Annotated in this window: 50 protein-coding genes, 1 pseudogene and 1 riboswitch (2 of these 52 cut by a window edge); of the genes and pseudogenes, 24 read left to right on the top strand and 27 right to left on the bottom strand. The window is 56.7% G+C overall.

Annotated elements, in window-relative coordinates:
* On the top strand, window positions 1-4,600 hold the 3' portion of the coding sequence (locus AC1V0D_RS14810) for an ATP-binding sensor histidine kinase (RefSeq protein WP_482907668.1). It extends 935 nt beyond the left edge of the window; only the last 4,600 of its 5,535 coding nucleotides appear in the window; its start codon lies off the left edge, out of view; its stop codon occupies window positions 4,598-4,600.
* 25 nt (window positions 4,601-4,625) lie between these two features.
* Here the strand turns inward: AC1V0D_RS14810 and AC1V0D_RS14805 are convergent, their stop codons facing one another.
* Window positions 4,626-5,246 (bottom strand): response regulator transcription factor, encoded by a 621-nt coding sequence (locus AC1V0D_RS14805; RefSeq protein WP_140923448.1) that lies wholly within the window; start codon window positions 5,244-5,246, stop codon window positions 4,626-4,628.
* A gap of 834 nt (window positions 5,247-6,080) precedes the next feature.
* Between AC1V0D_RS14805 and fdhF the strand changes: the two genes are divergently transcribed.
* Together fdhF and AC1V0D_RS14795 are read left to right on the top strand one after the other, a co-directional pair.
* Window positions 6,081-9,053 carry a formate dehydrogenase subunit alpha gene (fdhF, locus tag AC1V0D_RS14800; protein WP_482907667.1) on the top strand — a complete coding sequence of 991 codons (2,973 nt, stop codon included), beginning with the start codon at window positions 6,081-6,083 and terminating at the stop codon, window positions 9,051-9,053.
* The gene (locus tag AC1V0D_RS14795; RefSeq protein ID WP_140029194.1) at window positions 9,053-9,538 is read left to right on the top strand and encodes a helical membrane plugin domain-containing protein; all 486 of its coding nucleotides are present in this window, start codon (window positions 9,053-9,055) and stop codon (window positions 9,536-9,538) included. The genes fdhF and AC1V0D_RS14795 overlap by 1 nt, the downstream gene beginning before the upstream one ends.
* A 15-nt stretch (window positions 9,539-9,553) precedes the next feature.
* Here the strand turns inward: AC1V0D_RS14795 and AC1V0D_RS14790 are convergent, their stop codons facing one another.
* The 5 genes from AC1V0D_RS14790 to AC1V0D_RS14770 all read right to left on the bottom strand — a co-directional run bounded on the left by AC1V0D_RS14790 (window position 9,554) and on the right by AC1V0D_RS14770 (window position 13,165).
* Window positions 9,554-9,961, bottom strand: a complete 408-nt coding sequence (locus tag AC1V0D_RS14790; protein ID WP_111207122.1) for a GFA family protein — start codon at window positions 9,959-9,961, stop codon at window positions 9,554-9,556.
* Window positions 9,962-10,111: 150 nt separating this feature from the next.
* A complete protein-coding gene (locus AC1V0D_RS14785; protein ID WP_009092994.1) occupies window positions 10,112-10,753 on the bottom strand; it encodes an NrsF family protein in 642 nt (213 codons plus the stop codon).
* Window positions 10,740-11,294: a sigma-70 family RNA polymerase sigma factor gene (locus tag AC1V0D_RS14780; RefSeq protein ID WP_140029191.1), complete on the bottom strand. Its 555-nt coding sequence runs from the start codon at window positions 11,292-11,294 to the stop codon at window positions 10,740-10,742. Before AC1V0D_RS14780 ends, AC1V0D_RS14785 begins: the two co-directional genes overlap by 14 nt.
* Window positions 11,295-11,341: 47 nt before the next feature.
* The gene (locus tag AC1V0D_RS14775) at window positions 11,342-12,583 is read right to left on the bottom strand and encodes a protein-disulfide reductase DsbD family protein (RefSeq protein ID WP_482907666.1); all 1,242 of its coding nucleotides are present in this window, start codon (window positions 12,581-12,583) and stop codon (window positions 11,342-11,344) included.
* 24 nt (window positions 12,584-12,607) lie between these two features.
* A complete protein-coding gene (locus AC1V0D_RS14770) occupies window positions 12,608-13,165 on the bottom strand; it encodes a peroxiredoxin (protein ID WP_009092991.1) in 558 nt (185 codons plus the stop codon).
* A gap of 365 nt (window positions 13,166-13,530) precedes the next feature.
* Here AC1V0D_RS14770 and AC1V0D_RS14765 point away from each other — a divergent pair, with 365 nt between their 5' ends.
* The 3 genes from AC1V0D_RS14765 (at window position 13,531) to AC1V0D_RS14755 (ending at window position 15,509) form a co-directional block, all read left to right on the top strand.
* On the top strand, window positions 13,531-14,739 hold the full coding sequence (locus tag AC1V0D_RS14765; protein WP_009092990.1) for an aldose 1-epimerase family protein: 1,209 nt from the start codon (window positions 13,531-13,533) through the stop codon (window positions 14,737-14,739).
* A 201-nt stretch (window positions 14,740-14,940) separates the two neighbouring features.
* The gene (locus tag AC1V0D_RS14760) at window positions 14,941-15,201 is read left to right on the top strand and encodes a type II toxin-antitoxin system ParD family antitoxin (RefSeq protein WP_009092989.1); all 261 of its coding nucleotides are present in this window, start codon (window positions 14,941-14,943) and stop codon (window positions 15,199-15,201) included.
* The gene (locus AC1V0D_RS14755; RefSeq protein WP_325936836.1) at window positions 15,201-15,509 is read left to right on the top strand and encodes a type II toxin-antitoxin system RelE/ParE family toxin; all 309 of its coding nucleotides are present in this window, start codon (window positions 15,201-15,203) and stop codon (window positions 15,507-15,509) included. The genes AC1V0D_RS14760 and AC1V0D_RS14755 overlap by 1 nt, the downstream gene beginning before the upstream one ends.
* Window positions 15,510-15,703: 194 nt before the next feature.
* Here AC1V0D_RS14755 and AC1V0D_RS14750 read toward each other — a convergent pair whose 3' ends face one another.
* Entirely contained in the window at window positions 15,704-16,099 is a 396-nt protein-coding gene (locus tag AC1V0D_RS14750; RefSeq protein WP_140923438.1) for a DUF4440 domain-containing protein, read from the bottom strand.
* A 3-nt stretch (window positions 16,100-16,102) separates the two neighbouring features.
* Window positions 16,103-17,476 carry an MFS transporter gene (locus AC1V0D_RS14745; protein ID WP_482907665.1) on the bottom strand — a complete coding sequence of 458 codons (1,374 nt, stop codon included), beginning with the start codon at window positions 17,474-17,476 and terminating at the stop codon, window positions 16,103-16,105.
* Window positions 17,477-17,600: 124 nt separating this feature from the next.
* Here AC1V0D_RS14745 and AC1V0D_RS14740 point away from each other — a divergent pair, with 124 nt between their 5' ends.
* The 3 genes from AC1V0D_RS14740 (at window position 17,601) to AC1V0D_RS14730 (ending at window position 20,585) form a co-directional block, all read left to right on the top strand.
* Window positions 17,601-18,509, top strand: a complete 909-nt coding sequence (locus AC1V0D_RS14740) for a LysR family transcriptional regulator (protein WP_482907664.1) — start codon at window positions 17,601-17,603, stop codon at window positions 18,507-18,509.
* A gap of 166 nt (window positions 18,510-18,675) precedes the next feature.
* Complete coding sequence (locus tag AC1V0D_RS14735; RefSeq protein WP_471803767.1) at window positions 18,676-19,446, top strand: ABC transporter substrate-binding protein; 771 nt, start codon at window positions 18,676-18,678, stop codon at window positions 19,444-19,446.
* Between the two features lie 35 nt (window positions 19,447-19,481).
* Entirely contained in the window at window positions 19,482-20,585 is a 1,104-nt protein-coding gene (locus tag AC1V0D_RS14730) for a DUF2817 domain-containing protein (RefSeq protein WP_482907735.1), read from the top strand.
* Here AC1V0D_RS14730 and AC1V0D_RS14725 read toward each other — a convergent pair.
* Entirely contained in the window at window positions 20,544-21,317 is a 774-nt protein-coding gene (locus AC1V0D_RS14725; RefSeq protein ID WP_307745310.1) for a 2OG-Fe(II) oxygenase family protein, read from the bottom strand. The two genes, AC1V0D_RS14730 and AC1V0D_RS14725, sit on opposite strands and share 42 nt — an antisense overlap.
* Window positions 21,318-21,417: 100 nt before the next feature.
* Here AC1V0D_RS14725 and AC1V0D_RS14720 point away from each other — a divergent pair, with 100 nt between their 5' ends.
* Window positions 21,418-22,320 (top strand): LysR substrate-binding domain-containing protein, encoded by a 903-nt coding sequence (locus AC1V0D_RS14720; protein WP_482907663.1) that lies wholly within the window; start codon window positions 21,418-21,420, stop codon window positions 22,318-22,320.
* Between the two features lie 41 nt (window positions 22,321-22,361).
* On the opposite strand, the gene uca is transcribed toward AC1V0D_RS14720, so the two are convergent.
* From uca to AC1V0D_RS14685, 7 genes are all read right to left on the bottom strand, one after another.
* The gene (uca, locus tag AC1V0D_RS14715) at window positions 22,362-25,967 is read right to left on the bottom strand and encodes an urea carboxylase (RefSeq protein ID WP_482907662.1); all 3,606 of its coding nucleotides are present in this window, start codon (window positions 25,965-25,967) and stop codon (window positions 22,362-22,364) included.
* A 164-nt stretch (window positions 25,968-26,131) separates the two neighbouring features.
* Window positions 26,132-26,767 carry an urea amidolyase associated protein UAAP2 gene (locus AC1V0D_RS14710; RefSeq protein WP_009092979.1) on the bottom strand — a complete coding sequence of 212 codons (636 nt, stop codon included), beginning with the start codon at window positions 26,765-26,767 and terminating at the stop codon, window positions 26,132-26,134.
* Between the two features lie 10 nt (window positions 26,768-26,777).
* Entirely contained in the window at window positions 26,778-27,506 is a 729-nt protein-coding gene (locus AC1V0D_RS14705) for an urea amidolyase associated protein UAAP1 (protein WP_482907661.1), read from the bottom strand.
* Window positions 27,503-28,288, bottom strand: coding sequence for an ABC transporter ATP-binding protein (locus AC1V0D_RS14700; protein WP_337025698.1), 786 nt, complete (start codon window positions 28,286-28,288; stop codon window positions 27,503-27,505). The genes AC1V0D_RS14705 and AC1V0D_RS14700 overlap by 4 nt, the downstream gene beginning before the upstream one ends.
* Window positions 28,285-29,100 carry an ABC transporter permease gene (locus AC1V0D_RS14695; protein ID WP_009092975.1) on the bottom strand — a complete coding sequence of 272 codons (816 nt, stop codon included), beginning with the start codon at window positions 29,098-29,100 and terminating at the stop codon, window positions 28,285-28,287. Before AC1V0D_RS14695 ends, AC1V0D_RS14700 begins: the two co-directional genes overlap by 4 nt.
* 24 nt (window positions 29,101-29,124) lie before the next feature.
* A complete protein-coding gene (locus AC1V0D_RS14690; RefSeq protein WP_009092974.1) occupies window positions 29,125-30,183 on the bottom strand; it encodes a putative urea ABC transporter substrate-binding protein in 1,059 nt (352 codons plus the stop codon).
* A 60-nt stretch (window positions 30,184-30,243) separates the two neighbouring features.
* A riboswitch (guanidine-I (ykkC/yxkD leader) is annotated at window positions 30,244-30,342 on the bottom strand.
* A 352-nt stretch (window positions 30,343-30,694) separates the two neighbouring features.
* Entirely contained in the window at window positions 30,695-31,081 is a 387-nt protein-coding gene (locus tag AC1V0D_RS14685; protein ID WP_009092973.1) for a cupin domain-containing protein, read from the bottom strand.
* A 290-nt stretch (window positions 31,082-31,371) separates the two neighbouring features.
* Here AC1V0D_RS14685 and AC1V0D_RS14680 point away from each other — a divergent pair, with 290 nt between their 5' ends.
* Window positions 31,372-32,169 (top strand): MetQ/NlpA family ABC transporter substrate-binding protein, encoded by a 798-nt coding sequence (locus AC1V0D_RS14680; RefSeq protein WP_009092972.1) that lies wholly within the window; start codon window positions 31,372-31,374, stop codon window positions 32,167-32,169.
* A gap of 150 nt (window positions 32,170-32,319) precedes the next feature.
* On the opposite strand, the gene AC1V0D_RS14675 is transcribed toward AC1V0D_RS14680, so the two are convergent.
* Window positions 32,320-33,027: a phage antirepressor KilAC domain-containing protein gene (locus AC1V0D_RS14675; RefSeq protein ID WP_009092970.1), complete on the bottom strand. Its 708-nt coding sequence runs from the start codon at window positions 33,025-33,027 to the stop codon at window positions 32,320-32,322.
* 377 nt (window positions 33,028-33,404) lie between these two features.
* On the opposite strand from AC1V0D_RS14675, the gene AC1V0D_RS14670 reads away from it, so the two are divergent.
* On the top strand, window positions 33,405-33,839 hold the full coding sequence (locus tag AC1V0D_RS14670; RefSeq protein WP_009092969.1) for a 6,7-dimethyl-8-ribityllumazine synthase: 435 nt from the start codon (window positions 33,405-33,407) through the stop codon (window positions 33,837-33,839).
* A 63-nt stretch (window positions 33,840-33,902) separates the two neighbouring features.
* A complete protein-coding gene (locus AC1V0D_RS14665) occupies window positions 33,903-34,376 on the top strand; it encodes a nuclear transport factor 2 family protein (protein ID WP_009092968.1) in 474 nt (157 codons plus the stop codon).
* Between the two features lie 44 nt (window positions 34,377-34,420).
* Here the strand turns inward: AC1V0D_RS14665 and AC1V0D_RS14660 are convergent, their stop codons facing one another.
* Window positions 34,421-34,816: a hypothetical protein gene (locus AC1V0D_RS14660; protein ID WP_046102667.1), complete on the bottom strand. Its 396-nt coding sequence runs from the start codon at window positions 34,814-34,816 to the stop codon at window positions 34,421-34,423.
* Window positions 34,817-35,177: 361 nt separating this feature from the next.
* On the opposite strand from AC1V0D_RS14660, the gene AC1V0D_RS14655 reads away from it, so the two are divergent.
* The 3 genes from AC1V0D_RS14655 (at window position 35,178) to AC1V0D_RS14645 (ending at window position 38,192) form a co-directional block, all read left to right on the top strand.
* A complete protein-coding gene (locus AC1V0D_RS14655) occupies window positions 35,178-35,948 on the top strand; it encodes a MerR family transcriptional regulator (RefSeq protein WP_482907660.1) in 771 nt (256 codons plus the stop codon).
* A gap of 124 nt (window positions 35,949-36,072) precedes the next feature.
* Window positions 36,073-36,462: a DUF1090 domain-containing protein gene (locus tag AC1V0D_RS14650; protein WP_482907659.1), complete on the top strand. Its 390-nt coding sequence runs from the start codon at window positions 36,073-36,075 to the stop codon at window positions 36,460-36,462.
* Between the two features lie 455 nt (window positions 36,463-36,917).
* Window positions 36,918-38,192 carry a Glu/Leu/Phe/Val family dehydrogenase gene (locus tag AC1V0D_RS14645; protein ID WP_111208728.1) on the top strand — a complete coding sequence of 425 codons (1,275 nt, stop codon included), beginning with the start codon at window positions 36,918-36,920 and terminating at the stop codon, window positions 38,190-38,192.
* A gap of 40 nt (window positions 38,193-38,232) precedes the next feature.
* Here the strand turns inward: AC1V0D_RS14645 and AC1V0D_RS14640 are convergent, their stop codons facing one another.
* The gene (locus tag AC1V0D_RS14640; RefSeq protein ID WP_009092963.1) at window positions 38,233-39,402 is read right to left on the bottom strand and encodes an ROK family transcriptional regulator; all 1,170 of its coding nucleotides are present in this window, start codon (window positions 39,400-39,402) and stop codon (window positions 38,233-38,235) included.
* A 293-nt stretch (window positions 39,403-39,695) separates the two neighbouring features.
* Between AC1V0D_RS14640 and AC1V0D_RS14635 the strand changes: the two genes are divergently transcribed.
* The 5 genes from AC1V0D_RS14635 to AC1V0D_RS14615 are packed head-to-tail and all read left to right on the top strand — an operon-like array spanning window position 39,696 to window position 44,725.
* Entirely contained in the window at window positions 39,696-40,943 is a 1,248-nt protein-coding gene (locus AC1V0D_RS14635; protein WP_482907658.1) for an extracellular solute-binding protein, read from the top strand.
* Between the two features lie 9 nt (window positions 40,944-40,952).
* Window positions 40,953-41,861 (top strand): carbohydrate ABC transporter permease, encoded by a 909-nt coding sequence (locus AC1V0D_RS14630; RefSeq protein ID WP_009092961.1) that lies wholly within the window; start codon window positions 40,953-40,955, stop codon window positions 41,859-41,861.
* Window positions 41,851-42,690 (top strand): carbohydrate ABC transporter permease, encoded by an 840-nt coding sequence (locus AC1V0D_RS14625; protein WP_111208731.1) that lies wholly within the window; start codon window positions 41,851-41,853, stop codon window positions 42,688-42,690. Before AC1V0D_RS14630 ends, AC1V0D_RS14625 begins: the two co-directional genes overlap by 11 nt.
* A gap of 2 nt (window positions 42,691-42,692) precedes the next feature.
* Window positions 42,693-43,640: a carbohydrate kinase family protein gene (locus tag AC1V0D_RS14620; RefSeq protein WP_482907657.1), complete on the top strand. Its 948-nt coding sequence runs from the start codon at window positions 42,693-42,695 to the stop codon at window positions 43,638-43,640.
* 2 nt (window positions 43,641-43,642) lie between these two features.
* Window positions 43,643-44,725: an ABC transporter ATP-binding protein gene (locus AC1V0D_RS14615; RefSeq protein ID WP_482907656.1), complete on the top strand. Its 1,083-nt coding sequence runs from the start codon at window positions 43,643-43,645 to the stop codon at window positions 44,723-44,725.
* Window positions 44,726-44,846: 121 nt separating this feature from the next.
* Here AC1V0D_RS14615 and AC1V0D_RS14610 read toward each other — a convergent pair whose 3' ends face one another.
* Window positions 44,847-46,787, bottom strand: a complete 1,941-nt coding sequence (locus AC1V0D_RS14610) for a methyl-accepting chemotaxis protein (protein ID WP_482907655.1) — start codon at window positions 46,785-46,787, stop codon at window positions 44,847-44,849.
* 519 nt (window positions 46,788-47,306) lie between these two features.
* Between AC1V0D_RS14610 and AC1V0D_RS14605 the strand changes: the two genes are divergently transcribed.
* A complete protein-coding gene (locus AC1V0D_RS14605) occupies window positions 47,307-48,434 on the top strand; it encodes a Fic family protein (RefSeq protein ID WP_009092956.1) in 1,128 nt (375 codons plus the stop codon).
* Between the two features lie 65 nt (window positions 48,435-48,499).
* On the opposite strand, the gene AC1V0D_RS14600 is transcribed toward AC1V0D_RS14605, so the two are convergent.
* The 4 genes and pseudogenes from AC1V0D_RS14600 to AC1V0D_RS14585 all read right to left on the bottom strand — a co-directional run.
* On the bottom strand, window positions 48,500-49,894 hold the full coding sequence (locus AC1V0D_RS14600) for a glycoside hydrolase family 1 protein (RefSeq protein ID WP_337021751.1): 1,395 nt from the start codon (window positions 49,892-49,894) through the stop codon (window positions 48,500-48,502).
* 12 nt (window positions 49,895-49,906) lie between these two features.
* Entirely contained in the window at window positions 49,907-51,769 is a 1,863-nt protein-coding gene (gene bglF, locus AC1V0D_RS14595) for a PTS beta-glucoside transporter subunit IIABC (RefSeq protein ID WP_482907654.1), read from the bottom strand.
* Between the two features lie 136 nt (window positions 51,770-51,905).
* Window positions 51,906-52,739, bottom strand: coding sequence for a BglG family transcription antiterminator LicT (licT, locus tag AC1V0D_RS14590; protein ID WP_009092953.1), 834 nt, complete (start codon window positions 52,737-52,739; stop codon window positions 51,906-51,908).
* Between the two features lie 162 nt (window positions 52,740-52,901).
* Window positions 52,902-53,018: pseudogene (locus AC1V0D_RS14585) on the bottom strand (hypothetical protein); the annotation flags it as partial.
* Between the two features lie 412 nt (window positions 53,019-53,430).
* Here AC1V0D_RS14585 and AC1V0D_RS14580 point away from each other — a divergent pair.
* Window positions 53,431-53,706, top strand: coding sequence for a hypothetical protein (locus tag AC1V0D_RS14580; RefSeq protein WP_009092952.1), 276 nt, complete (start codon window positions 53,431-53,433; stop codon window positions 53,704-53,706).
* Window positions 53,707-53,770: 64 nt separating this feature from the next.
* On the opposite strand, the gene AC1V0D_RS14575 is transcribed toward AC1V0D_RS14580, so the two are convergent.
* From AC1V0D_RS14575 to AC1V0D_RS14565, 3 genes are all read right to left on the bottom strand, one after another.
* Window positions 53,771-55,396, bottom strand: coding sequence for a cholesterol oxidase substrate-binding domain-containing protein (locus AC1V0D_RS14575; protein WP_482907653.1), 1,626 nt, complete (start codon window positions 55,394-55,396; stop codon window positions 53,771-53,773).
* Between the two features lie 28 nt (window positions 55,397-55,424).
* Window positions 55,425-55,685: a phage holin family protein gene (locus AC1V0D_RS14570; RefSeq protein WP_325974313.1), complete on the bottom strand. Its 261-nt coding sequence runs from the start codon at window positions 55,683-55,685 to the stop codon at window positions 55,425-55,427.
* A 1,002-nt stretch (window positions 55,686-56,687) separates the two neighbouring features.
* Window positions 56,688-57,014, bottom strand: a complete 327-nt coding sequence (locus AC1V0D_RS14565) for a YebG family protein (protein ID WP_046102677.1) — start codon at window positions 57,012-57,014, stop codon at window positions 56,688-56,690.
* Window positions 57,015-57,245: 231 nt separating this feature from the next.
* On the opposite strand from AC1V0D_RS14565, the gene AC1V0D_RS14560 reads away from it, so the two are divergent.
* Window positions 57,246-57,258, top strand: partial view of a glycosyltransferase family 17 protein gene (locus AC1V0D_RS14560; protein WP_111208740.1) — the 5' portion only. Its footprint extends 950 nt past the window's final position; only the first 13 of its 963 coding nucleotides appear in the window; the start codon lies at window positions 57,246-57,248; the stop codon falls past the right edge of the window.

Below are 57,258 nucleotides of genomic sequence, written 5' to 3'. Positions count from 1 at the left end.
GCAGCATCCGCAGGCGCATCAGTTGCTGAGAACGCTGGATGACGTCAGCCGCAGCGGTACGCAGCGCCTGGTCATGCTGAGCGGCGCGCCCGGTTCAGGTAAATCGGCCCTTATCGCCTCTGCTCTGCAAAACCTGCAGCGCGGACAGGTACTGCTGGCGGCCAGCAAGGCCGACCCGCTTTCGCCGATGGCCCCTTATGCCCCTCTCGCCTCCGCGCTGCGCAGCGTAACGCTTTACCTGTCAGGACTGTCCGCTCCGGAGGTCAGCCAATGGCGAATTCGCCTGCGGCAACGCCTGAGCGGCTATGCCGATCTGGCCATTGAACTGGTGCCGGAGCTGAAACAGCTGCTCAACCTACGGGCGGTGCAGCCGGTGGTGCGCCCTGCCCAGGAGGCCCGCGAGCAGTTCAATCTGATGGTTTCTGCGCTTATTGACGCTTTCGCCACGCCTGAGCGGCCGCTGGTGTTGCTGATTGATGATGTTCACTGGGCAGACAATGCCACGCTGCAATTGCTGGAGCATCTGGTCACCCGTAATGCCCATCTGCCCTGGATGCTGGTGCTGGCCTTCCGGGAGGGAGACGCGATGCCCTGTCCGATGGTGGCCGGATTTCTGCTGCGGATCAGAGCCTCCGCGGCGCGGGTGGTGGTGCTGACGCCCCAGCCGCTCAGCGTTAAAGGCATCGCCCGCTGGCTGGCTGACATGCTGCATTCCCGCCCCTGCGGCCATCGCGAACTGGCACAGATCCTCTATGAGAAAACCGGCGGCAATCCGCTTTCTGTTCAGACCTTCTTTCGGCAGGCGGTAGAGGATGGGGTGATTGCGGTGCGTCAGAGCCCGCTGAAGTGGCATTACGACCGCGCGCAGCTAATTGCGCGACAGTACACTGACAATGTCGCCGGTCTGGTCCTCGATCAGCTGGCGCAGCTCCCGGCGATCACCCGCCAGCTGCTGGGATCGCTGGCCTGTCTGGGTGCCAGTGGTGAACTCGCCCTGATCGCTCATATCAGCGCGCATCCTGTGACGCAAATTATCGAATGGCTTGAACCGGCCGTCAGCGGTCGCTTCATTACCCTGACGGGCGGGGAGTACGCCTTTACCCATGACCGGGTCCATCACGCGGCGTTTTTACTGCTCGATCTCCGCCAGCAACAGCATCTTCATCAGCAGGCCGCGGCCTGGCTGACAGCCGCCGCTGTTACCGCTGAAAGTCATGAGGCGCTCTTCAGAACGGTTTATCACGTGGACAGAATTGCTGAACTGCCGCTCTGCGCCACCGACTGCGAGCGTTATTATCCGCTCTGCCTGCGTGCCGCACAGGCGGCGAAACGCGCCGGGGACTATCTTTCAGCGTTGCGCTATCTGCGCACTGCGCAACGGCTGGGTCAGCAGGGCGTCAGCGGGCGTGATTTTATGCTGCGTATCGATGAGGCGGAGTGCGAGTTTTTACAGGGCAATCTCGCCAACGCGCAAATGCTCTGTAGCCAGTTGCTGAGCAAACCGGGCACGCTCAGTGAGAAATCGCTGGCAGCCTGTCTGGCTACCGAAATCCATATGCGGCAGTCTGACAACCATCTCGCGCTGGAAACCGCACTCGCCTGGCTGGCAGTTTCCGGCGTGCACTTCAGGCGTGACCCGGATGAGTCGGAGATTGACGCCGCCTGGCAGGCGCTCAGGGCGAGAATGGGCGACTCGCCGCATGCCGCCTTTTCCCGCCTGCCGCTGAACGAGAATCGTGACATTGAAGCGGTGCTCGATCTGATGGCCAGCACCATTTATGTCTCCGCCTACGACTGTCCGCAACTGCATCTGTTACTGGTCTGCCGTATGCTGGAGATGACGCTGGATCACGGCATGACCGGCGCTTCTGCGTTCAGCCTGGCCTGGCTGAGCATGCTGATTGGCGAACGCTATCAGGCGTGGCAGTTTGCCTATGCCTGTGGCCGGGTGGCCCGTGAACTGGTGGAGCAGCATGATTTTGCCCGCTATAAAGCGCGCACGATGCTGCCGCTGGATCAGGTCGGGATCTGGACACAGCCCATTGACGTTGCGGTGGAATCTGCCCGGGAGAGCTTCCGTGTTGCGGTGCAGCATGGCGATCGCTCCTTTGCCTGCCTTGCGCTGCGTCATCAGATTATGAACATGCTGACGCGTGGCGATCATCTTGAGTCGGTGCAGACCTCCATTGAGCGGGGCCTCGCCTTTACGCGTGAAACGCATTATCCCGACGTCGAAAACGTGCTGGTGATGCAGAAGCACCTGGTGGTGCAGTTGCGTGACCGCAATGGGTTCAGGGACGGGGATCGCGCCGATTCTCTGCCGCTGGTGGCGGGCAGTGAACCGGGCCCGGTCGCCGGCCCTAAAGCGATGGTGCGCTTCTGGGCCGGTCTCTATCAGGGCATGGCGCATTTTTATGCCACTGAATATGATGACGCACTGCGCTGTTTTACGGAGATTCGCCCACTGATCAGCGCGGTTCCGGCTTATATCTACCTGATGGATCTGCATTTTTACAGCGCCTTGTCACTGTGTCAGCAGCCGCGGTCAGCAGACAGCGCGGCGCTGGATCACCATCTGGAGACGTTTTCGGGCTGGGCTCGCCTCAACCCGGGACTGTTTGCTGACAAAGTTGCCCTGCTGCGGGCAGAGCGCGCGCGCCTCAGGCAGGAGACAGGTGACGCGCTGACGCTGTACGAGGAGGCGATCCGGCTCTCACGCCAGGCGGGTTATCTGCACATTCATGCGCTGGCGAATCAGCTGGCGGGCCGCTGCTGCAAAACTCTGCAGCTGGATACCGCCGCGGACGCCTATCTTAAAGCGGCGATGGCGAGCTGGGAAAACTGGGGTGCGCAGGCGCTGGTGCACCAGCTGGAGCAGCACGTTCCGCATCAGACCGTGCCAGTGCCGGAGAGTGCGCTGACCACCATCCCCTTTATGCAGAATGCCTCTTTTTACGATCTGGAGAGCATGCTGACGGCCGTGCGTGCCCTGACCGAGGAGATCAATCTGGATCGGCTGGTGCATACCCTGATGCGTATGCTGCTGGAACGCGCCGGGGCCCAGCGTTGCAGGCTCATCCGGGTTCTGGAGGGCAGCCTTCCGGAGACGCAGGCCTGGGCCGAAAGTACGGCCGATGGCGTGCGGGTGCAGATAGTCAAAGAGCGACCGGTCGCGACCGATCTCCCTTTGTCGGTTCTCTCTGCCGTCATCCGCACCGGTCAGGAGATCCGCACCGGCAAACCGGAAGCGTTCAGCCCCTTCAGTCAGGACCCCTATCTGGTGGCATCGGGTGCCGCCGTATTGTGTGTGCCGATGTTCAGGCAGGCGACGCTGGTTGGCGTGCTCTATCTGGAAAATCGCCTGATGCCCGACGCGTTTACCGCTGAACACTCGCACATTGTCAAAACCCTGAGTGCGCAGGCAGCCGTCTCGCTGGAGACGGCACGGCTCTACGCCGAGTTGCTGGAGGAGAACAACCACCGGCGACGGGTAGAGAAACAGCTGCGCGCCAGTAAAACTTCGCTGATGCTTGGCGAGAAGATCAGCCATACCGGCACCTGGCGCTGGGAGGTCACTGAGGACATGATGCGGGTATCCGATGAGTATGGCCGCATTATGGGCCTGCCCGCCGGCCAGAAAAGATTGTCGATGGCTGACTTTCTGACCCGGGTGCATCCCGATGACCACACCTGTATCAGCGAACTCGTCACGCACAGCGTCAGTCAGGGACGCAGTATGCAGGCTGAGTTCCGCGTGCTCAGACCGGACGGTGAGTGTCGCTATATCAAAGGCATCGGCGAACCGGTGGAAAACTACCCCGACGTTAAAGAGTACTTCGGCACGATTACGGATATCACCTCACAGCGCGCGGCTGAAGATAGTGCGCGAATGGCGCAGGCCGATCTGGCGCGGGTAACACGCGCTAACACGGTCGGGCAACTCACTGCGTCCATCGCGCACGAAATTAATCAGCCGCTGATGTCGATAGTCGCCAACGCCGGAGCCAGCCTGCGCTGGTTAAAGCGGGAACCGCTAATGCTGCAAAATGTTACCAGCGGCCTTAATGAGATTATCAATGAGGGTAAGCGAGCCGGGGAGATTATTCGTGGTCTGCAGGCGCTGACCCGCAACAACGAATCGAACTTCGCCTCTGAGAATCTGCATCTGATCGCCCGGGATATACTGGCGCTCTCCAGGATTGAACTGGAGCGACGGGGGATCTCCCTGGAGCTGAAGTTCAGGGCCGTAAAGGCGGATATTTTCTGCGATCGCGTGCAGATTCAGCAGGTGCTGCTGAATCTGGTGATCAATGCTATCGATGCCATGTCCGATGAATTACCCCGCGCAGCCCTGCTGCGTCTCACCTCCGAAAACCCGACGCCGGAAACGCTGCGGTTTGAGGTGCAGGATAGCGGCTGCGGCTTACCGGATGAGGTGCGTGAGCGGATCTTTGAGTCGTTCTACACCACGAAAAAAAGCGGCATGGGGATGGGGCTGACCATCAGCAAAGGGATCATCAAAAAGCATCACGGTGAGTTAGGTGCGGAAAACCGGGCGGAAGGCGGCAGTCGCTTCTGGTTCACGCTTCCGCTGGGATAAGGGTGCAGCGTCGCTGCGCAGGCACTCAGCGACGCCGGGTATGATCGATGTTGAGCCGTTCTGCCGCCCGGACCAGATCGGTCAGCGAACGCGCATTCATCTTCTCCATCACCCGCCGCTTGTGGACTTTTGCCGTGATTTCACTGACACCCATCTCGGCGGCAATCTGCTTGTTCAGCAGGCCACTGATTGCCAGCAGCATCACCTCACTTTCACGCGGGGTCAGCGTCTGATGTCGCTGCAGTAACTCTCGCCGCTCCTCGGAGGAAGCCATATTCTGCTCAGCGATGCGTAAGGCTTCCGATACCGCCTGCAATATACGGTCGGGATCGACCGGTTTAGTCAGAAACTCATACGCGCCGGTTTTCATCGCCCGCACCGTGACCGGAATCGTGCCGAAGCCGGTCAGAAAGATGGTGGGAATGGCATATCCGCGATCGATTAACGACCGGGCGATATCAAACCCATCTGCGTCCGGCAGATTAATATCCAAAATCAGGCAACAGGGCAGGGACGTCAGCGTGTGCGCCAGAAACGCTTGCGCAGAAGAAAAAGCGATGACCGTGTAATTGTCAGCAATAAAGAGATTGCACAATGCAGAGGTCACTGCTGCGTCGTCGTCAACGATATATACGATGGGATTCATTGGAACCTCATTCCAGCCAGTTGTTTACTGGTCAGTTAATTAATCATGACGTACCAGAAGGCCCTGATAAGAAAGTCACGGGCAGGGTTAACAGGATATTACCATAACAATTATCATTATCATCCTTTTATTTCAGGGGCGCACTGATTCGGATAAATGGCTGATTGGTATGGCTAAATGATGAGCGCCCACGCCTGATATGATCGCGAATTTCACGGTGGGCAATATCGGGACAGGCTCAGTTCATCCTCCTGTTTATAACAGGCTGAGAGGAGTGACCAGCGGACAGGAGAATAGGACTGTTGCGGCATCATAATAATCCATAGAGCGGCCGAGACGATAAAATCGTTTCAGCCTTATTTCGTCTGAAATAATGAAGTGACGGTGCGTTATTATACTCAGTTAATAAGCGGTACGGTAAACCGGCACCTGTCAGATAAACACGGAGACGTTTTCTGCCGAAAAAAGCGTTATGCAAGGCAGGATAAAACGCGCGTGACGTTTCAGATAAATGGCTTCTCACTTTTTCATAGTTACAACATACTTGATAAGAGGCCTGAACACCCTTCTTCAGCAGCGGCATAAATGTCGCTTAGCAGCGGAACCCCATTGAGCCGGGCATCGTCCGACGCCTGCCTCATCAGGCGCGCTGATTTTGGCTGGTAAAAAGTCATTACATTTAAAAAAAGCCTTAACTGTCAGCGATTAACCCGGATAAGCGTAGCCGTACAGATGGCGTAGTGGCTAATCCTCACTAAGCTTGTGAGGCAACCCTATAAATTCAGGGGTATTTTTCCAGCCGGAAGCTATTCGCAATGTCGCCATGGGGCTTATATGAGTGAAAATTACTGCACTATTGTTTTCAATGGTGAACGGATGCAGGGCCTGGCCGACCAGCCGCTGATCGATTTTCTGGATGCCCAGGGAAAAAAATTGCCTCATGTCTGTTACCATCCGGCGCTGTCGCCCTTACAGAGCTGTGATGTCTGCTGGGTGGAAGCCAACGGTGAGCGGGTGCGGGGCTGTACGCTGCGAACCGAAGAGGGTTTAACGGTGCAGAGTGAAGGCCAGGTGCTGGAGGCGATGCAGCAGGAGGGGATGGATCGCCTGCTTAACCGTCATGAGCTCTACTGCACCGTCTGCGAACACAATACCGGGGACTGCACGCTGCATAACGCCGTGGCCGATATGCACATTCCGATTCAGTACTATCCTCATCAGCCCAAGCCCTACGCGAAAGATCACTCTAATCCGTTTTACACCTACGACCCTGACCAGTGCATCCTGTGCGGCCGCTGTGTTGAAGCGTGCCAGAATGTCGAGGTTAACGAGACGCTCTCCATTGACTACACCCAGGCGCACCCGCGTGTGCTGTGGGATGGCGGCACCGAAATCGCCGGCTCCAGCTGCGTCAGCTGTGGTCACTGCGTCACCGTCTGCCCCTGTAATGCGCTGCTGGAAAAAACCATGCAGCCCGATGCGGGGCCGTTCACGGCGATGGATGAAGGGCTGAAGCGCCCGCTTATCGACTTTGTAAAAGCGCTGGAGAACAGCATCGGCATGGAGCCGATCACCGGCGTTTCAAAAATTGATGTGGCACTGCGGCAGTCGGAAATCAAACGGACTAAAACGGTCTGTACTTACTGCGGCGTCGGATGCAGTTTTGAAATCTGGACCCGCGATCGCCACATCCTGAAAATTCAGCCGGTGGCAGAGGCCCCCGCCAACGGTATTTCGACCTGCGTGAAAGGCAAATTCGGCTGGGACTTCGTGAACAGTCCTGAACGACTGACCACCCCGCTGATCCGTGAAAACGGACGTTTCCGGCCCGCCAGCTGGGATGAGGCGCTGCAACGGGTAGCGGAGGGGTTGCAGGCCGTGGCGCGGCGACACGGCGGGGATGCGATTGGCTTTATCGGCTCCAGTAAAGCCAGCAACGAAGAAGCCTATCTGACGCAGAAAATTGCCCGGCTGATCTTCGGCACTAACAACGTCGACAACTCCTCCCGATACTGCCAGAACCCGGCGACAGAGGGACTGTTTCGCACGGTCGGCTATGGCGGTGACGCCGGAACGATTGCAGACCTGCAGCAGACGGAACTGATAGTCCTGGTGGGCAGTAACCTCTCTGAAAACCACCCGGTTATCGCCTCCCACATCAAACAGAGTCACAAACATCGCGGTCAGAAGCTGCTGGTTGTCGATCCGCGCCGTCATGAAATGGCCGAGCGTGCCGATTGCTATCTGCGCATCCGTCCCGGCACCGATCTGGTGTGGGCCTCAGCGATGGCGAAATATATGTTTGACCACGGTTATGCCGATGAGTCGTTTCTGGCGCAGCGGGTTAATCAGGTGGGGGCGTACCGGGCTTCACTGGCTCCCTTTACCCTGGCTTTTGCCAGCGAGATTTGTGACCTGAGCGAACCGGCGCTGATCGAAGCCGCAGAGATGATCGGCCAGGCGGGCAGTGCCTGTATCTTATGGGCGATGGGCATCACGCAGCACAGCCACGGCGCAGACACCAGCACGGCACTGTCGAATTTGCTGCTGGTTACCGGCAACTATGGCCGGCCCGGCACCGGTGGCTATCCGATGCGCGGCCATAACAACGTACAGGGCGCCAGTGACTTTGGCTGTCTGAGTAATCTCTACCCTGGCTATGAGAAAGTGACCGATCCGGCAATGCGAGAAAAATGGGCGCGTGCCTGGGGCGTGGCACCGGAAGCGCTCTCCGACAAAGCGGGGGCCGATAACTTTAAAATGGTGAAAGAGGCCGGTGAGGGCACGATTCGCGCAATGTACATCACCGGGGAGGATACGGCGTTTGCCGATGCCGATTCCGCGTCGGTGCACGCTGCCTTCAGTAAACTGGAATTTATGGTGGTGCAGGACATCTTTATGTCGCGCACCGCTGAATTTGCCGATGTCGTCTTACCCGGCTGCCCGAGCGTCGAAAAAGAGGGCACCTATGTCAACACCGAGCGGCGTATCCAGCACTTCTCTCCGGCGATGAAACCCCTGGGTGACAGCCGGCCTGACTGGCAGATTTTTACCGAACTCGCCGCCCGTCTGGGCCACCCGTGGCACTATCCGAATCCCGGTGCAATCATGGCGGAGGCAGCAGGGATTGCAGAAATCTTTGCGGGCGTCAGCTATGAACAGCTGGTCGGCTGGCAGTCGCAGCTCTGGCCGGTGAGCGCGGCAGGCGAAAGCACTCCGCGGCTCTATACCGAGCGGTTTAACTTCCCGGATGGCAAAGCCCGGCTCTATCCGCTGAGCTGGCAGCCTCCCGCTGAGCAGGAGGATGCGGAATATAATCTGCTGCTGAATAACGGCCGGATGCTGGAGCATTTTCAGTCGATGAATCAGACCGGGCAGGGCGGACGCATGCTCTCACTCTCGCCCAACGCCTTTGTGGAGATCTCACCGGTGCTGGCGGCGTCGCGCAGCCTGACCGAAGGGGAGTGGGTGCGTATCACCTCGCGGCGCGGTTCGGTGGATGTGCCGGTTGTCATTACCGAACGCGTGGCCGGTCATATTCTCTTTATGCCAATCCACCACGGAAAGGATGGCGTTAATGCCCTGACCGGGGAACATCACGATCCTGACGTCAACACACCCGCCTATAAAGAGATTGCCGTCAATATGAAGCGCATTGACCGTCGGCCTCAGCCCGATCCGATGCCGCTTCACAACTTCCGGCACGGCAGCCGGACCCCACTCGATCACCTGCCGATTGAGCAAAAGTGGCAGCAGGCCGGCTATCGTGAGCCGCCTGAACATGTTGAAAAACCGGAGAAATTTTAATGGCTGAACGGATAACATATCAGGTTACGCCTGCGCGAACCGAACCGACCGCCAGAGAGGCGATGGATGAGCTGATTGAAAATCTCCACCAGCACGGTTTTCTGCGCCTGGCGAACGATCTGGTGAAGTCGAATAGCGAGGTGGGTAAGATTCTGGTATCGGGTCTTAATCAGCCCGGCACGCAGAATGCCCTTCAGAACATTTCGCTGCTGATGATGACGCTGGGCAGTGTGCCGCCCGAGCGGTTCAATCATCTGTTGCAGGCGATCCGTGATGCGGCAATGGCCGTCAAACCGGCGCGGGAAGAGGCCCGTCAGGAAAAAGCCGCGCCGGGTATTCGCGGCATCATCCGTCTGCTCAATGATGAGGAGCTGTGGCGCGGCCTGCGACCTCTCCTGACGGCGCTGGATGTCTTCTCTCAGCAGATCGACAGGGAAGAGGAGAAGCCGATCACCCGTTTCAGCGGCAAACCGAGCCGGGAATAGTGCTTCCCGGCTGGCTCAGCGGGTCGGGGTGTAAACCAGATGCCCCGCGATCCCACCGGCGCCGCCATCTTTGGGGTGATTCATGCCATCGGAGACCGGCACGTCGGTGAAATCAAAGGGCGAAACCCCGTCCAGGCAGGCGACGTTCACGCCGAACTGATCGGGTTGCGACCGGCTCTGATGGAAGGTGTAGATGCCACAGACCGAACAGAAGTAGTGTCCCACCTGTTTGCTGTTAAAGCGATATTCGGTGAGCTGTGCGTCACCCTGCGTTAACGCCACGTGGGTGGCAAATACCACGACTGCGCCGCGCATCCGGCAAAATGAGCAGTTGCAGCGGCGCACCGTGTTAAACCCATCTTTCAGCGTCACCCTGAATGCCACTGCGCCACAGTGGCATTGAGCCGTTAGTTCTTCGTGCATTGCCTTCTCCCGTGTCGTGATTCCAGCCAGCTTTCAGCCTACGCCAAAGCCTGAGTTTTGACAGCCTCCGCGCCGGATTTGTTGCTAACACGGAGAGCGGGGGGGGGCAGCGCGGGGTAAAGTGGCTGCTGAGAGTGAACGCCGTCGCGGTTACCTCTCCAGCCTGACCCAGCGGCGGCCCGCCAGCACCGTCAGAGCCACTATGGTCAGGCCTGCGGCCAGATGCATGGAGAAGTCGATGGCATGCAGGTGGGTTTCATGGCATAGCGACAGCAGCATAGATGAGGTGAATGCGCTGCTGCAGCCGGTCAGGGCCAGACTGCGCGCCGGATGGAGTGATCGGGTGCGCTGCAGGGCAACCACGGAGATCAGCATCATCGGCACACTGGCAGAGAGCATAAACAGATAGCAGTGTATCCCTTCACCAAACCGGCCTGCTGCCGCTGGCGGTTCCGACGATGACATGTTAATCAGATTCAGCGCCAGCCAGATCGCCGTCAGCACCGCCGAACCGCGCAGGCTGAGGGGTTTCCTTCCCGCAATGCTCAGTGTAAAGGCTGCCGCCAGCATGTTGCCCGCGATGATAAGTGACAGCACCAGGCCGGCAAGCGCCAGTAACGCGCCGGGCTGTGACCAGTCTGTCTGCCTGGTGTGAAATGCCCAGCTGCTCAGCGCACCGCATGGCAGGGCCAGCGCGATCCAGCCCGCCACCCGCCAGGGTGTTGGCCACACCCGTCGTACCGGCTGCGCAGAGGCGCTGAGCTGATTAATTAGCTGGTCATGATTTTTCATGATGACCCCGTCCATATTTACGAAGATTAACCATTGCGCGATGCAACAGGGATTTAACCGCAGAGAGCGACTGATGCGTTTCAGCGGCCGCCTGCGCCAGGCTCTGCTCACGCAGATGTACGGATTCAACAATTTCCCGCTGACGCAGCGGAAGGGTGTCCAGATAACCCGAGAGGATATCGGCATCGGCGGCGGTGTCAGCCCCTGCAGCAGGCTGGCGTTGCAGCACCTCCTCATCCTGGACTTCCTGACGTCGGCCATGCTGACGCAGCGCATCAATGGTCCGGGCAGCGGTGATAGCCGCTACCCAGGGAAGGATAGGCCGCTGCGGATCGTAGGTATGCCGCACCCGGTGGATCGCCAGCAGCGTCTCCTGAATCACATCCTCAACCAGGGCCTCGTCGCGGATTTTTTTGCACACCAGTGCCCGGATGGCCGGAACCATCGCTTTCAGTAACTGGTTATAGGCCGCTCTGTCGCCCGCCTGTGCGCGTGCCATCAGCGCTGGCCACTGCTGTGCGCGCCGATCAGTTTCTGGCATCGGACATCAGCCGGTCAGCGCCCCAGGCGCCTGTTGGTTCAGTCGTTTCAGGTTTTCTTTCCTTTTTCCGTCGCCTTATCCAGCGCTGATATGACAATCCCCGGCGTCAGCACCTGTGGCAGCACTTCCGGTTTCCCCCCGTCAGCCGGGTAGACCACGTAGAGCGGGAGTCCGCCACGACCGAAGTCGCTGAGTGCCTGTTCCACATCAGGATTGTACTGGGTGGAGTCCGCCACCATGTAGATCGTACTGGTGCGCGCCATCGCGGCTTTTACCGCCTGCGTCGACAGCGAGGTGCGGTCGTTGACCTGACAGGTGATACACCAGGAAGCCGTGAAGTTCACTAAAATGGGCTTGCCCTGGCCTTTGATCGCGTCAACGTTTTGCGGTGACCAGGCAACGGCAGCGGCCGCCTGTGAGGCGGTATCTGTGTCGGCAGGTGCGGCGGCAAAACTGTTGAGGTTCATCAAAGGCACCACGACCAGCGCGAGGAAAAACGCGGTGGCAACATGCAGCATCCCGTGACGCTGACCCATCATACGGCGTTTCTGCGCCATGCCATACAGCCACGCTGCAAAACTCAGCAGCAGGCAGCAGGCCAGGATCGCGGCCAGAGCGGCTGAGCCTGCCTGACGTTCCAGTACCCAGATCAACCAGCCCACCGCGCCGAGCATCGGGAAGGCCAGGCCCTGTTTTAGCGTGTTCATCCAGGCGCCCGGTTTTGGCAGAATCCGCGCCAGCACCGGAAAAAAGGAGATCAGGGTGAAGGGGGCAGCGAAGCCCAGCGCCAGCGCGATAAAGATCACCAGGCTGACCAGCGGGGGCTGCGTCAGCGCATAGCCTACTGCGCTCGCCATATAAGGTGCGCTACAGGGCGTGGCGACGATAATAGCCAGCGCGCCGGTCAGTGCCGACCCCACCAGACCACCGCGGTCGCTTCCCACGCCGCCAACCCGCTGTATCGACAGCCCGACTTCAAACAGTCCGAGCAGGTTCAGCGCCGAACCCAGCATCACCAGAATCAGGGCAGCGATGACCAGTGGCGATTGCAGCTGAAAGCCCCAGCCCACCGATGCACCGCCTGCCCGTGCCAGCAGCAGCACCGCCGTCAGGGCGACCATGGTCACCACGACGCCCAGCAGAAACGCCACGCCCTCCGCTCTGGCGTGCGAAGGGGTGGCATGATGGCGGATCAGGCTCAGCGCTTTCAGTGAAATCACCGGAAACACGCAGGGCATGAGGTTCAGAATAATGCCGCCCAGAAAGGCGGCTGCAATCGCAGTCAGCATGATTTACCTGCTCAGATGATGAAGTTATGCCGGGTTGGCCTGACGATATTTCTTAACGGCATCCATGGCTTTCTGGATATGCGCGTCAGGGTTTTTATCGGTATAGCTCAGCAGGATTTTCCCATCGGGTGCGATGACGTAAGAGGTGCGGTCTGACACCTTCTGCCCCTTCATCTCCATTGTGCTCTTATACTCTGCGGCCACTTTCGCACCCGGATCGGCGGCAACGGTAAACTTGTCACGGCACTCAAGCTGAGAGAACTTCGCAATCTGATCGGTGTTACCCGCGGTCACGCCAATGACGGTCGCACCCAGTTTACTGAACTCGTCGGTCGCTTCAGCAAAATCATGCGCTTCCAGCGTGCAGCCCGCACTGAAGGCCGCAGGGAAAAAGTAGAGCACAACCGGGCCTTTTTTCAGGGCCTGTTGCAGTGAAAAGGTGGTGGATTTACCCGCCAGGGCCGCATCCAGTTTAAAATCTGGCGCTTTCTCTCCAGCCTGTAATGCCGCAAAGGCGGAGGTTGCCGGAACACTCAGGGCCAGCAGCGTCGCGACAGCCAGGGTTTTCAGGGTCTTTTTCATTGGCTTTACTCTCTCCATTGACGATCAGACGGGGTTGTCTGACGTCCCTGTTAACAGGTTCGTTTAAAACTGGAAAAAGTTGCGGCGTCTGAAAATTTTTTTATCGTTTTTTTAATCCACTGTTATCTGCCGGTTATGAGAACAGTGCGTGTCACACGCTGAATCGAGTAAAGCCAAGTCTGTTCAGTTTCACAAAATCCGTCGTGATTATTCATTTCCGGACGCTTTTATGTGATTCAGCCCGCATTACTGTCGCTAAAACAGAGCCATTTCACGTCAGGTGAGCATCGTCACGTTTCTTTTAACCTTCAGTCAGTAAATTTTACTTATGTTATGAAAAAACGATTCAGCTAACGGAGCGATGAATGAAGATTAAACTGGCGTTAACGGTACTGGCGGTGCTGGTTTCAGGTTCTGCTGCGGCAAAAACCTGGGTGCTGACGAGTGCTGAACAGGGCACTGAGCAGGGAAACTGGCAGATTTCCAGCGGTGAGCTGAAGTTGCAGGGTAAACCGTTCAGCATCGAACAGAAAGTGCTTCATGGCGGTAAGCAGGAGGGCAGTAAGATCCTGACGATTCGCAGTCAGGATGGCCTGACCATTACGCTGAGTCCGACCCGCGGGATGAATCTGTTGCGCGTGGAAGGTTTTGGTTCCCGTATGGGCTGGGATTCTCCCGTGAAAGAGGTGGTCAACCCGGCTTACATCAATCTTGAAAGCCGTAATGGCCTGGGCTGGCTGGATGGCTTTAATGAGATGATGGTGCGCTGCGGCTATGAATGGACCGGTCATCCGGTGACGGACGAAGGGCGCATCTATACGCTGCACGGCAAAGCCGGTAACACACCCGTCTCTCAGCTGGAAGTTGAGGTGGCTGACGCGGCACCCCATGAGATCCGCATTCGGGGTCTGATTAAAGAGAGCACCTTTAAGAAAGCCGATTTGCAGACCCTGACCGAACTGCGCTATGTGCCGGGCAGTAACAGCTTCAGCCTGCACGATGTGCTGACCAACCATGCTGACTATCCGCACGACTATCAGATCATCTATCACAGCAACTTCGGCACGCCGATTCTGGAAGAGGGCGCACGCTTCCTGGCACCGATGTCCGGCATCAGTCCGTTCAACGACTATGCCAAAGCCGGATTAAAAGAGTGGCAGACCTATAAAGGTCCGACCAAAGATTTTGATGAGATGGTGTTTAACATCAAGCCGCTGTCGGACAGCAATCACCAGACCGTTGCCGCAGTCATCAATAAAGCCGGGACGGGCGGTGCCTCAATCCAGTTTGATACCCGCCAGCTGCCGCTGCTGACCCTGTGGAAAAATACCGACACCCTGAAACAGGGTTATGTCACCGGCATTGAACCCGGTACCAGTTATGCCTATCCGGTGACGATTGAACGTGAGCAGAAGCGCGTGAAGCAGCTGCAGCCGGGTGCCAGCACCGCGTTTGATCTGACTTACACCCTGCTGCACAGCAGCGAGCAGGTCAGTGATGTTGAGAAACGCATCAGGAGCATTCAGGGCGAAACGAAGATTGACGAGAGCGAGACGCCGATCGCGAAAGAGTAACGCGTGATTCTGACCCCGGCTAAATTGCCGGGGTTTAACGTTATGTATCAATAGTGCCATTGCGAGAGCACACCGTTGGCCGATGCAAAGTTACTTATTCGGCAAAATTGCCGGAACTCATGAAGCCGAAAGTTGATGGGGAAAGATAACTCTGAAATACTAATAGTTATTAACTGATAGTAACCCGGAGGGAGTGTCATCATGCCAACAAGCGTAGCCCTAAGCCCTTACTTTGAAGCATTTATACGAGACCAGATAGAAAGCGGGCGATATAACAACACCAGTGAAGTGATCCGTGCGGGACTCAGAGCGCTTGAAGAACGTGAGCAACAGATGAAACTTGATGCTCTGCAAAAAGCAGTCAGCGCTGGCATAGAGAGCGGCGAGAGTAAAAACGCGGAAGAGGTGTTTAGTCGCCTTTCGCAGAAATATCGGCGGCAGGCCGAGGGTGGTAAAGCGTAATGAAACTGGGTCTGTCGCCTCTGGCAGAACAGGATCTGGAGGCCATCGGTGACTATATTGCGCAGGATAACCCGATTCGTGCGATAAGTTTTATGGAAGAACTGTATCAGCAGTGTCTGCTGATAGCGGAGTCACCAGCTATCTACCGGGAAAGACCGGAACTGGGTCAGAGCGTCAGAAGTTGTGCTTACGGACGATATCTTATTGTGTTCAGGGTGATGGATTACGAAGTGCGTATAGAAAGATTTCTGCATAGCTCACGGGATGTTATTACGCTTTTATCTGAGCGGGAGCCGCCAGAAAGCTAATTTTGACCGGACTAACTGAGTACATCACCGCTGAAATTAATCATAAAAACTCTTCCGGAGTAGTGACGCTAGTGCCTCCATGTGATTAAAGAACCTGAACAGCAGGTGAGTTGATGTCGCATCGACCCCCCTGAATGTCTGAGAGACTTTATTTAACATAAGATAGATTATGCGCATTTAGCAGCCATCTGATTTTATGCCTGCGGCAACGCTGTCTCGTGCAGATGGCGCCATCGTATATTGCCATCATCCTCTGATTCAAACACCACCGTAGAAAAACGGAGCGTGGCGCTTTGTCCGGGAAGCTGCTGCCACTCTTTATAGACGACGGTGGCAGATTTTTCGCCTTCAGCAATGACCTGCATATCGCCGATATCAATGTTCAGACCCGGTCTTGCCCCACGCTGCGTGCGGAAAAAAGTGTTCAGAGCAGCAAAGTCCAGCACGGTGCCGCCCGGTGTCACCATGGAGAACGCAGGACTAAAACGGCCCAGCAGTTTCTCGCAAACGTCATCGTGAGCCGTTTCATCGCCGAGCCAGCGGCTGATCAGCGTATGGGCATCCAGAACTTCCTGACAGTAACGGTTCATTTTTCACTCCTCATTAAGGGTACTAACAACCTTTTGATTTGAAATACGAAAACAGCACAGCACAGGAACGACAGCGCTGCATGCCGCTATAACAAAACAGAGATGATAAGCGCGCATCACCGGGAAGCCTGTATTCACCAGCAGGTTAAACAGCAGGCTGACCAGTGTGACACCCAGGCAAAAACTGAGTTGCCGGTTGATATTCCATATGGCACTGGCATCAGCCAGATCGTTATGGGTGATTTGAATAAATGCAGAACTCTGAGCCGTGCTGCTACACAAGCTGCCACCCAATCCCATCAACGTGAATGCGATGACAAAAACAACGGCATCTGCTGGCTGGTCTGTCATTGCCAGCATGCCAATACCTGCAGCCTGCACCAGACATCCAGCGATAAACAGCGGGCGCGGTCCCCAGAGGTTAAATCGCCTGCCGGTCAGACTGATGGCGGCAAAGGAAGCCAGTGACCATGGCAGCATCAGTGCGCCCGCAAAGCCTGCGTGCACAGCGAGCTGGTTTTGCAGATAGAGCATGGTGAGCATACTGACCCCGGTGAACACCCCGGGTATGAACTGATAAATCAGCATGGCGGTCTGCAGAAGCGGCTCCCTGACAAGGTGCAGGTTAATCAGGGGATGGCGCTTTGCCAGCGCGTTCTTCACGTAGCCAGCCAGCGTTATCACACCCATAAGCAGCATCCCTGCCCCCTGAGCAAAGCGATCAGCTTCACCCAGCGCGGTCAGTCCGAGAAGGATCAGCGTGAGTGCGGTACAGCTGCTGATTAAACCCACCAGGTCCAGAGCTTCAGATGATCGCAGCGCCCTCTCTGCTTTCAGCCAGCATGCCGCCAGGACAAACGCCACACCCGCGAGTGGCAGGCTGATCAGGAACACCCAGCGCCAGCTCAGGCTCTCAACCAGCACACCCCCCAACAGAGGCGAAAGTGCAGGTGCGAGCAAAGCTACCAGCATGACGGCAGACGATAACTTTGCGCGTTCACTGCTCCTGTAGAGCTGATAAGTCATCGTCTGACCCAGAGGGATCAACAGTCCACCACCGAGACCCTGGATGAAACGCCACAGGATGAGCTGAGCCATTGAGGTTGATGCGCCTGTGCCACAGGTGCCAGCCATAAAAACCAGCAGTGAAAGCATAAACAGGCGTCTGGACCCTATACGTCTGGCCAGCCAGCCACTCAGCGGGATGACCAGTGTCAGACCCAGGATGTAACCATTACTTATCCACGCCAGCTGGCTTACCGGTGCATCAAACTGTCTGCCGATCTCAGGGTATGCCACATTGGCGATAAACATATTCACTAAGTCGACGAAAAAACCCAGCAGATAAAGGCTGGCCACGCGCCCGCGATAACTCATATTTTTTCCGGCGTAGAGAACAGGAGGCACGCAGTATAGGGGGAGCCAGTATGGGGATAAATTCACTGCCGCTTGTTACACTGTCAAAATTATTTTGACAATGGTCTCACCCAAAGGAAGCACAATGATCAATATGCAGCGGCTGGGAATCTTCGTCGCCGTCGTCGGGGCTGGCAGTTTTACCGGGGCCGCTCAGACGCTCGGACTTACCCGGGCCGTCGTGAGCTTCAACATCAAACAGCTTGAAGAAGAGCTGGGTGTCTCGTTACTCGTCAGAAGCACCCGACGTGTTTCAGCCACCGATACCGGCGAACGATTTTATCATCGCTGCCTTCAGCTGCTTCAGGATGCGGAAAGCGTTCTGGAGGATGTTCGCGGCGATCACACAGGGTTAAGCGGCTCACTCAGGATTACGACTACCCCTGAGTATGGTGCGCGCGTCATCGTGCCAGCCCTGGCTGCGTTTGCGCAAAAACATCCTCAGCTGCGGATACAGCATGTGTCATCGTCTCAGACCGATGACCTTATTGCCGGGCGCTTTGATGTGGCGATACGACTGGGACATCTTGCCGATTCGACTCATCATGCGCGACGCCTCGATCAATTTGCGATTTATGCGGTCGCAGCGCCCTCTTACCTCAACACCCTGGCTGACTCCGCCATCCAGAATCCCGAACAGCTCGCGTCAGCAACATGGATAGCGCACAGTCGTCTGTCGACGCCCTTAAGCTGGCAGATAGTGACCCCGGACGGAGAGAGTGTGCTTCTGAGCGCCCGTCACCCCGCCAGGATTGTCGCCGACAGCGCCTCATCTTTACGGGCTTTTGCGTTATCAGGGGCAGGCGTGGCGATCCTGCCTGAGTGGCTTGTCGCAGATGACATTGCGAATGGCGGATTAGTTCGCTTGCTGCCCGATCATCACTTTCCGCAGCAGGGGATTTATGCGCTCTACCCCAATACGCGCCATGTGCCTGAGAAAGTCCGAGCGTTTATCGATTTCCTGCATCAGCGGCTCACGTCCCTCAGAGGGTAATGGTCCGTCATTAAGCAAAAGTTAATACCGTATAAAAACCCGCTAACCCCTTTATTACTATAAGATTTTGCTCTGGTTCAGTGCGGTTATTCGCTGGTGATGAGGGAACCCCCATGCTATTAAATCTGAGGTCACTATGACATTCACCTGACTCCGGGAAATAAATATGAAAAAGAACGTCTCTCTCGCGTTACTGTTTTCGCTCACCGCTTTCTCACAGGTGGCTCTGGCGCAGCAGACGCTGCGCTTCGGGGTTGACCCGACATTTCCCCCTTTTGAATCTAAGGCGGCAGATGGGTCGCTGCAGGGTTTTGACATTGATATTGGTAATGCCATCTGTGCGCAGGCAAAGGTGAAGTGTCAGTGGGTGCAGATGGGGTTCGACAGCAGCATCCCTGCCCTTCAGGCGAAGAAATTTGATGCCATCCTGTCAGCGATGTCGATGACCGATAAGCGTCGCCAGCAGGTGGCTTTCAGTGACATGCTCTATAACACCCCCAGTGCGTTACTGGCACCGGCGGCCAGTAATCTGACGACCGACGTTGCCTCACTGCGCGGCAAGACGATCGGGGTGGCTCAGGGCACCATTCAGGAAACGTACGCCAAAACTAAATGGGAAGGCCAGGGCGTGAAAGTCATCTCTTACCCTAATCAGATGGAGGTCTATCCCGATCTGGTTGCCGGGCGTCTCGATGGCAGCCTGGCCAACGCGGTCTCCGCTGAGCAGGGATTTCTCACCACTCAGGAAGGCAAGCCCTACGCCATTAAAGGCACTCTGGTGGATAAAGTGATATTTGGCGATGGTGTGGGTATCGCGTTACGCAAAGGCGATGATGCTAACCTGAAGATGATCAACGCGGCGCTGGCGGAGCTTCATCACAACGGCACCTACGACCAGCTGACCAGAAAGTACTTCAGATTCAGGGTTTACCCGTGACGGTCCCGCGCGACGATTGCAGGCGTCTGGATACTATGGCCTTGCCCGACTATCTGATTCAGCGCGCACGCTTTCTGGTGGCTGCAGAACGTACAGGCGCGGTGGTGACTTCTTACCGCCATCCCCTGCCTGGCCCGCAGGGCGAGGCGCTCTATACGGATGTGGCCCGACGGGGTCCTGCAGACGCGTCACGCGTTATGCTGGTTATCTCCGGCATACACGGCGTCGAAGGTTATTATGGTTCGGATTGCCAGATAGCCTGGCTGGAGACGCGCGACGAAAACGCGCTCCCTGCTGACACGGCGCTGGTGCTGGTTCATCTGCTTAATCCCTGGGGCGCGGCCCATCTGCGGCGCGTCAATGAAGATAATATCGATCTTAACCGTCATTTTATCGACTTCAGCCAGCCGCTGCCCGCTAATCCCGCCTACGCCGGGTTACACTCCCTTTATCATGGCGACCGTGACAGCGCTGATCGGCAGCTGACCGAAGTCCTGCGTGACACCGGCTGGCAGGCAGTTAAACGCATTGCAGAAGCGGGGCAGTATACGTCTGCTGAAGACTTTTTCTTTGGTGGAACACAGCCCGCCTGGTCCTTTAACACGATGGCGGAGATCGTTGCGCAGCATCTCTCCGTGGCGAAAACCATCATCAGCTTCGATCTCCATACCGGAGCCGGAGCCTGGGGGCATCCCATGCTGCTCTCCATTGCAGAGCAGCATTATGCCGCCCATGAGTGGGGCAAAGACATTTATGGCGAGTGGCTGACGCTGCTCTATACCGGCGCCGGGCGGGACAGCGCCACCGGCATTACGACAACCGCGACAGGCTATCTGTCACAGTATCTGCTGACCTCCCTCGCCGGCACGCTGATATTACCGCTGGTGGTCGAATGCGGAACTTATGAAGGGGAAGAGATGCATCGGCGGGTGCGGGACGATCACTGGCTTCATCTCTCTGGCGACCCCGCCAGTGCAGAGGGCCAGAGGATCAAAGCAAACCTTGTCGAAGGATTCTGGCCCTGCGATGCAGACTGGCGGGCGTTAGTGGCTTTCCGCACGCAGCAAATCTTTAAGCGCGGCTGGCGTGCCCTGATTTCACAGTCTGCCGTAAAAAGTCATCCGCGCGGTTTCGGATAGCGCAATGCCGGGCTGCGTGTTGTAAGCCAGCACCGCCAGCATGCGGGTTACCTCACCTTCGGTCGGGGTCACGCGGTGCAGGGCGTTGCGCCCGCGAAACAGCACCAGATCGCCGGGCTCAATCGCCAGGGCCTCGACCGGCAGGCGTTCATCCAGCACCGCCGCGACGCCTGCATAATTCATCTCACCGGCATCGGCATCCCGCAGATCCTTCACATACTGAAACACCCCGCCCGCCTGCGGTTTTTGCACCAGCAGGGTGATAGCAAAAGAGGAGTTGTCAAAGTGCCAGCCCAGCTCCTGACCGTGAGGCGCATAATGCAGGTTGATCGACGAAAGCGGATCGGCATAGGGATAGAGCGCGTCCTCTCCCAGCACGTCGCAGAGGAACTGTTTGAACAGCTCATCCGTATAAAGCTGACGCAGCGGGGAGTCGGTCGCGATAGCGTCATCGGTAATGCAGCCTTTGGTGCTGATCACGTCACGATTGCGCGGATGATCGGCGCTGAAGGCCGCATCAGGTTTCATCAGATAAACGTTATGTTTGCTGAGCGTGTGATAAGCCAGGTGACGCTGCGCGTTGCCCTCCTGAACTATCGCTTCCAGAGCGGCGGTCTGTAAGAACTGACGCAGGACCAGCGCGCCAGCGTGATTTAATTGTTCACGACAGCGGTGACGCCAGCCACGATCGGCCAGCGGATGAAGATCAAGACGAACCAGGGAGTCAGTCATAGCAACAGTTCTCATCATGAGCAGGAGTGATGCTACTCTACCTGTCGCCTGCTAAGCCTGTGTAACGATAAAAACTTAATACCCTGATAAGGAAGCGTTAATGCCTGCCCACTCACCCCGGTTGCCCAAAATCAGTGTTATCCAGTCCTTTAAAGTGGCCGCCGAACTGGGCAGCCTGGCGAAAGCGGCGGCCCAGCTGGCATTGACGCCGGCGGCGGTGAGCCAGCAGATTCGTCAGCTGGAGGAGCAGCTCGGCAGTGCGCTCTTTTTACGCACCCAGAGCGGCGTGATGCTGACTGACACCGGCAAGGCCTATCTGCGTTACGTCACCGAAGCCTTTGATATCCTGCACCTGGGTCAGCAGAATATCCGCCATGCGGCGAAAGCGCCGACACTCACGCTCTATGCCTTACCAGCGCTGGCGTCCAAATGGCTGTTGCCCCGGCTGGCGAGCTGGCGCGCCTGTTGCCCCGATAGCGATCTGTCGTTACACGGCACGCACGCGCAGGTTGATTTCACAGCGATGCCTGCAGACTTCGTCATCTGCTTTGGGGAAGATCGCTATCCGCAGCTGGACAAACAGTGGTTATTCCATGATGAGGTGCTGCCGGTTGCCAGCCCCGCCTCACTCCAGCGCTATACGCCAGAAACGATCTTCCGTCAGGCACCTTTAATTCACCTCGACTGGGGCAATGAGGGCCGGTTCCTGCCGGACTGGCGAAGCTGGTTTCAGGCCAGAGGCGTGGACGAACCGGCTCCGCAGCCCGCATTCAGTTTCAATCTGACCTCGCTGGCAATTGATGCTGCCGTGGCGGGGGCCGGTCTGCTGCTGGGGCAGCGCCGCCTGATCGCGGCGGAGCTGGCGCGGGGCGAACTGGTGATCGTCGACGATTTCAGTCTGCCGCTGAGCAAACCCTATTATCTTGCCTGGCCGCAGCGCACGCTGAGTCAGCCGGGCAGCGAGGCGCTGATTACCTGGCTGCGTGAAGCGGGCGCAGGCTAAGAAGCGTTCTGCGTGACAGGTGACCCTGTCACGCAGTGCTGTTAAGACCGATCTTCAAGAATAATGGCCACCCGCTGTCCTGCCCGCACGGCGCTGCCCGGCTGCACGCTGACCTGCTGAATCACCCCGTCACAGGGGGCCAGCAGCGGAATCTCCATTTTCATCGATTCCAGCACCACCAGCGTATCGCCCGCCTTTACGCGGCACCCCGCTGCCGTCTGAACCTGCCACAGGTTACCGGAAACCGGACTTTCAACGCCCTGCTCCCCGGCCTGAAGCGGCGCGTCTCCCGTTTCCGCCACCTCACTCTCCTGATTGGTGTAATGTGCCTGTCCGCTGGCTATCCAGCGGTCACGCTCAGCATTGAACGCCTGTTGCTGATGTTGACGAAACGCGCTGATGCTCCCGGCTTCACGGTCGAGGAAATGCTGATATTCAGCCAGCCGCAGCGTGCCCTGTTCTATGCGCAGCGGGTAGCGCCCTACGGGAAAATCGCGACGGATCTGCAGCAGCTCATCAGCCGAAACCGGATAGAAACGAATCTGGTCGAAAAAGCGCAGCAGCCAGGGCTTACCGCCAAAATCGGCGACATCGCGATAGCGATTCCACATCTGCAGCGTGCGGCCAACAAACTGATAGCCGCCAGGCCCTTCCATGCCGTAGACACAGAGATAAGCCCCGCCAATCCCCACCGAGTTTTCGGCCGTCCAGGTGCGTGCCGGATTATATTTCGTCGTGACAAGACGATGGCGGGGATCCAGCGGTGTGGCGACGGGCGCGCCGAGATAGACGTCGCCCAGCCCCATCACCAGATAGTGGGCATCAAACACCGTCTGCCATACGGCCTGCTTATCCGGCAGATCGTTGATCCGGCGGATAAACTCCAGGTTGTCCGGGCACCAGGGGGCGTCCTGCCGCACGGTGGTCATATATTTTTCGACCGCTTTCTGACAGGCGGGATCGTCCCAGGAGAGCGGCAGATGCACCACGCGCGTTGGCACCTGAAGGTCATCACTTGTGCAGACGCTCTCCCACGCCTCCCGCACCCACGCCAGCAGCGCCTCCGGGGTCAGGGTTTCCGGCTGGAAATGGATCTGCAGGGAGCGGATGCCGGGCGTGATATCAACGACCCCCGGACGGGATTGCGCTTCCATCGCCTGCATCAGCGCGTGGATGCGAAAACGCAGCACCAGATCCAGTTCCGGCTCGCCAGCTTCCAGCAGCAGATGCGTATCGCCTGAGAGACGCGCCACCAGACGCTTATCCTCTTTACCGCAGGTCATCACGACAGGCGACGTGAGCGGTGCCGGCTGCCAGGCAATCGTCTGTGGCTGAAGCGTTGCCAGCTCGGCACGTCCTCCTGCGGCCAGTCGGCGGGCGGTGGGAATATCCACCGCCACAAACTGCACCTTATCACCGGCTTTAAGCTGGCCCAGCTGACAGAGATCCGCTTCGATGACCGTCACCGGGCAGACGAAGCCGCCCAGACTGGGGCCATCGGGACCGAGAATGACCGGCATGTCGCCGGTGAAATCCACTGCGCCAATCGCGTAAGGATTATCATGAATGTTGGAAGGATGCAGTCCCGCCTCACCCCCGCTCTCGCGGGCCCAGATCGGCTTCGGTCCAATCAGGCGAACACCGGTACGGCTGGAGTTGAAGTGCACTTCCCATTCGGTGGCAAAAAAAGTCCCGATATAGTCGGGCGTAAAAAACTCCGGCGCGCCTTGGGGGCCATAAATTACCCTCAGCGTGCGCACCGCGGCCAGCCCCGTGCAGAGCGAGGCGGGCAGTGCTGTGCCCGTCACGTCTGCCGGGCGCGGTGCCAGGTGAAGCACATCGCCGCTGCGCAGCGCCCGGCCTCCGTGTCCCCCGAACTGGCCGAGCGTAAAGGTGCTTTTGCTGCCCAGATAGTCCGGCACCTGAATCCCGCCGCTCAGGCAGAGGTAGCTTCTGACGCCTGGACCGGCGATCGCGCCCAGCTTCAGCGTTGAGCCTGCCGGAACAGTAAAGACGCTATTCATCGGCTGATCGACCCCCTCCAGCGTGACGGGGAGCGGCGCTCCGCAGACCACCGCCTGCACCTCGGTATTCAGTTTCAGGGTCGGGCCGTTAAGGGTGATCTCCAGCGCGGCGTCGCCCTCAGCGTTGCCCAGCAGGCGGTTGCCGAAGCGCAGCGCGCGGTCATCCATCGGTCCCGAAGGCGGCACCCCCACCGCCCAGTAGCCCAGACGGCCGGGATAGTCCTGCACGCTGGTCTGGGTTCCGGCACTCAGCACCTCCAGCGTGGCCGCCTGATAACCGAGCTGCTCCAGACAGCGGGTCCAGGGTTCCCCTGTGGTGAATGGCGCGAAAGCCAGTATCTGCAGCAGATAGAGGCGATTGGTCTCGACGCCATATAACCGGGTTTCCGCCAGCGCCTGAGCCAGCGTGGCAATGGCTTCGTCGCGAGTGGGACAGCAGGCGATGGTTTTCGCCAGCATCGGATCGAAAAAGGGCGGCACTTCACTGCCCGCTTCTACCCAGCGGTCGATACGCAGCGTCTTTCCCCCGGCTGGCGGGAAAAAAACATCGGTCAGCAGACCGGGTGATGGCTGAAACTGCCGTCCCGGATCTTCCGCGTAGATCCGGGCCTGAATGGCGTGGCCCTGTGGTTTCAGCGTGGCGGCTAAACGATCCAGCGGCGGGAGCTCCCCGGCGGCCAGTTCGATCATCCACTGCACCAGGTCAACCCCCCACACCTGCTCGGTGACCCCATGTTCGACCTGAAGGCGGGTGTTCACTTCCAGAAAATAGAAGTGCTGCGCCGCGCTGTCATAGACAAATTCCACCGTTCCGGCGCTGCGATAGTTCACCGCTTTGCCCAGCGCGATGGCGGCGGAACAGAGTGCCTCTGCCATGCCGTCAGGCAGATTGGGTGCAGGTGTCTCTTCAATAACTTTCTGATTACGACGCTGAACCGAGCAGTCACGCACGCCGAGCGCGATCACTCCGCCTTTGCCATCACCGAAAATCTGCACCTCAAGATGACGGGCGCGTTCGATATATTTTTCGAGAAAGACCCCGGCATCGCTGAAGTTGTTCTGGCCAAGACGCTGCACCGTGTCAAACGCGTCGGCGAGTTCATCCTCATCGCGGCAGACGCGCATACCGATGCCGCCGCCGCCTGCGGTGCTTTTCAGCATGACCGGATAGCCGACCTGGGCCGCTGCCCGGCGGGCTTCATGGCGGTCCGCCAGCAGTTCACTTCCCTCCAGCAGCGGAACACCTTCGGCTTTTGCCAGAGCGCGTGCCGTGTGTTTCAGGCCGAAAGTACGCAGCTGCTGGGGCGTGGGGCCGACAAAAATCAGGCCCGCCGCCTCGCACGCCTCGGCAAAGGCGGCATTTTCCGAGAGGAAACCGTAGCCGGGGTGGATCGCTTTCGCCCCGCTCTGCCGTGCGGCGGCGATGATCTTCTCCGCCACCAGATAGGTTTGCGCGGCGGGCCCGTCGCCCAGGCTGATCGCGCTATCCGCCTCACGGATATGCAGGCTGCTCAGGTCAGCCTCAGAGTAAACGGCGACGCCTTTCACCTGCATGGCGTGCAGGGTACGCAGAATGCGGCAGGCGATCGCGCCGCGATTGGCAATCAGTAACGTATCAAACATAGGTGATGCTCACAGGGAGGCGGGTCGTCCCGCAGAATTCGCTATTCCCTGGGGCCGTCCCCGGGGATGACCGGCACCTGAACAGTGCAGCGGCGGTAGAGGCAGACAGGCGATCGATCAGAGCGGGAATGTCAGGCCCGGATGTCGCGCTGTCGGATGCAGATTCAGTTCCACACCAGCACCTCTGCAGGCGTCGGGTTCCAGCCGTTGCAGGGATTATTGAGCTGGGGACAGTTCGAGATGAGCACCATCACGTCACACGCCGCGATCAGATCAACATATTTGCCGGGGGCTGACAGTCCATCTTCAAAGGTCAGCCGCCCTTCCGGCGTCACCGGAACGTTCATAAAAAAGTTGATATTGGCGCCGATATCGCGCTTGTGAAGGCGGCCATCATGCAGGCAGGCGCAGAGAAAGTTATCCCGGCAGCTATGCATGTAGCGCTTATCGTGGGCATAGCGCACTGTGTTGCTCTCCTGGGAGCAGGCCCCGCCCAGGGTGTCGTGGCGTCCGCAGGTATCGGCAACCAGGGTCAGCAGCGGATTACCGAGATTGGAGTAGAGCACGCTGCCGGTAGTCAGATAGACCTTTCCCTGACGACGCAGGGTGCGCTGGGGATCGTAGCGCTCGCGGGGGTTATCGGCGCGATAGAACAGGGTATCGATTGCCTGGTTACCTTCGAGATCGAGCAGCCGCAGCCGCTGCCCTTTTTTGACCTCAAACAGACAGGGCTCCCCGGCCGGGATCACATGACGCCAGACTGCCGTTTCAGGATGATAATCAGGGGTAATCGCTGTCATCACAGCCTCCTTACAGGGAAAAGTGTTGGGTGTTTTGCATGGCGCGCTGATTTTCATCGCGGGTGAAAATGACGTCGCTGAGGGCCTGACCCGCATCGGCCTGATACCAGTTCAGCTGAATCGGGCGCGGCAGATACTGAGTGGCGGGATCCTGAGGGTGAGGCAGCGCGGTCAGGACGATCAGCACGTCCATCGGCGCATACAGCTCAACGAAATCGCCGGGCTGACTGTTGCCTGAAATGAAGGCAAAGCGTCCCGCCTCATCCACCGTGACTTTGCTGAAAAAGTTCACCACCATCAGCAGGTCTTGCAGGCCGAGATCCCATTTGCCCATTTCCACCAGCAGGTTATCGACGCCGTTACGGTAGAAACCGTTGCGCAGTTCCTGATAGCGTCCGCTGCCGTACTTGTCGTGCGTCTCGGCGGCGTTAAGGACGCCGCCGAACGGGTCATGCCAGCCGCAGCTGTCCGCCACGATAGCCGCCAGGACGCGACCCATATCAGAGTAAAAACAGTGGCCAGTGGTCAGCCGCGCGGTGTGCTGACCCTTGAGGGTGTCGGGCAGGTTCAGCCGTTCACTTTTTTCGTGCGGATTGAGCATCATGGCGCTGACGTTAGCCCCGCCGTCGATATCGGTCAGGCGCAGGATCCCGCCCTTACGCAGGATCAGCGAGGTATGCGCGCCGCCAGGAAGCTGCTCTTCGCGCAGGCTGGGGCCGGAGTGAAAAAGTGCCGTCATTGAGCGTTCTCCTTTAAGGGGTAAATGTTGTCTTTGCGGCCGGTCGCCAGCTGGGACAGCCGCGTTTCGTTGAGCGGAATGTCATAGGTGATACGCGCTCCCCACGCATTGGGTGCCTGGGGATCGAGGCGCACCTTGTCGAAAACCAGCAGCCGGGTACCCAGGTTGAACCCTTCGGCAAGGTCGTGCGTGACCATAAAGACGTTCATGCGGGTTTCGCTCCAGAGCTGAAGCAGCAGGGCGTGCATATCTTTGCGGATGCCGGGGTCGAGTGCGCCAAAGGGCTCATCCAGCAGCAGCACGCGTGGCTGCATGACAAACGCCTGGGCAATCGCCAGCCGCTGCTGCATCCCGCCCGACAGCTGCGCCGGATATTTGTCGAGCGCATGGCTCAGCCCCACTCGCTCCAGCATCTCTCTGGCCTGCTGACGCGCCTGACGTTTTCGGGCGCCCAGCAGCCGGCCCCACAGCGGTGACGCCGGCAATTCCAGACCGATGGTGACGTTATCCAGCACGTTGAGATGAGGAAAAACTGAGTAGCGCTGAAAGACCACGCCGCGACTGCGATCGGGCTCCGCCGCCAGCGGCTCACCATCGAGCGTGATGGTGCCGCGCGTTGGTCGCTCCTGACCGAGCAGCAGTCGTAAGAAGGTCGATTTTCCGCAGCCGGAGGCGCCCACCAGCGAGCAGAACTCCCCTTCCCTGACCTGCAGATTGATGCGCTCCAGCACCACGTGATCGCCATATTCCTGCCAGATGTTTTTGATATCGATAAAACTCATTCCCGGCCTCCTTCCGCCCACGGGAAACAGGCTTTGTGCAGCTGACGCAGCGCCAGATCCATCAGCCAGGCCAGCAGGGTTATCCAGATGACATAAGGAATGATGACGTCCATCGCCATGTAGCGGCGGACGAGGAAGATGCGGTAACCCAGCCCGGCGGTGGCAGAGATGGCTTCGGCGGAGATCAGGAACAGCCACGCCGAACCCAGCAGCAGGCGCAGCGAGGTAATGAGTCGTGACAGCAGCTGGGGCAGCACCACCCGCAATACCACCGTCCAGCTGTTCGCGCCCAGCGTCTGGGCTTTGATGAAAAGCTCGATCGGGATCTCCCGCGCCCGCTGTTCCAGGTCGCGGGCCAGCATCGGGGTGATGCCGATGACGATGAGCATCACTTTTGACAGCTCATCCAGCCCGAAGACGATAAACAGCATCGGCAGCAGCGCCAGCGGCGGGATCATCGACACGACGGTCATAAACGGCGACAGCGCCGCGCGGGTCATGGGAAACACCCCGGCGGCAATACCGATGCCCAGGCCGATCAGCGCAGAGATCATCAGGCCCGTCAGCAGACGGGTGAGACTGATCAGCGTATCCGCCCACAGCAGAAACTCACCGCTGCGTTTATCGGGCGTGAACGCCATCCGGTCAACCGCGGCGATCATCTGCGACAGACCGGGCAGCAGTTTATCCTGCGGGTTTGCTTCCAGCCGCACCGCCGAGCTGATAAACCAGGCGGCGATCAGCAAGACAAACGGCAACAGCATCAGCGTCAGGCGCATTCCCTGTCGGGGATAACGGTTAATGTGGCGCATGGCGTAAGCTCCTCAGCCCGGAATTCAGAGCTGGCCTGCCGCGGCCATCTTCAGATAGCTGTCGTCAAAGCGCAGCCTGATGTTGGCTTTGTCCCCGAGGGTCTGGTTGCCGGGAAAGGCCATACCGATAAAGTCAGCGCTTTGCGCACCCTCGCCGAGCAGACCCTTATCAAAAGAGAACGCGGCCACGCGCTGCATGGTTTTTGCCAGGTCGGGCGAGGCGACAAAAGCCTCTGTATCGGCAGGGGTCCAGAACAGATGGGTGGTTTTGAGCTGTGCCTGATAACCGGCGAGGTCAGTGCCGGAATCCGCGGCCATCGCACTTAGCGCCTGGGTATCACCCGCCTGCATTTTTGCCATCATCTCAAACCATGCACCGGTCAGCGCTTTGCCCAGTGCGGGGTTATCGTGGAGGGTTTCTGTGTTCACGACCATCATATCGATCAGCTCGCCCGGCACGGCGGAGGAGCTGAACACTTCTGTGGTCTGCGGACTCTTTTTGATGACGGAAAGCTGTGGGTTCCAGGCCACTGCGGCTTTGACACCGCTGGTGCCGAAGGCGGAGACGATATCGGCATCGGAGGTGTTCACGACCTTAACATCCTTCTCCTGCAGTCCGGCCTTTTCCAGACCGCGCACCAGCAGATAGTGCGATACGGACAGCGCGGGCAGATAAACCGACATGCCTTTCAGGTCGCTGAGTTTTTTATTCACGCCTTTCAGAACGATGCCGTCGTTACCCTCGGAGTAGCTGCCGGTGATCAGCGCCGTGGAATCGACGCCGCCCGCGGCGGGAATGGTCAGGGCATCCATATTTGTCATGGTGCAGCCGTCGAACTGCCCTGCGGTGTACTGGTTGATCGATTCGATATAGTCATTCAGCTGGACGATATTGATTTTAATGCCATATTTGCTGGCCCATTTATCGATGATTTTTTCATTAGCGATCGTGCCCCAGGGCATCCAGCCCGCATAGATGGTCCAGCAGACGTTGAACTCTTTTTTAACTGCGGCGAAAGAGGGCACACTGGTCAGCAGTGCCAGGGAGAGAATGAGCGTGCGGAGAAGGGAAAATGTCTTCATGGTTGACCTCTGGTTGGCACAAAAAAACGGGAGCAGCGCAAGACACCAGATGGTGCCGCTGTCTCCCGGGCTTTTGTCCCGCCGTGTAACCTCGCAGAGGTCGCCAGCTCTCGGACCAGACATTCACCTGCGTGAACCGGAACCCTAGCCAGCTATTCAGTATCAGTTGTGTAGTGCGCTGCTTACTGAACGGGTTATTGCAATTGGCATACCAGAATTTAAATTCCATTTAATCATGCGCTTACAAATGATGTAAAACGACAGGCCCCGTGATGGTGAGTCAGCAGCGTGCGTTGCACATAATCAGTGCCGGGATTCACTCCTCTTCAGGATGCCATTTCTGAGCGCACGTGAACTCAGCTGTGACGCGCCTCGCCTGTCGCTAAAACAGCGGTTTCAGGATCTGGATATGCAGGTTCTGGCGAATCGCTTATCAGGGAAGTGAATAGCGGCGGCGCTGCGGGCGGGATGAATAACGGCAGCGCGCTGCGCTGCCGTTTTTGCAAGGGTGTCAGAACTCTTCGGGTTCTCCCGGCAGTGGTTCGGTCAGCGCCTGTCCTTTGACCCCGGCATAGGTAATTACCAGCTCGGCGGGCTCCTCCAGGGTGTAGCCGCGGTGCGCACTGTTGACCGTCTCATTCAGCGCTTCTCCGGCGTGGAAGGTACGCTGCTCCCCGCTCGCTTTGTCTTCCACAATCAGGGTGCCTGAAAGGATAAACGCCGCATTCGGCATCGGATGCGTGTGCCACGGCAATGACGTATGGGCAGGCAGTGACAGGCGCATTACGGTCAGTTCCGGCTCGCCGTGCGGATAGGATTCAATGACCTCTCCGTTCCAGGCCTCCCCGCTGCGCATGACTTCAACCGCTTCGATCCCGTTCTTTTCATCTTTTGACATCAGTATTCCCTGTTAACAATCAATGCAATGCTGCGAACCGCAGGCTTTAAGCGTAGAAGAGAATGCGCGGACTGGCTGAGGGGATGTTGACCGGATGAGTGCGCCAGAGGAATAAAACCGCCCGGAGAGCCGTGAATGGCATCGGTTAATTCACGGGCATAAGCCGCCGACTTGATGAATTAATGAACAATATCCGGTGTGTGGTTATAAGATATATCCCTCCGTCAGTTCGCAACCTGACATTTCTGTATTATCTTTGAAGCCATCAATTCTCTGAGGGATTTCTGATAATGAAAGGTTTGTTTGCCGCATTACTGGCTAGTTCTGTTTTATTATTATCCGCCTGCTCTAAAGATGACGATAACAAAGTCAAAGTGGCGATTAATACCGGGCCGGACGAAGCGATCTGGCAGGTGGTGAAACAGGTTGCCAAAGATAAATATCAGCTCGATGTCGAAGTGCTGAACTTCAATGACTATGTACTGCCGAACGAAGCGCTGAATAACAAGGAAGTTGACGCCAACGCTTTCCAGAGCCTGCCTTATCTGGAAGATCAGTCTAAAGAGCGCGGCTATAAATTTGCGGTAGTTGGCAAGACGTTCGTCTTCCCGATTGCTGCCTATTCGCACAAAATCAAGAACATCAGTGAGCTGCAGAATGGTGCGACAGTGACCATCTCTAACGAAGCTACCACCCTGGGACGCAGCCTGCTGCTGCTGCAGGCGCAGGGCCTGATTAAGCTGAAAGAGGGTGTGGGTTATTTACCCACCTCACTGGATATCATCGAAAATCCTAAAAACCTGAAACTGGTTGAAGTGGATACGCCGCAGCTGACCCGCACGCTGGATGATCCGAACGTGGCGTTCTCGATCATTAATACGAACTTCTCGGCTCAGGCGGGATTATCCGCTCACCGCGATGGGTTATTTATGGAAAGCGCCTCTTCGCCTTACGTCAATGCGCTGGTTTCACGCGAAGACAATAAAGACAGCGATAAAATTCAGAAGCTGAAAGCGGCGCTGCAGTCGCCTGAAGTCGCGGCTAAAGCGGAAGAAGTTTATAAAGGCGATGCAATTAAAGGCTGGTAATCGCCCGCAACGCATCCCTGGAATCAAAAAATCAAAAAAGGCCGCATTCCGATGCGGCCTTTTTTATGTCAGCACAGTATGTATGAGCGGATGCCTGCGCCTTAACCTCTGCCAGTCACGCCGCGCCAGCCCGCCAGGCCAGAGGCACCGCTACGCAGCGGCCCCTTTTGGCTGAGCGGAAAGATGCGCTGCCCACAGGCTGGCCACCCATTTCACCCCTTTTGCGGTAAAACGCGCCTGTGAGAAGGCGTGCTGGTTTTCGCCGGTGCCGGTGTGCAGCGTAAAGTAGCCGGCCTGCAGATGGTAATGCTGCGGCGTCAGGGTGCCTTTGGCGCGGTACATGATATTGCGCTCCAGCAGAAACTGACGAAACTCCGGCTCTTTTGCTTTCAGCATTTTGCAGAGCTGACGAAAGCCCAGCGAGTCATCCACCTGAACGAAGTTATCAAAGAAGGCGGCCTTAGGCGCGGAGAGAGCCAGCTGCTGCTCCGCCGCCTGACGCTGTTCAAACTGCTCAGCCCAGGCACGAGCAGCCTCAGCCGGGTTGGTAAAGTCCGGCAGATGGGTGGTTCTTTCCCGGTCCTGCCAGCGATCCAGCACTTCGGCCGTAAAGCCTGGCGACAGGCGTGCCACGGCCAGCAGGGAGTCACGCTTGCTCAGGCGGTACTCCTGACGCACCTCCCCTTCGCGCTCATAGTCATTCACTTTGAGCGGCTGAGAAAGACGCTGAGCCGTTTCCAGACTTTTGATTAACCGCTTCACTTCTCCATGTGTAATACCGGTCATCTGAGCCAGTTCACGGCTGCTCATTGTGACCGATTGTTCCAGAGATTTGAGGCTTTCAGTCGAAATCATCATGGGTTCACCCCTCGCTAACGCTACCAATACCCGGCGGGCAGTCCATTTATTATACAAAATACTGTTCAGATATCCAGTATTTTATTTAAGCAGTTTCATAACCGGAAGCTGTTACGCAAACCGGGCGGTGAAAGGGATTTTGCGGGCAGGATCAGGCGTCTGAACGGCTCTGGCGGTTGTCTGACAGGGTTTAATGCCCGCAAAGAGAAGAAAGGTTATTCACACATAATGACAATGGTGGACACAGGCTGTTTACATTACAGTATAGTGATGAGAGTCAGCAGGTTACCGGCCTGTCCGGCTTAACGTTTCATCCGGGGTTCAGGGACGTCATCGCGCTCATTACCACGGGATATTACCTTTTACTGGAGTAAGTCATGCAGCCGTTGAAAGTCGCCTTTATTAAAGCTAACTGGCATAGCGAAATCGTTTCTCAGGTTCTGACCGGATTCGAACAGGAGCTGGAGAGCCGGGGAACCTCCTATGAGATCAAAACCTGGGATGTGCCGGGCGCCTTTGAGATGCCGCTACTGGCACAGCGTCTGGCGCAGACCGGCAACTTTGATGCGATTGTCTGCGCGGCGCTGGTTGTGGATGGCGGCATCTATCGCCATGACTTTGTGGCTCAGGCGGTGGTAAGTGGTCTGATGCAGGCCCAGCTGGCCACCAACGTGCCGGTCTTCTCGGTCTCCCTGACGCCGCATAACTTCCAGCCTTCGGCGGAGTTCATCGACTTCTACACCCAGCACTTCGTGAAAAAAGGTCAGGAAGCGGCCCGTGCCGTCTGCCAGATCCACGCGCTTGAACTTTAATATGGCCATAACTCAGCCCGGCTAGCGATAACATCCGGGCCTTTGCGCCTTTAAGGAGAAACATTGGAAACTTCACGTCCGCCCTTACCCCCTTTTACCCGGCCTGAAGAGGCGGCAGAGAAAGTGCGTCTGGCTGAGGATGGCTGGAACAGCCGCGATGCCGGAAGGGTAGCCCTGGCCTATTCTGTGGACAGTCAGTGGCGCAACCGCGACACCTTCCTGACCGGCCGCAGTGAGATCATCGCCTTTCTGGAGCAAAAATGGCAGCGGGAGCAGCAGTACCGGCTGATAAAGGAGCTGTGGAGTTTCGATCAAAACCGGATAGCGGTGCGCTTTGCCTATGAATGGCACGATGAGCGGCGGCAGTGGTATCGCTCTTACGGCAATGAGAACTGGGCGTTTGACGAGCAGGGTCTGATGAAGCAGCGCTTTGCCAGCATTAACGATCTGAAAATCAGCGAAGCGCAGCGGCTTTTCCACTGGCCGCAGGGACGACGGCCTGACGATCACCCTTCCCTGAGTGAACTCGGCTTATAACGCGGCGCGTTCAGCGGAGAGCGTTGCTCTCCGCTGTCCTCTGCTCAGCCCTGCTCGTCCTTGTTCTCGACAAAGGTGGCTTTGTTACGGGTGACCGTATAGGCCACTTTCTTGACGTCCTGAGGTGACGTGGTCACTTCCACCGGTGCGATGGTGACGCGCCCCATCCCGAACAGCGTCGGTACATAACCGCCAATCTGGTGTTTTCCGGCCGGAACGTGCAGCAGCATGCTTTCGCCATTCGGTAATTTACCGGCATCTTTGCCATCTACCGTCAGGAAGACGCTTGAACCATCATCGGCACGGGTTTTAATGTGTGAGACATCAATCTGCGTCGGACCCGCAGCAAATTCATCTGGCGTATCGCTGGGCGTCTGTTTCGCACAGCCGGTTAATAACGCAGCAACCGTCAACGCGGCGAAGGTAAAACGATAAGGCATTGGGCACTCTTTCTCCTGATCATCAGAACCCCATATTTTAGTCGTTTGCCTGGCAGATAAAAGAGGAGGAGAGATCGGCATCCTCTTAAAAAAGTTAAAATATCCCTGGTTTACCCGGTATAGTTGCGTAAAGAATTTTTACTGAATAAATAAACAGTCTTTTTTTTCACGGGCCGCAGATTTTTTAACCCGCTGATCAGCCTCAATTTACCCGGCTGCTTACGACGAATAAACGCCGCGTCACGCCGCGTGGCCGCTGTTTTTCCTTCGGAGCCCCCTGTTCATTAGCGGTTATCAGGTTCATAGTAGAGGTTCATCCCCGGTTAACCCCGGCGGCCATTCCCTCAACAGAGGGCACGATATGCTTTTTCATACAACGGAAACGGTCTGTGCAATAACCGGCACGCATCCTGCCAACCTGAAGCGCTGGGTGAAGCAGGGGTTACTGACGCCCAGACAACACGCTGAACACTGGAGTGACGCACAGCTCAGTGAAATCCGCACGCTGGTTGACTTAACTGCCACGGGCGCGACGCCCGAGGAGATCAGACAGGGTCAGCAGACCGCCACCTCGATCATGACCCACGGCTGGGCGGCGCGTAAAGGTGACATGCTCTGGCAGCTTGAGTTCGGGACACCCCTGTCGCTTTCGCGTCAGATGAACAATATGTCCGGTAACTACAGCGGTGATGACTTCATTATTAATCTGCTGCGCCCTCTGAGTGTCTGGCTTCACACAGACAGGCGTCAGGGGGCCACACGCCGTCTTGCCCGGTTTGAAAAAACGGTGCAGCTGCAGGCTGACCTGATGATGCGTGATGCGGCGCGAAACCACGCCTCTGTTCCGCTGTTTCTGGAAGCCGTGAGCGTCATGGACAAAACCGAAATCTGGCTGGAAGCCATTCGTCTGACCGCGATGGGTTTTACTGTCGAGGTGGATGCCAGCGCCAGCGGACAACCGGCGTTTAACACCGGACGCCATGCGCATCATGTCATGTGGTGTGGTGCCGGCATCAGTCAGGTGATGCAGGACTATTTCAGACAGCAGAGTCAGCAGGGGCATCCCATCATGCTCAGTGGTCCTGATTGCCGCCTTAGCCTTGCTCAATCAACCGCCTCAAGCGCTGCCTGACAGCAGGCAGCCTTTCCCCCTCTCCGCTTTTTCCGCGCCAGTGAATATTTTTTTCTGTTAAGAACCGCTTAAGGCGGCTTCGTATACTGTTGTCTCCACCTCCTGACTCACAGATGAGACGACAATGAAAAAGACCTTACTGGCCTTCAGCCTTTGCCTGCTGCCCCTGACCTTCACGGCGGCGCATGCCGACTCTGCGTTAACCGGTTGTGCAGCGAAAAAGCAGGAGATTGAGACGCAGCTCTCCTTTGCCCGACAGCACAATAATTCTCACCAGATTGCCGGGCTGGAAAAAGCGCGGCGTGAGGTTGAAGAGCACTGCACCGAAAGCGGCCTGCTGAAGCAGCGTCAGGAAAAAGTGGCCGAAAAGCGCAGCAAGGTTCAGGAGCGCGAACAGGAACTGGCTCAGGCGAAAGCCGAAGAACGCAGTGCCAGCAAAATCCGCAAGCGTGAAGAGAAGCTTGCTGAGGCGCGTCAGGCTCTGAAGGAAGCGGAACAGGCGCTGACTCACTAATCTGATAAGGCCAGCCAGCGATGCTGGCCTCTTATTTTTTAATTTTTCCCGGCTGTTTTCTAACCTGCTGAATAATCACCGCTATTCACCTTTTATCCATTACTTAATGTAATCGGTTGATTACTTATTCTCATGCACTTAATTGGTGCAATAAAGTCAATATCGCGTCGATCAATTCTTTAACTTTTTGAACGCCTTCAAAGAATTGAAAGATAGCGAGTTTTCTCACGATATGCACAAAATACGCACTTCACGCGCATCATTATTCGCCTTGTGCGGGGTGTAATCAGCAAACTATTCACTTTCTCTGCCCCAGAATGGGGCATGACCTGGTCGGGGCCGGGCGCCTGCCACATCTTATTTGTTTCAGGAGTGTTAGATTATGACTGCGCAAAACAGTACGCGCGTCATCCACGGCTCCACACAATAAATAACTTCATTAAGAAAGGTTTTTTATGGATAAGTTATCTTATGCGTCTGAAAGCAGCACATCTGCCTGGTCAACCTACCTGCAGCAAATCGACCGGGTGGCGCCCTATCTGGGCGATCTTTCACGTTGGATAGATACTTTACGTCATCCCAAGCGGGCACTGATTGTCGACATTCCCCTGCAGATGGATGATGGCTCAATTCGCCATTTTGAAGGGTATCGCGTTCAGCACAACCTTTCACGCGGTCCCGGCAAAGGGGGCATTCGCTATCATCCGGATGTCGACCTTAACGAAGTCATGGCGCTTTCCGCCTGGATGACCATCAAGTGTGCGGCCGTCAACCTGCCCTACGGTGGCGCAAAAGGGGGCATCCGCGTCGATCCTTTTAAACTTTCTGAGGGCGAGCTGGAGCGTCTGACACGCCGGTATACCAGTGAGATTGGCATCATCATCGGGCCGCAGAAAGATATCCCGGCTCCGGATGTCGGCACCAACGGTAAAGTGATGGCGTGGATGATGGACACCTACTCCATGAACCTCGGCACCACCGTCACCGGCGTCGTCACCGGTAAACCCATTCATCTGGGTGGCTCGCTGGGCCGTGAGAAAGCCACCGGCCGCGGGGTGTTTATCACCGGACGCGAAGTGGCGCGTCGCGCAGACATTGAAATTGAAGGTGCCCGCGTGGCAGTTCAGGGGTTTGGTAATGTCGGCAGTGAAGCGGCCCGTCTGTTTGATGAGGCGGGCGCACGCGTGGTGGTGATTCAGGATCACACGGCCACCCTGTTCAATGCCGACGGTATCGACATGGCAGCCCTGACGGAATGGCAGATTGCGCACAAGCAGATCGCCGGTTTCCCGGGCGCACAGAGCATTGATAAAGAGGCGTTCTGGACGACGGAGATGGACATTCTGATCCCGGCGGCGCTGGAGGGTCAGATTACGCGTGAGCGTGCTGAGGTGCTGAGCTGCAAAATCGTGCTGGAAGGCGCGAACGGCCCCACCTACCCTGACGCCGACGACATGCTCGCTTCGCGCGGCATTATCGTGGTGCCGGATGTGGTCTGCAATGCGGGCGGCGTAACCGTCAGCTACTTCGAATGGGTGCAGGACATGGCCAGCTTCTTCTGGAGTGAAGACGAGATTAATCGTCGCTCAGACAAGATCATGACAGAAGCGATGGTTCACGTCTGGGACAAGTCGAAAGAGAAAGCGTGCTCACTGCGCACCGCGGCCTACATCGTGGCGTGTGAGCGTATCCTGATGGCGCGTAAAGATCGCGGGATCTATCCGGGCTGATCCCGGTGGCGCTGTTGTCTGCAACAGCGCCATTTCCTCTCTACTTCATCAGCACCTGAAACTGCGGGTTAAACTCATCAAAGATGGGCAGCGCGGCGGCACCCAGCGCGGCGGTATCGCTGCCGGTCATGCCGGTCTTCAGTCGCATCGCATTCAGATAGCGTCCGCGCACCGACTGATAGAGTGGCGGTAACTGCGCGACCATCTGCTCCAGCAACGGCGCGGGCATCATTCCGCCGATAATCACCGCTTCTGCATCAAACACCGACTCCAGAATATTGATTGCCTGGCGCAGTGGCGTCTTTATGCTTTCAATCCAGGCACTGAAACGCGCAGGATCAATCTGCAGCAGGTCGTCAGGCAGCGCCCGCATCGGATCGAGGCCGCAGAACTCGTAGGCAGCCTGTAACGAGACATAACGCTCAAGACAGCCCTGATTGCCGCAATAGCAGTCGCGCCCGCCCGGCTCGACCACGATGTGGCCGATCTCCCCCGCGTTATGGGCATGGCCGGTGTAGATATGGCCATCGGTAAAGATCCCTGCGCCCAGGCCGGTGCCGATATAGAGATATATAAAAGAGTTAAGCTGACGGGCGATGCCATGAAACCGTTCACCAATGGCGGCCACGGTGGCGTCATTCTCCAGCGTCACCGGCAGGCCACTGATCGCGCCAAGTTCAGCTTCGATATCAACCTGCTCCCAGCCGTTCAGGGTGGTCGGCCCCACTGATGAGATGCCCTCTACGCCGAACGGTCCCGGCATCACCACGCCTATGCCTAACACTTTCTGCCACTGTGCGCCGAGAAAGGCCCGCATCTCCGTCAGCACGTCAGCAATGCACGCCAGGGTGGCAGCAGGCTGGGGCTTCTGCACCAGCAGGAGGCGGCGGAAGTGGACTTCGCCGCTGAGATCGACCAGAACCAGCAGCAGGGTCTGGTGATCGAGGTGAATCCCGATCGACCAGGCACTGGTCGGATTCAGCGTGACCGGAATGGAGGGCTGACCACGCCCGCTGCGGCGTGGCTGGCGGCTGGTCAGCAGTTCAGCCTGCTCCAGCTCTGCCACGATGTTGGAGACGGTCTGCGGCGTCAGCGCCGTCAGCCGTGCCAGTTCGGCACGGGTCAGCTCGCCATGCAGACGAATCGCTTCAATCACCACACGGCGGTTATGCGCCCGCGCATGTTCAAGGTTGGTGCCTGAGGTTCTCATGTTGTTTTCCCTTACAGCGCGACCTCACAGTATTGTTATGCGGAGGAATGGAGGCAAACAATATCTTTGATCGTGTACGCAATTTCCGCGGTTCAGGATAGGCAAGGCGGCAATAAAAGCGCAGGCTGGGCGCCAGCGTTGTTACGACGTTGTTAATGTTACCGCCCTTTACTGGCACGTCCTTTGCTTAATTCCTGACAGGTCAGCCTGCCCGCTGACCATTACGCCTCTGATTAAATCAATCAAATTGATTTAATTAACCGACAGCCTGTTGCTGCATAGTGGAGAAGACCATGTCACAGCGTTATACCCCCCGACTCAAAGCCGGCTTTGCCGCCTTACTGATGTTAAGCGCAGGCAGCGCCGCGGCGGCCACGCAGATTAATGCCCTGTTTATGACGCAAGCCGCCTACAGCGAAAATGATATCCGCGCCATGACGCAGAACTTTCAGAAAGCGCATCCGGATGTCAGCGTCAATCTGGAGTTTGTTCCCTATGAAGCCCTGCATGACAAGATCGTGGCGGCGCGCGGTGCGGGCGGCAATGGCTATGACGTGGTGCTGTTCGATGCCATCTGGCCGGCAGAATTCAGCCGGTTCGATCTGCTGCAGGATGTCTCATCACGCATTACCCCCGACGAAAAAGAGAAGGTTTTCCCGGGTGCGATGAACACGGTGATCTTCAAAGGCAAAACGCTCGGCATGCCGTGGATCCTCGACACCAAGTACCTCTATTACAACAAAGCGATGCTGGCGAAAGCAGGCATTACGACGCTGCCAGAGACCTGGCAGCAGGTGCTGGATGACGCGAAAATCATCAAAGAGAAAAAGATCGTCACCTATCCGCTCGTCTGGAGCTGGTCTCAGGCGGAAGCGCTGGTGTGTGATTACACCACGCTGGTCTCCGGCTTTGGCGGCCAGTTTTATCAGAACGGCAAGCTCAACTTCTCCAGCCCGGCCTCTCTGAAGGCGCTGGCGCTGATGAAAAGCTCACTCGATCAGGGGCTGAGCAATCCGGCGTCGCGTGAATATCTGGAAGAGGATGTGCGTAAATCGTTCTCCAATGGCGATGCGGCGTTCGCGCTGAACTGGACCTACATGTACAACATGGCCAACGATCCAAAGCAGAGCAAAGTGGCGGGTGAGGTGGGCATCATGCCTGCGCCGGGGGATGCACGGGGCAAAGTGGGTGCGGTCAACGGCTCAATGGGGCTGGGTATCACCAAAGGCAGCAGCCATGCGGATGAAGCGTGGCAGTACATCCGCTATATGACCTCTCAGCCGGTGCAGAATCAGTATGCGAAACTCAGCCTGCCGATCTGGAAATCGTCCTATCAGGATGAGGCGGTGAAAAAAGGTCAGGAGAGTCTGATCGCCGCGGCGGATAAATCGCTTAACGTGATGCTGTCACGTCCTGAGACGGCCGACTACTCGCGCCTGTCGAACCAGCTCCAGCAGCAGTTGCAGCAGGTGTTACTGGGCAAAACGTCGGCCCAGGATGCGATGGCGACGGTCGATAAAAGCGCCGCCCGGCTGCGTTAAGGAGTGATGATGCTGAGTCTGCGTCAACGCGAACAGCGTCAGGCATGGGTGCTGCTGGCACCCATGCTGCTGGTGATGCTGCTGCTGACCGCCTGGCCCCTGGTGCGCACAATCTGGCTCAGCTTTACCGATGCTGCGCTGATTGGCAGCGGGGAAACGCCAGGCTGGGTCGGGCTGGAAAACTACCTCTATGCGCTGAGTGATCCCGATTTCCGGGCTTCGATCTGGCGTACCCTCTATTTCACCGTGGTTTCTGTCATCTGTGAAGGGATCATTGGCGTGCTGGTGGCGCTGCTGCTGAATCAGCGATTCCACGGACGCAACGTGCTGCGGGTGCTGGTGATCCTGCCGTGGGCGCTGCCTACGATTGTCAACGCCATGATGTGGCGGCTGAACTTCAACCCCGACTACGGCAGCATCAACGCCCTGCTCACCCAGCTGGGCATTATTGACGGCTATCGCAGCTGGCTGGGGTCGCCGGATGCCGCGCTGAATGCGGTGATGTTTGCAGACATCTGGAAAAACTATCCGCTGGTGACGCTGCTGGTGCTGGCTGCGCTGCAGTCGATCCCCGACGATCTGTTTGAGGCGGCGCGACTGGACGGAGCCTCCGCCTGGCGTCGTTTCCGGGCGATCACCTTCCCGGCGATTGTCGCGCCGCTGGGCGTGGCGCTGGTGTTGCGCACCATCGATGCCTTTAAAATTTTTGACATCATCTATGTGATGACGCGCGGCGGGCCGGTGGACAGCACCAAAACCCTGAGCTTCTTCGTCTATCAGGAGTCGTTCAGCTACCTGCGCGCGGGCAGCGGCGCTGCCTACGCGATCCTGATGACCCTGATGTGCGCCCTGCTGATCACGCTCTATCTGCTGATGTTATGGCATCAGCGCCGCCGGAGTTCCGCCTATGAAAACTAAACTGCGCCAGGGGCTGCGTTACGGGGCTGCGCTGCTGGTCGCCCTCAGCATTCTCGCCCCGATGGGCTGGCTGTTTCTGATGAGCGTCAGTTCCGCCAGCGATCTCTCACGGGTGCCGTTGGAATGGCTGCCGCGCCAGTGGGATTTCAGCCGCTATCAGGGGCTGATTTCGCTGGCACCTGGCCAGCCGGGCGCGATTTTCCTGCATGCGCTGGGAAACAGCCTGCTGGTCGCGTCGGTCGCCACGGCGATCTCCCTGCTGCTGGCGATCCCGGCGGCGTTCAGTTTCTCGCGCTACAGCGGTCGCGAGGCCTGGCTTTCCGGCGCCCTGGCGATCTATATGGTGCCGCCCGTGGCCTTTGTACTGCCGCTCTACTTCCTGCTGCAACAGCTGGGGCTGCTCAACACCCGTCCCGGTCTGGTGATGGTCTACTGCTCGCTGATCCTGCCGTTTCTGACCTGGATGCTGAAGAATCAGTTCGACGCCCTGCCCCGCGATATTGAACAGGCAGCCCGGCTGGATGGCCTGCGCTTCTGGCAGGTTCTGCTGCGCATCACGCTGCCGCTGGCAAAACCGGTGCTGGGTGCCGCTGCCCTGTTTGGCTGGCTGCTCGCCTGGGATGAGTTTTTTTACGCGCTGCTGTTCACCAGCAATCTGTCGGCCCAGACTCTGCCGGTCGCCATTGCCGGTTTTACCGCCGGACGGGCGACGGATGACGGGCTGATCGCCGCCATTGGCATTCTGGCATCGGTACCACCTCTGTTTATCGCCATCTGGCTGCAGAAAACGCTGGTCAGTGGCCTCACCAGCGGGGGAAGTAAGGGATAACTATGAACCATTCCACTGTCGCCACCCTCTATGTGGTGGGTAATATCAACGTCGATTTAATCATGAGTACGCTCAGTGACTGGCCGCAGCGCGGCACCGAAGTGATGCTGCAGCACAGTGAGCTTCGGCCCGGCGGCTCGGCCGGAAACTGCGCGCTGGCGCTGGAGGCGATGCAGGTGCCGCATCGCGCTATCGCCAACCAGGGTAATGATGGTCTGAGTCACTGGCTGGCCAGCCATTTTCCGCACAGTGCGAAGCAGTGGCCGCGCTACGCCTGCGAGACGTCACTGACGGTGGGCGTGACTCACCCCGATAACGAACGCTCCTTTCTCAGCAACTACGGGCACATCACCCTGCTGACCGTCGACGATGTGCTGGCTCAGCTGCCGCCGCAGGCCGCCCCGGGTGACATCGTGCTGCTGTGCGGCACCTTTCTCTGCCTGGAACTTTATGCACACTATCCCGCGCTGCTGGCCACCTTACAGCAGCGTGGTTTTTGTGTGGCGGTGGACACCGGCTGGCCGCCAGCGGGCTGGAGCGATGCCCTTCGCTTACAGATTGCGGCATGGTTAGCGGACTGCGACTGGCTGCTGCTGAATGAGGTGGAGGCGCTGGGTCTGGCGGGCGCAGAGCTGCTTGAGCAGAGCGGCAAACAGCTGTCAGCCCGGCTCAGCGGCCGCGGCGGATGTGTGATCAAGTGCGGCGCGGAGGGCGCACGCCTCTGGTCTGCCGCCTCTGTGCAATTTGCCGCCGCACAACCGGTCACGGTAGTCGACACCATCGGTGCGGGGGACAGTTTCAATGCCGGTTTTCTCACCGCCTTGCTCTATCAGCACTCCTCTCATACCGCCCTGCGCTGGGGCATTGACGTGGCGTCACAGGCAATCAGTAGCTCACCGCGCCGCTATCCCAGCTGGCAACAACTCCAACTTTCAAATGAGGTGCGCTGACCATGGCCAGTGTTGAACTTGTACAGGTGGCGAAGCGCTACGGTAAACAGAGCGTACTGCAGCCGCTGGATTTAACCATTCCTGACGGCACTTTTACCGTGCTGGTCGGTCCCTCCGGCTGCGGTAAATCCACCCTGCTGCGGCTGCTTGCCGGTCTGGATAGCGTCTCTGACGGCGACATCCTGCTCGACAAAAAGCGCATTAACGATCTCGACCCCGCCGACCGGGATATCGCGATGGTGTTTCAGAGCTACGCGCTCTATCCGCACCTGACCGTCGCTGAGAACCTGGCGTTTCATATGCAGGTGAAAAAGGTGAAGCGCGAGGAGCAGAAGAGCAAAATCGCCCGGATTGCGGGCATTCTCGGCATCGATCAGCTGTTGCAGCGCTATCCCCGGGCTTTATCGGGCGGACAGCGGCAGCGCGTGGCGATGGGCCGGGCGATGGTGCGCAACCCGCAGGTATTTTTGTTCGATGAGCCGCTCTCGAACCTGGATGCGCAGTTGCGGATGGAGCTGCGCGCCGAAATCAAATCGCTTCATCAGCGTTTTAAAACCACCATGGTTTATGTCACCCACGATCAGGTCGAAGCGATGACCCTGGCCGATCAGATCGTGGTGATGAAGGATGGCGTTATCGTGCAGCAGGGTGCGCCGCTGGCGATTTATGATCGCCCGGTTAACACCTTCGTGGCGCGGTTTATCGGCTCACCACCGATGAATCTGCTGGATGCCCGCTTTGAAGTACGGGACGCCGTGCCTGGCGTCTGCTGTGGTGAGCAGTGGCTGCGGCTCCCTTCCCGCTGGCACCGTGCCGCACAGCAGCAGGCGGGTCAGCCGGTCACGCTGGGCGTGCGCCCTCACGATCTGATCACCGATGTCACCGGGCAACCGGCGACGGTGAATATCGTTGAGATTACGGGGGAGTCGACGCTGTTACATCTGGCGTGGCAGGGATTTTTGCTGCATATGCAGCTGAGCGGCCGCAGTGATGCCGTGCCGGGTGGCACGCTGCCGGTAACGGTTAATCCGGACAGGATGCACCTGTTTGATGCCGTCAGCGGTGAGCGTCTGACAGAGGCGTAATCAATCTGCATCAGACAGCCCACACAGAGGGCTAACCCGCCAGGGGTGGCGGGTGTTGCGACTTTGCGGAAGAGGTCTGCGCCGTCGCCCTGTCCGGCAGCGACGGCGTTATCAGTGCGTTTTATGCCAGGTGAAACTGCTCCACCGTCTGCGCCAGCTGCTGAGCCTGATCCTCCAGTGAACTGGCGGCGGCGGACATCTGCTGCACCAGCGCGGCGTTCTGCTGGGTGGTGCCATCCATCTCGTTGACGGCAATCGTGACCTGACTGATGCCACGCGCCTGCTCGTCAGAGGCGGTGACAATCTCACCGATAATCCCCTGCACCGAGTTCACCGCCTGCATCATCTCCTGCATGGTCTTACCGGCATCGTTCACCAGCCGGACGCCGCTTTCGACCCGCACGCTTGACTCTTCGATCAGCGCGCCAATCTCTTTCACAGCGTTGGCACTGCGCTGGGCCAGATTACGCACCTCACTGGCGACCACGGCGAAGCCGCGTCCCTGTTCTCCAGCACGCGCCGCTTCCACTGCCGCATTCAGCGCCAGAATATTGGTCTGGAAAGCGATGCTGTTGATCATCGTGGTGATATCGCCAATTTTTTTCGAGCTGTCATCGATCTGCGCCATGGTCTGCACGACCTCACCGACCAGCGTGGCACCGCGGCTGGCGATGTGCGTGGCGTTTTCGGTCAGGCTGGTCGCCTGCTGTGCGTTGTCGGCGTTCAGACGAATCGTGGCGCTAATCTGCTCCATGCTGGCGGCGGTCTGCTCCAGCGCGGCAGCCTGCTCCTCGGTGCGCGACGCCAGGTTGAGGTTGCCGCTGGCAATTTCCCCCGCCCCCTGACGCACCGATTCACTGGCATCTTTAATCTGTCCGACAATCTGTCGCAGCTGGGTCTGCATGGTCTCAAGGGCAAAGAACAGGCTGCTGCGATCGCCCTTCTGCACGGCAATCGCGTTATCCAGTTTGCCATCGGCTACCGCCAGCGCGATCTGAGCCGCTTCAATCGGCTCGCCGCCAATCGGACGCAGCACCTTACGGCTGAACAGCATACCCAGCACCGTACCGACCAGCAGAATGCTCACCACCATCAGGATCACCGCCCACATCAGCTGGCGGTTGGCGGCGGCCATCACCTGGCTGACCGGCGCGACCACGCCCAGATACCAGGGCTTATCGCTGTTGCCGATCACGACCGGCTGCCAGGTGACCAGCGCTTCTTCACCCAGTACCGCATCAAAATGCTGCACCACCTTCGAGGTAAAGTTATCGGTTTGGCCTTTCCAGGGTTTTCCGGCCTCCTCTTTAACCGGCGATGAGACCACATTGCCGCCATTGGAGAGCAGCAGCGCATAGCCGGTGCCCTGCCAGGGTTTAATCTGGTTCACTTTCGCTTGCAGCGAGGACAGCGAAATATCTGACGTGACGACCGCCTTCAGCGTGCCCTGATCCATAATCACCGCAGCCACCGAAGTGAGTAATGTCGGCACGCCGTTATAGGCGTAGCTATAGGGTTCGGTAAGCGTATCTTTTTGAGACTTTTGCGGGATGAGATAGTAGTCGCCCTGTCCCGGCGTGAGGTAAGAAAGCAGAGGATGCATGGCGTAATGGCCTGAGGCATCGCGGTCAACAAACCAGGCATAGCGGCCCTGTGGCGCCTGACCCTGCTGGGTGGCGAACTCCGCATCGCGGCCATCGAACGCATTCTGTTCGAATATCACTGACATCGACAGATACTCCGGATTGGCGCGCAGCGCATATTCCATCACTTTGTCCGCTGCCTTACGATCGGTAATGCCTGCATGCGGTAAAGCGATCAGACTTTGTCCAAGATGACTGGCCACATCGCGCGCATGTGTCAGCTCCTGCTGCACCTGCAGACCCCGGCTCTGGGCAATCTGCTGCAGATACTTCTCTGCCAGCGCTTTCTGCTCTTTACCGGACTGCCAGCTGAGGACACCTATGGTGACGGTAAAGCCCAGCGTGATGGTTAAACCGCCCATGAGCAACATCTGCGCACGGGTACTCATTTTTTTCTTTTTTAGTAACGAACTGGACATATTTTTTCCCCTGGAAATGATCCTGCTCTTTACCTCCTTGTGGTTATAGTGCTCCTGAGATCATCTATCGGCGGCGTTTTTTTGAACTTTACCCTGCGCTCAGCCTGCGGCACGCAGAACGCCGCCTGATTATTTCGGGGAAATTGATCGCTAAGGGATTATGTCGTGAATGGTGAACGGGATTTTTTTGATCTGCGACAATACAGCCGCTCTCCACAACTGTCAGTTTATGTAAAACATTGCTGCAGACCCTTATCACTGTGGAGAGAAATCAATGATTGGTAAATTCGGTTTAACAGGTGGGTTAATTATCTGGCTGGCTTATGTTGCCTGGATTGTACATTACTACTCAGACACCTTTATTCAGTTCTCCCGCTAAACAGACAGGGCCTTCGGGCCCTTTTTTCTGTCTTCAGGTTCGCCAGCGTATTCTGTGAGCCGATTGTTTGTTATTATCGCCTCATTCTGTGAGCCGAATAAGGTGCGTGATTCGGCTCATTTCCTGACCCTGAGCTGACGATGAACACCCACTGGATCTGGCAACAGGCCGACTGGCCCCACTTTCACTGGCAGGATGCCGTGCTGTTACCGCGCCTGCGCCATCTGCAGCAGCAGCGCGGCCTGCTGCTGGGCCGCGCCAGTCTGCACCCCGACAGCGAAAGCCAGACGCTGGATACCCTGCTCAGTAATATCCTCTCCTCATCGGCCATTGAAGAGGAGCGGGTTAACGTGCAGTCGGTCCGCTCGTCGCTGGCGCGGCGACTGGGCGTCACGGAAGAGCAGCCCTGGCCGGTCTCTGACCGCTCAGAAGGCCTGGCGGCGATGATGCTGGACGCGATCAACAACCGCAGCCAGCCGCTGACGATGGAGCGACTGTATCAGTGGCATCACTGGCTGTTTCCGGCAGATGAATGGACGGTGCAGCGTCTGAGCGTCGGGATGTTGCGTGGCAGCGAGCCGATGCAGGTGGTCTCAGGGCGTATCGACCGGCCTACCGTCCATTTTGAAGCCCCGCCGCGTGACGGACTGGAGCCGCAGCTGGCGCAGTTTATTGCGTGGTTTAACCAGAGCCAGCAGGACGTCATGCTCGACCCGTTGCTGCGGGCCGCGATCTGTCACCTCTGGTTTGTGACCCTGCATCCCTTTGATGATGGCAACGGCCGCATCACGCGGGCACTTACCGACCTGGCACTGGCGCAGGCCGACAGTCAGAGTATCCGTCTCTACGCCATGTCTCCCGCCATTCTGGCGCACCGTGCGGACTATTACCGCATTCTGGAACAGACGCAAAAAGGCGACACTGACATCACCCGCTGGCTGGTGTGGTTTCTGGATATCCTTGATGAGAGCCTGCAACAGGCGATGAGCGTGATTGACCGCACGCAGATTAAGGCGCGATTCTGGCTGCGCTATCAGGGAACGGGACTGAGTCAGGAGCAGGTTAAAGTGCTGAACCGGCTGCTGGATGGCGGCGAGCAGGGATTTGAACAGGGGATCAGCGCCAGTCAGTATCAGAAGGTGGCAAAAGTCAGTAAAGCGACCGCAACCCGACATCTGGCGGATCTGGTCGAAAAAGGGTGCCTTTACCGTCTGGAAGGCGGCGGCAGGAGCACCCGCTATCAGGTTAATACCGGCGAGACACCCTGACTCAGCCGGTTTTGCACGGAGGGAAAAGAGATCGCAGGCAGCGCGATGTCGCTTTCCCGCGGCGATCACCCTTTCAGCGATCCTCCTCGGGTGGCGATGACCTCTTTATACCAGTAGAAGCTTTTCTTGCGGCTGCGCGCCAGTGAACCCTCGCCGTTGTCATCGCGATCGACGTAGATAAATCCGTAGCGTTTAGAGAGTTCGGCTTTCGATGCGCTGACCAGATCGATCGGGCCCCAGCTGGTATAGCCCATGACCTCCACGCCATCTTCAATCGCCTCACGGACCTGCACCAGATGATCGTTGAGGTAGCTGATGCGGTAGTCATCCTGGACGACCCCGGCGGCATCGGGTTTATCTTTCGCGCCTAGCCCATTCTCAACGATAAACAGCGGCTTCTGATAGCGATCCCACAGCAGATTGAGCAGCGTGCGCAAGCCGATCGGATCAATCTGCCAGCCCCATTCAGACGCGGGCAGATGGGGGTTCGGCACCATACTCAGGATATTGCCCCGTAGCTGCTGATTCAGCGCGTCATCGGCGGTGACGCAGCCGGTCATGTAGTAGCTGAAAGAGATGAAATCGACGGTCGATTTCAGCGCTTCACGGTCGGCGTCGGTGATCTCAAGGGCAATATGGTTGTCGCGGAAGAAGCGCAACATGTAGCCCGGATAAGCGCCACGGCACTGAACGTCGCCAAAGAATTGCCATGTCCGGTTCTCCTGCAGCGCTTCCAGAACATCTTCGGGTTTGCAGCTCAATGGATAGACCAGCCCACCCAGCAGCATGTTGCCGATTTGGGCGTCAGGGATAATCTCATGGCAGGCTTTTACCGCCAGCGCGCTGGCGACCAGCTGATGGTGAATCGCCTGATACACCTCTCCTTTGCTGGCGGTTTCCGGCAGACCCACCCCGGTCAGAGGGGCGTGCAGCGACATGTTAATCTCATTAAAGGTCAGCCAGAGTCTGACCTTATGCCGGTAACGGGTAAAGACGGTGCGGGCGTAGTGACTGAAGAAATCAATCACCCGCCGATTGCCCCAGCCCCCATACTGCGTCACCAGTCCCCAGGGCATCTCATAGTGTGACAGTGTCACAAGTGGCGTGATGTTGTGCGCGGCCAGCTCGTCAAACAGCCGGTCATAATAAGCCAGACCCGCCTCTTCAGGCTGCTGCTCATCACCCTGCGGAAAGATGCGTGTCCACGCAATTGAGACCCGCAGGCAGCTGAAACCCATCTCGGCAAACAGGCGGATATCCTCCGGATAGCGGTGGTAAAAATCAATCGCCACATCCTTGAGGCTGTGACTGCCTGGGCCCCGCTCGCAAACCGGACCAAAAATCCCCTGCGGCTGAAGGTCGGAGGTCGAAAGGCCTTTACCCGCCTCACGCCAGGCCCCTTCCACCTGATTTGCGGCAACGGCGCCGCCCCATAAAAATGAATCCGGGAAAGTTTTCATGCTGTTCTCCTGTTATTGATGGCTGAGGCTGAGTAACGGTTGTCCGGCCGTCACGGTGCTGGCTGCGGCCGTGATGACATCAGCGTAGTCATCGCTGTTACTGATAATGATGGGAGTGGTCAGGTCATAGCCGGCATCAAGGATCGCCTGACGATCAAATTCCAGCAGCAGATCGCCCGGTTGAATTTTGTCGCCTGCGCTGACGTGTGCGATAAACGGCTTGCCGTCGAGCTTCACCGTATCGATGCCGACGTGGATCAACAGCTCGACGCCGCTATCACTCAGTAAGCCGATGGCGTGCCGGGTCTGAAACAGCGAGGCGACCTCACCGGCAAATGGCGCGATGACTTTGTTATCAAGCGGAATGATGGCGACACCGCGTCCCAGCAGGCCACTGGCGAACGTGGCGTCCGGCACCTGATCGAGCGCCAGCACGGTGCCAGACAGCGGGGAAAGGATCGCGTTTTCGTCTGAGGAGCGGGCTGTCGCCGCCACAGGGGCGGCGGCTTTGGGCATACCGGCAAGCAGGGTCATGCCACAGCTCAGAACCAGCGCCAGCACTGTTCCGGCAATCCCGCCCCATAAGGTGGCATCGACCCCGCCGGGCGGGATCATCTGAGCAATCGTGAAGACGTTGGCAAAACCAAAGGAGTAAACGTGTGTGTGGCTGAAGCCGACAATCGTCCCGCCGATAGCACCCGCCACGCAGCCAAAAATAAAGGGACGACGCAGCGGCAGATTGACACCATACACAGCCGGTTCGGTGATACCAAAAATCCCTGCTGTCACGGACGAGCCAGCCAGCACCTTCTGCCGGGCATCACGGCTGCGCAGGAAAATCCCCAGCGCGGCGCCAACCTGACCCATGACGGCGGGCAACAGCATCGGCAGCATTGAGTCGTGCCCCAGCACCGCCAGGTTGTTGATCATGAGAGGCACCAGCCCCCAGTGCAGACCAAAGATCACACAGACCTGCCACAGCGCACCCATGGCGGCGCCAGCCAGCCAGGGGGCCAGCGCATAAATCCACTGGTAGCCGTTGGCCAGCATCATGCTCAGCCAGGTGGCCACGGGGCCAATCACCAGAAAAGTGAGCGGCACGGTAACGCCCAGGCAGATCAGGGGCGTAAAAAAGTTCTTCATTGAGGCAGGAAGCCGCCTGTTGCTCTGTTTTTCCAGCCAGCAGCTCACCCACGCGGCAAGAATCACCGGAATGACCGACGCACTGTAGTTGAACCAGGTGACAGGGATACCCAGAAACGCGTCCGCCATTGCGCCGGTCTGCTGGCTGGCATTAAAGGCGGCGATCATGGTCGGATGGGTGAGTGCCCCGCCGATCACCATGGTGATGAAGGGATTGCCACCAAACTTCTTACCGGCTGTGTAACCCAGCACCAGCGGGAAAAAGAAGAACAGCGCATCACTGGCAGCAAACCAGATTTTATAGGTGCCGCTCTCAACGGAAAGCCAGCCGCAGACCACAGCCAGGGCCAGCAGGCCTTTAAGAATGCCCGAAGCGGCCAGAATGCCGATAAAGGGGGTGAAAATACCTGAAATGATGTCGATAAGCCGGCTGAAAAGATTACCGCCACTGTCGTTTTCATCCGTTGCGACAGGGGCGTCATCGCGCAGTCCCGCTTCAGCGCGAACCGCCAGCCAGACCGCATGCACATGGTTGCCGATGACGACCTGGAACTGACCGCCGCTTTCAACCACCATAATCACACCCGGGTTTTTCTTCAGTGCCTCCGCATCTGCCTTCTGACTCTCTTTCAGTCTGAAACGAAGCCGGGTGGCACAATGCTCCAGGCTGACGATGTTCGCTTTACCACCCACATGGCTGAGGATCTCCTGCGCCAGTTTCTGATATTCCATCTCTCTTTCCTTACAAGCAATGTCCGCAGACATCCGTTGAGGGAGCCAAAAATAAAAAAACCTGAGAACGACCTCTTTTCAGAGGCCGCGCTCAGGTTTTGCCTGCACTACGCAGTAACAATCCAGGTTCAGGGGGTTAACGCCCCTCTTTTCTCACCCGTTCGATATGAATGGCGAGAAACATCATCTCTTCCGCTGTCAGATCACGCTGATAGCTTTGCTGCAGATGCTGCGCGATCTTCACCGCGCATTTCCACGCTTTGGGATAGTTCTCTTTAACCGCGGTATGGAGTGACACATCATCGTCATCAACGACGGTTCGTGTCAGCATCCGCTGAGCAAAAAACTTCAGATGAGTGACGAACCGCTGGTAACTCAGCGATGACTCGTCATAGTCCAGCTGCAGCTGATACTTCACCAGTTGCAGGACGTCCTGCATCACCCGCGTCACATCCATCACTTCCGGCATTTCGTTGTTGAGCTGAGCCGTTACCAGATGAAGCGCGATAAATCCGGCTTCATCTTCAGGCAGTTCCACATTCAGACGACGGGCGATGATGGCGCGGGCTTCCTGACCCAGCTCAAACTCCCGGGGATAGAGTCGCCTGATATCCCAGAGCAGCACGTTTTTTATCGCCAGCCCCTTCTTCTGCCGCTCGATGGCAAAGAAACAGTGATCCGTTAATGTGATGTAGAGACTCTCCTGCAGTTTCCCTAATCGCTGTGCTGCCAGGTTGATAATCCGGTCACAGGTCGTCATGACCTCAGCAGGGATCTGGTTCAGTAACTCCTCAAGACGGCGCACCAGAAGATCGCTTTGCAGCGCGAATACTTTCTCAATCTGCGCGGTATCAAGACTGTCCCCGACACGCTTCTGAAAAGCCAGTCCGCGGCCCATCACGACCTGCTCACGTCCCTGTTCGTCCTGAACCACCACCACATTGTTATTAAGCACTTTGGCGATTTTCATCCAGACCCCAAAAACAAAAAACCTGACCTCCGGCTGACGCCAGAAATCAGGTTTTGCCTGCCTGAGCAGTAACAATCCAGTACGCGCACTCTACCATTTTTGAGACGGACCTCAATCTGCCTAGGTGAAAAGCGTGACGGCGATCCTGCTCCACAGGGAAACTTAAAATGTCTCCACGGTTTTACGTTTCGTCACCCAGGCATCCTGAGTGCGGGCGATACCCGCCGGGCGATGCCAGTACTGAATGCCGGGCTGCAGTTCCAGCCAGCTGAAGGGACGAGCAAGGCAAAAAAACCTGAGCGCCTCACAGTGGCAGAAACCGTGAGACGCTCAGGTTTTTCCTGTTAACCAGTAATAACCCTTTGCAGATGATGAGGCCACACTAATATCGAACGCGGGCAGTGAAAAGCCGGGGAATTTCTGTTTCAGAAAAAGCGTGAGCGAATTAACATGCCACCGATACTGAGATCGCGACGGCACAATAAAAAACCGGAAATAGACATCCTGAATAATGACAAATAATTTAAACGACTCCTTCCGGATATCAGGCTGGAGAAGATTTATTATTTTATCATGAAAAGAGGTTGGCTTCCGGATTATTGACAGCCTGTCTGGCTTATGCAACCATCAATTGAAGGCGGAATTATTTTGTAATAAATTTGCCATTTATTATTGTGATAAGGAAATTTCAATGCGTGAACTTACTATAAGCGAAGTAAACTCAGTCTCAGGTGGCAACGTTGGTGAAATTATTGTTGGTGGTGTAAAGCTGATTAACGACTTATTCAATACCCCCCTGCTCTCTTTTCCAGGGAGGCTTTTGGATGCCATCGGCTTAGGAAGCATTCATCACGCCCTTGACTCGATTGGCTTTGCTATATTTACAACGATTGCTTCATTAGGCAGTGCGCTGGGTGGCGATGCCAGTCAGATTAACTACCATTTCAATGAGGAATGGGGTGATTAAAAATAAGCTATCCGGATATGAAGCCACCGTTTAGGTGGCTTCATTCACAGTGACCGAATGATGACTATAGGGTCGCTTTAAAAAGCCTCATGGTTAAAGGTGAAGAGTAGAGGTAGTGAGGGTCATACTTATCGAGCGTCGCTTTTGCAAAACGCCAGTCATACCCATCGGTGATACCCTGAGTTAAGCTATCAGGAATAAGGGTGTCGATAACCGTCTCATTATCCCAGGCATCTTTTTCTGAATATCCCCAGCCTTTGCTCCACTCAACGCGTACCGTTGCATAATCGCCAGAATAGTGATTGAACACCCACTCTTCCAACTCTCTGAAAAACTTCAGTGAGTCAGGAGTACCAGGCATTGTCAGATTATCCAGCCAGATTGCAACATCCCATTCAGGGTGAGCATCAACAGGCCGGGCTGCGGAGAGTGCAGGAGGAACAGCACCAGCAATATCGGTATCAGCTGGATTATCTAAACCGGTCACACGAATTTCAATCGGACCATTCATGGGATAAGCGTTAGATTTTTTATAGATATCCACCATGCTCTCATATTTCGCCTTAAATTCACTGAGTACCTTTTGAATGTTCTCTCTGCGGGTGATGATGACATAGCCGTTAGCCGTCACCCGAAGCGTGTCTGGCTTGATATACATCAAGACATCTTTGCTCCACCCCCACAGGTCGCTACTGATTGTCGCACCAAGTCCGATATTGACCAGATTGAACATCAGGTTTCCTAATGAAGGTGTGAGTTCCGGAAAGCCATTGTGAATCTTCCTGACCAAATCGGAAACCTGAACAGGAATATTATCCGAAAAAGGATAGTTAAAGGGAGAATGGACGGGTTTAGATATCCTGTTGTAGGCTGGAGACTCTGTCCAGATTTTTAACCATGGTGTGGTAGTAAACGGAAACCAGATGATCTCAGCACGCCCGCATTTATCCAGATAGGAGGTATAGGTTCTGATACCTTCACCCTCCTGACCAAATAATTCGACGGCGGGAACATTGACAAAACTTTGGCAGCGTAAACGCTTGTTGCGCGGCACCTGAAGTTTAACTTCATAAATAAATGCTCTCCCGACATGAATCATAAAGGCTGATATCTCCGGGTTGGTTCTTTCGAACGTTTTTAGCACGTACTGCTTAAGATTGTCATCCCACACAATGGCTTTGAGTTCGATAATGTTATTGCTGACGGTCCCCCAGCTCCCCCCTGCGGGGCGTTCTTCATTGACAGAGGGGATGCCGGTTCCATGTCCTCCTATTGCGAGGACACCGCCAAGCGTCAGATCGCCTGGTGCAGGCATGCTATAAAAGCCTAATTTCTTTTTCTCAAGCAGAGTAACAAGAGCTTCCATCTGAATGCCGGTCTGAGCCGTGACATAGCCGTAATCACCATGTTTAACTATCGTTGCAGCATTAAGATGTTTCGTCATGTCAACCAGGACAACATCGCTGTTGTCAGCATTATTATCAATAGTCAATCTTGACCAGTTATGCTGAATACCTACCGGGCGAACTTTGAATTTATTATCAACAGCCCAGTTAATGACATCGAGTAATTCAGCACTGGTTTTAGGTGAACATGAGAGAATGTTTTTCCCGGATGTCTCTTTTGACCAGTTTAAAAAATCAGTGCGGAACGTTTTTAACGGGAATGCAGTTGCAATCTGGTTGCTCATAGAATGTCCTTATTTAACCTCTTCAGATTTAACGGTAAACACATCCACCACAGAAAAATGAGACAGACCCACTTATAACAATGGCTTCATACAGATTTAATCCATAATTAACACATATAATACCTCCAAGAAGTCCCCAGAAAATTGAGATGGTCAGCGCAGATAAAAGTGTTTGTATCGTTGGCGCTGCTTTTCCTGCGTAAGCACTTAACAGATATCTTGTTACGCCCCCGAAAAAGGATATCAGCAAGAAGATCACCAGCCAGATTGTTTCATGTTCATTTCTCATATATCTCCCCTGACATGTTAACGCCTCCTGTCGTACCTGGAGTGGATATAGTGATAATGAAGATCAGCGCAATGCTCAAATAAAAAACAGAGTGCGACGTGTAAATTTCCTGAGCCAGGTCATTTTCTTTTGTAAAAAGAAGTAGAGCTTTTCATTACAGGTGATAAAAACGAGGCCTTTGGGTATAAAAAACTGAACGCCTTTGCTTTTTGAGTATGTCAGATTCATAAGGGGGTCTATTATCTGAACTTTTTTTCTCAACAGATAGAAAAGCTGAGAGATATTATTGGCAGAGATGGATTTATATCTTGCTTCCCATACCTGTAAAATTAAATCGGCAACATTAATCTCCCTTGCCTTCCTGCTTTTGATCATAAAAATAAAAAGTGTGAATTCGTTTCTGCTGAGGGAAATTACCTTTCCTTTACAAAACAGGCTTCTGGTTTTTTTATTCACAAGTATAATCAAAATCGAACCTCCTCTCCGTTTTTATGATTTCTATACATAACAGGCGGTAGATGTTAATTAAAAAAAAGTCCAACATGATAATTTTTTTGGAAAGCGCGTTTTTAACGTACAGGTTCATAAAAGAATTAAAAAATTCAGTAGCATCTTCCTGGTCAATGACTGGGAAAGGGTTTCACATTTTTTTCCCGACTTAAGCAGGATTTACTCTGTTTCAGGATGCCTTATTTACTGCCAGGAGAGATTGATAGAGGCGGAACAGGCATGCTGACCCTGTCTGAGCCCGACCGTCATCACTGATGGGTCGCACAGAAAGGCAGAGGGAGAGTGCGGGCAAAGAATTTTGATGAGCTTATATTTTTCAGAAAAGAATTTTAATGTGCATTACCCCCCGCCTGTTCTGTCAGAATCAGGGTGCTCAGGAATAACGATGAACGATGGGGCTCATTTAATGAGCTAATACGGATGAGACGGGAAGAGAATCTTAAGTCAGAAACAGCAACGCCGGAAGGTTCGCTTCCGGCGTTGAGGTGAAGATTAGGCCGCTTTTACTGCGCGCACTTTCTTCGCCGCAGGCTCATCAGCCTGGTTGTCAGCATCGTCTGAGCGGGAAGCGTGGGTCGTCGCCTCCGGCAGTTTGCTGGTGCGAAGGATATGCTGTACCGACTCTTTCTGCTCAGCAATCAGCAGGCCCAGCGTTTCCGCCTGTGCTTCGTCCATCGCGGGCTGATGCTGTAACAGCCAGTCGGTGAAGGCTTCGGCCATATCGAGCATTTTGTCGTAGGCATCGGCCTCTTTCTTATTGGCAAACGTCATCTTCTCTTCACCCTTTCTGACTACTACAAATTTTGTTTCAACAGCCATCTTTTCGCCCTCAGGTACTGTGTATGCATACAGTATATCATGCTCAGTTCGCTTTGCCAGCAGAGAATGGAGTTTATCGGAGATGTGCAATTGAACCTTATCATCGCGCAGGCTTTTCTTCGATCAGGACGTTAATCCGGCGATGGGGTCAGATTCCCCTGTCTGACGCAGCTTCTGGAGAGGGCGGAAAGATTCTGTCAGGAGGGTGGCAGTAAAAACGCTGGAAAGTGTATGGAAAGCGTAA

The sequence above is a fragment of the Pantoea sp. PA1 genome (genome assembly GCF_056856975.1).
Note: the sequence above shows the minus strand (reverse complement) of the source record. Positions and strands in the feature narration are given on the sequence as shown.

Coding starts and splice junctions, on each gene's coding strand:
- AC1V0D_RS14740 (WP_482907664.1), top strand. CDS start 17,601: ATGATCAATATGCAGCGGCTGGGAATCTTCGTCGCCGTCGTCGGGGCT.
- AC1V0D_RS14795 (WP_140029194.1), top strand. CDS start 9,053: ATGGCTGAACGGATAACATATCAGGTTACGCCTGCGCGAACCGAACCG.
- AC1V0D_RS14720 (WP_482907663.1), top strand. CDS start 21,418: ATGCCTGCCCACTCACCCCGGTTGCCCAAAATCAGTGTTATCCAGTCC.
- AC1V0D_RS14645 (WP_111208728.1), top strand. CDS start 36,918: ATGGATAAGTTATCTTATGCGTCTGAAAGCAGCACATCTGCCTGGTCA.
- bglF (WP_482907654.1), bottom strand. CDS start 51,769: ATGGAATATCAGAAACTGGCGCAGGAGATCCTCAGCCATGTGGGTGGT.
- AC1V0D_RS14670 (WP_009092969.1), top strand. CDS start 33,405: ATGCAGCCGTTGAAAGTCGCCTTTATTAAAGCTAACTGGCATAGCGAA.
- AC1V0D_RS14725 (WP_307745310.1), bottom strand. CDS start 21,317: ATGACTGACTCCCTGGTTCGTCTTGATCTTCATCCGCTGGCCGATCGT.
- AC1V0D_RS14770 (WP_009092991.1), bottom strand. CDS start 13,165: ATGAAAAAGACCCTGAAAACCCTGGCTGTCGCGACGCTGCTGGCCCTG.
- AC1V0D_RS14745 (WP_482907665.1), bottom strand. CDS start 17,476: ATGAGTTATCGCGGGCGCGTGGCCAGCCTTTATCTGCTGGGTTTTTTC.
- AC1V0D_RS14805 (WP_140923448.1), bottom strand. CDS start 5,246: ATGAATCCCATCGTATATATCGTTGACGACGACGCAGCAGTGACCTCT.
- AC1V0D_RS14650 (WP_482907659.1), top strand. CDS start 36,073: ATGAAAAAGACCTTACTGGCCTTCAGCCTTTGCCTGCTGCCCCTGACC.
- AC1V0D_RS14675 (WP_009092970.1), bottom strand. CDS start 33,027: ATGATGATTTCGACTGAAAGCCTCAAATCTCTGGAACAATCGGTCACA.
- licT (WP_009092953.1), bottom strand. CDS start 52,739: ATGAAAATCGCCAAAGTGCTTAATAACAATGTGGTGGTGGTTCAGGAC.
- AC1V0D_RS14710 (WP_009092979.1), bottom strand. CDS start 26,767: ATGACAGCGATTACCCCTGATTATCATCCTGAAACGGCAGTCTGGCGT.
- AC1V0D_RS14790 (WP_111207122.1), bottom strand. CDS start 9,961: ATGCACGAAGAACTAACGGCTCAATGCCACTGTGGCGCAGTGGCATTC.
- AC1V0D_RS14695 (WP_009092975.1), bottom strand. CDS start 29,100: ATGCGCCACATTAACCGTTATCCCCGACAGGGAATGCGCCTGACGCTG.
- AC1V0D_RS14580 (WP_009092952.1), top strand. CDS start 53,431: ATGCGTGAACTTACTATAAGCGAAGTAAACTCAGTCTCAGGTGGCAAC.
- fdhF (WP_482907667.1), top strand. CDS start 6,081: ATGAGTGAAAATTACTGCACTATTGTTTTCAATGGTGAACGGATGCAG.
- AC1V0D_RS14610 (WP_482907655.1), bottom strand. CDS start 46,787: ATGTCCAGTTCGTTACTAAAAAAGAAAAAAATGAGTACCCGTGCGCAG.
- AC1V0D_RS14605 (WP_009092956.1), top strand. CDS start 47,307: ATGAACACCCACTGGATCTGGCAACAGGCCGACTGGCCCCACTTTCAC.
- AC1V0D_RS14685 (WP_009092973.1), bottom strand. CDS start 31,081: ATGTCAAAAGATGAAAAGAACGGGATCGAAGCGGTTGAAGTCATGCGC.
- uca (WP_482907662.1), bottom strand. CDS start 25,967: ATGTTTGATACGTTACTGATTGCCAATCGCGGCGCGATCGCCTGCCGC.
- AC1V0D_RS14700 (WP_337025698.1), bottom strand. CDS start 28,288: ATGAGTTTTATCGATATCAAAAACATCTGGCAGGAATATGGCGATCAC.
- AC1V0D_RS14780 (WP_140029191.1), bottom strand. CDS start 11,294: ATGCCAGAAACTGATCGGCGCGCACAGCAGTGGCCAGCGCTGATGGCA.
- AC1V0D_RS14635 (WP_482907658.1), top strand. CDS start 39,696: ATGTCACAGCGTTATACCCCCCGACTCAAAGCCGGCTTTGCCGCCTTA.
- AC1V0D_RS14760 (WP_009092989.1), top strand. CDS start 14,941: ATGCCAACAAGCGTAGCCCTAAGCCCTTACTTTGAAGCATTTATACGA.
- AC1V0D_RS14630 (WP_009092961.1), top strand. CDS start 40,953: ATGCTGAGTCTGCGTCAACGCGAACAGCGTCAGGCATGGGTGCTGCTG.
- AC1V0D_RS14570 (WP_325974313.1), bottom strand. CDS start 55,685: ATGAGAAATGAACATGAAACAATCTGGCTGGTGATCTTCTTGCTGATA.
- AC1V0D_RS14680 (WP_009092972.1), top strand. CDS start 31,372: ATGAAAGGTTTGTTTGCCGCATTACTGGCTAGTTCTGTTTTATTATTA.
- AC1V0D_RS14565 (WP_046102677.1), bottom strand. CDS start 57,014: ATGGCTGTTGAAACAAAATTTGTAGTAGTCAGAAAGGGTGAAGAGAAG.
- AC1V0D_RS14690 (WP_009092974.1), bottom strand. CDS start 30,183: ATGAAGACATTTTCCCTTCTCCGCACGCTCATTCTCTCCCTGGCACTG.
- AC1V0D_RS14785 (WP_009092994.1), bottom strand. CDS start 10,753: ATGAAAAATCATGACCAGCTAATTAATCAGCTCAGCGCCTCTGCGCAG.
- AC1V0D_RS14750 (WP_140923438.1), bottom strand. CDS start 16,099: ATGAACCGTTACTGTCAGGAAGTTCTGGATGCCCATACGCTGATCAGC.
- AC1V0D_RS14765 (WP_009092990.1), top strand. CDS start 13,531: ATGAAGATTAAACTGGCGTTAACGGTACTGGCGGTGCTGGTTTCAGGT.
- AC1V0D_RS14600 (WP_337021751.1), bottom strand. CDS start 49,894: ATGAAAACTTTCCCGGATTCATTTTTATGGGGCGGCGCCGTTGCCGCA.
- AC1V0D_RS14660 (WP_046102667.1), bottom strand. CDS start 34,816: ATGCCTTATCGTTTTACCTTCGCCGCGTTGACGGTTGCTGCGTTATTA.
- AC1V0D_RS14755 (WP_325936836.1), top strand. CDS start 15,201: ATGAAACTGGGTCTGTCGCCTCTGGCAGAACAGGATCTGGAGGCCATC.
- AC1V0D_RS14575 (WP_482907653.1), bottom strand. CDS start 55,396: ATGAGCAACCAGATTGCAACTGCATTCCCGTTAAAAACGTTCCGCACT.
- AC1V0D_RS14730 (WP_482907735.1), top strand. CDS start 19,482: ATGGCCTTGCCCGACTATCTGATTCAGCGCGCACGCTTTCTGGTGGCT.
- AC1V0D_RS14615 (WP_482907656.1), top strand. CDS start 43,643: ATGGCCAGTGTTGAACTTGTACAGGTGGCGAAGCGCTACGGTAAACAG.
- AC1V0D_RS14640 (WP_009092963.1), bottom strand. CDS start 39,402: ATGAGAACCTCAGGCACCAACCTTGAACATGCGCGGGCGCATAACCGC.
- AC1V0D_RS14705 (WP_482907661.1), bottom strand. CDS start 27,506: ATGACGGCACTTTTTCACTCCGGCCCCAGCCTGCGCGAAGAGCAGCTT.
- AC1V0D_RS14620 (WP_482907657.1), top strand. CDS start 42,693: ATGAACCATTCCACTGTCGCCACCCTCTATGTGGTGGGTAATATCAAC.
- AC1V0D_RS14625 (WP_111208731.1), top strand. CDS start 41,851: ATGAAAACTAAACTGCGCCAGGGGCTGCGTTACGGGGCTGCGCTGCTG.
- AC1V0D_RS14775 (WP_482907666.1), bottom strand. CDS start 12,583: ATGCTGACTGCGATTGCAGCCGCCTTTCTGGGCGGCATTATTCTGAAC.
- AC1V0D_RS14655 (WP_482907660.1), top strand. CDS start 35,178: ATGCTTTTTCATACAACGGAAACGGTCTGTGCAATAACCGGCACGCAT.
- AC1V0D_RS14735 (WP_471803767.1), top strand. CDS start 18,676: ATGAAAAAGAACGTCTCTCTCGCGTTACTGTTTTCGCTCACCGCTTTC.